At 39.8% G+C, this 56,458-nt stretch carries 62 protein-coding genes, 1 pseudogene and 2 other annotated features (1 of these 65 cut by a window edge); of the genes and pseudogenes, 40 read left to right on the plus strand and 23 right to left on the minus strand.

All coding sequences use genetic code 11. The annotated features are described in order from the left end of the window. Positions 1 to 209: 209 nt before the first annotated feature. Positions 210 to 1,463, minus strand: coding sequence for an ATP-binding protein (locus tag AAEO50_RS03595; protein ID WP_341980541.1), 1,254 nt, complete (start codon positions 1,461 to 1,463; stop codon positions 210 to 212). Positions 1,464 to 1,588: 125 nt separating this feature from the next. Further along, the gene (locus AAEO50_RS03600) at positions 1,589 to 2,599 is read right to left on the minus strand and encodes a multidrug resistance efflux transporter family protein (protein WP_341980543.1); all 1,011 of its coding nucleotides are present in this window, start codon (positions 2,597 to 2,599) and stop codon (positions 1,589 to 1,591) included. A gap of 259 nt (positions 2,600 to 2,858) precedes the next feature. Here AAEO50_RS03600 and AAEO50_RS03605 point away from each other — a divergent pair, with 259 nt between their 5' ends. Continuing rightward, complete coding sequence (locus AAEO50_RS03605) at positions 2,859 to 3,716, plus strand: YitT family protein (protein ID WP_425383149.1); 858 nt, start codon at positions 2,859 to 2,861, stop codon at positions 3,714 to 3,716. A 108-nt stretch (positions 3,717 to 3,824) separates the two neighbouring features. On the opposite strand, the gene AAEO50_RS03610 is transcribed toward AAEO50_RS03605, so the two are convergent. Both AAEO50_RS03610 and AAEO50_RS03615 read right to left on the minus strand, forming a co-directional pair. Then, positions 3,825 to 4,478, minus strand: coding sequence for a YdcF family protein (locus AAEO50_RS03610; protein WP_341980545.1), 654 nt, complete (start codon positions 4,476 to 4,478; stop codon positions 3,825 to 3,827). Next, entirely contained in the window at positions 4,475 to 4,804 is a 330-nt protein-coding gene (locus AAEO50_RS03615; protein WP_341980547.1) for an NIPSNAP family protein, read from the minus strand. The genes AAEO50_RS03610 and AAEO50_RS03615 overlap by 4 nt, the downstream gene beginning before the upstream one ends. Before the next feature lie 205 nt (positions 4,805 to 5,009). Next, positions 5,010 to 5,235: a binding site (T-box leader), on the plus strand. A gap of 33 nt (positions 5,236 to 5,268) precedes the next feature. Then, positions 5,269 to 5,493 (plus strand) — a binding site (T-box leader). Between the two features lie 51 nt (positions 5,494 to 5,544). Between AAEO50_RS03615 and thrS the strand changes: the two genes are divergently transcribed. Further along, positions 5,545 to 6,753 (plus strand): threonine--tRNA ligase, encoded by a 1,209-nt coding sequence (thrS, locus tag AAEO50_RS03620; protein ID WP_341980553.1) that lies wholly within the window; start codon positions 5,545 to 5,547, stop codon positions 6,751 to 6,753. A gap of 90 nt (positions 6,754 to 6,843) precedes the next feature. On the opposite strand, the gene AAEO50_RS03625 is transcribed toward thrS, so the two are convergent. Further along, the gene (locus tag AAEO50_RS03625; protein WP_341980555.1) at positions 6,844 to 7,068 is read right to left on the minus strand and encodes a hypothetical protein; all 225 of its coding nucleotides are present in this window, start codon (positions 7,066 to 7,068) and stop codon (positions 6,844 to 6,846) included. A 302-nt stretch (positions 7,069 to 7,370) separates the two neighbouring features. Between AAEO50_RS03625 and pssA the strand changes: the two genes are divergently transcribed. Then, positions 7,371 to 8,057 carry a CDP-diacylglycerol--serine O-phosphatidyltransferase gene (gene pssA / locus AAEO50_RS03630; RefSeq protein WP_341980557.1) on the plus strand — a complete coding sequence of 229 codons (687 nt, stop codon included), beginning with the start codon at positions 7,371 to 7,373 and terminating at the stop codon, positions 8,055 to 8,057. Positions 8,058 to 8,364: 307 nt separating this feature from the next. On the opposite strand, the gene AAEO50_RS03640 is transcribed toward pssA, so the two are convergent. Beyond that, positions 8,365 to 8,832: a hypothetical protein gene (locus tag AAEO50_RS03640; protein WP_341980559.1), complete on the minus strand. Its 468-nt coding sequence runs from the start codon at positions 8,830 to 8,832 to the stop codon at positions 8,365 to 8,367. 241 nt (positions 8,833 to 9,073) lie between these two features. Here AAEO50_RS03640 and AAEO50_RS03645 point away from each other — a divergent pair, with 241 nt between their 5' ends. After that, positions 9,074 to 10,552, plus strand: a complete 1,479-nt coding sequence (locus AAEO50_RS03645; RefSeq protein ID WP_341980561.1) for a hypothetical protein — start codon at positions 9,074 to 9,076, stop codon at positions 10,550 to 10,552. A 305-nt stretch (positions 10,553 to 10,857) separates the two neighbouring features. Further along, positions 10,858 to 11,907, plus strand: a complete 1,050-nt coding sequence (locus AAEO50_RS03650; protein WP_341980563.1) for a M14 family metallopeptidase — start codon at positions 10,858 to 10,860, stop codon at positions 11,905 to 11,907. 66 nt (positions 11,908 to 11,973) lie between these two features. Here AAEO50_RS03650 and AAEO50_RS03655 read toward each other — a convergent pair whose 3' ends face one another. Beyond that, positions 11,974 to 12,390, minus strand: a complete 417-nt coding sequence (locus AAEO50_RS03655; RefSeq protein ID WP_341980565.1) for a universal stress protein — start codon at positions 12,388 to 12,390, stop codon at positions 11,974 to 11,976. Positions 12,391 to 12,655: 265 nt separating this feature from the next. Here AAEO50_RS03655 and AAEO50_RS03660 point away from each other — a divergent pair, with 265 nt between their 5' ends. Beyond that, positions 12,656 to 14,137, plus strand: coding sequence for a SulP family inorganic anion transporter (locus tag AAEO50_RS03660; RefSeq protein ID WP_341980567.1), 1,482 nt, complete (start codon positions 12,656 to 12,658; stop codon positions 14,135 to 14,137). A 46-nt stretch (positions 14,138 to 14,183) separates the two neighbouring features. On the opposite strand, the gene AAEO50_RS03665 is transcribed toward AAEO50_RS03660, so the two are convergent. Together AAEO50_RS03665 and AAEO50_RS03670 are read right to left on the minus strand one after the other, a co-directional pair. Continuing rightward, entirely contained in the window at positions 14,184 to 15,758 is a 1,575-nt protein-coding gene (locus AAEO50_RS03665) for a M4 family metallopeptidase (RefSeq protein ID WP_341980849.1), read from the minus strand. A gap of 384 nt (positions 15,759 to 16,142) precedes the next feature. Then, on the minus strand, positions 16,143 to 17,357 hold the full coding sequence (locus AAEO50_RS03670; protein ID WP_341980569.1) for a S8 family peptidase: 1,215 nt from the start codon (positions 17,355 to 17,357) through the stop codon (positions 16,143 to 16,145). A 442-nt stretch (positions 17,358 to 17,799) separates the two neighbouring features. Here AAEO50_RS03670 and AAEO50_RS03675 point away from each other — a divergent pair, with 442 nt between their 5' ends. From AAEO50_RS03675 to AAEO50_RS03690, 4 genes are all read left to right on the plus strand, one after another. Next, positions 17,800 to 18,474 carry a Type 1 glutamine amidotransferase-like domain-containing protein gene (locus AAEO50_RS03675; RefSeq protein WP_341980571.1) on the plus strand — a complete coding sequence of 225 codons (675 nt, stop codon included), beginning with the start codon at positions 17,800 to 17,802 and terminating at the stop codon, positions 18,472 to 18,474. 159 nt (positions 18,475 to 18,633) lie between these two features. After that, positions 18,634 to 18,978: a hypothetical protein gene (locus AAEO50_RS03680; RefSeq protein WP_341980573.1), complete on the plus strand. Its 345-nt coding sequence runs from the start codon at positions 18,634 to 18,636 to the stop codon at positions 18,976 to 18,978. A gap of 11 nt (positions 18,979 to 18,989) precedes the next feature. Then, positions 18,990 to 19,265, plus strand: coding sequence for a hypothetical protein (locus AAEO50_RS03685; RefSeq protein ID WP_341980575.1), 276 nt, complete (start codon positions 18,990 to 18,992; stop codon positions 19,263 to 19,265). Between the two features lie 27 nt (positions 19,266 to 19,292). Further along, positions 19,293 to 19,451, plus strand: coding sequence for a hypothetical protein (locus AAEO50_RS03690; protein ID WP_341980577.1), 159 nt, complete (start codon positions 19,293 to 19,295; stop codon positions 19,449 to 19,451). A 78-nt stretch (positions 19,452 to 19,529) separates the two neighbouring features. Here AAEO50_RS03690 and AAEO50_RS03695 read toward each other — a convergent pair whose 3' ends face one another. Further along, the gene (locus AAEO50_RS03695; protein WP_341980579.1) at positions 19,530 to 20,360 is read right to left on the minus strand and encodes an STAS domain-containing protein; all 831 of its coding nucleotides are present in this window, start codon (positions 20,358 to 20,360) and stop codon (positions 19,530 to 19,532) included. Positions 20,361 to 20,547: 187 nt separating this feature from the next. Between AAEO50_RS03695 and AAEO50_RS03700 the strand changes: the two genes are divergently transcribed. Beyond that, complete coding sequence (locus AAEO50_RS03700; protein ID WP_341980581.1) at positions 20,548 to 21,108, plus strand: GNAT family N-acetyltransferase; 561 nt, start codon at positions 20,548 to 20,550, stop codon at positions 21,106 to 21,108. Between the two features lie 186 nt (positions 21,109 to 21,294). Here AAEO50_RS03700 and AAEO50_RS03705 read toward each other — a convergent pair whose 3' ends face one another. Further along, entirely contained in the window at positions 21,295 to 21,855 is a 561-nt protein-coding gene (locus AAEO50_RS03705) for a GNAT family protein (protein ID WP_341980583.1), read from the minus strand. 294 nt (positions 21,856 to 22,149) lie between these two features. Here AAEO50_RS03705 and AAEO50_RS03710 point away from each other — a divergent pair, with 294 nt between their 5' ends. The 9 genes and pseudogenes from AAEO50_RS03710 (at position 22,150) to AAEO50_RS03750 (ending at position 28,575) form a co-directional block, all read left to right on the plus strand. Beyond that, on the plus strand, positions 22,150 to 22,413 hold the full coding sequence (locus tag AAEO50_RS03710) for a CD3324 family protein (protein WP_341980585.1): 264 nt from the start codon (positions 22,150 to 22,152) through the stop codon (positions 22,411 to 22,413). A 174-nt stretch (positions 22,414 to 22,587) separates the two neighbouring features. Next, a complete protein-coding gene (locus AAEO50_RS03715) occupies positions 22,588 to 23,226 on the plus strand; it encodes a FusB/FusC family EF-G-binding protein (RefSeq protein ID WP_341980587.1) in 639 nt (212 codons plus the stop codon). Between the two features lie 114 nt (positions 23,227 to 23,340). Next, a complete protein-coding gene (gene rlmN / locus AAEO50_RS03720) occupies positions 23,341 to 24,417 on the plus strand; it encodes a 23S rRNA (adenine(2503)-C(2))-methyltransferase RlmN (RefSeq protein ID WP_341980589.1) in 1,077 nt (358 codons plus the stop codon). A 159-nt stretch (positions 24,418 to 24,576) separates the two neighbouring features. Further along, on the plus strand, positions 24,577 to 25,050 hold the full coding sequence (locus AAEO50_RS03725; RefSeq protein ID WP_341980591.1) for a DUF2975 domain-containing protein: 474 nt from the start codon (positions 24,577 to 24,579) through the stop codon (positions 25,048 to 25,050). Between the two features lie 10 nt (positions 25,051 to 25,060). Then, a pseudogene (locus AAEO50_RS03730) lies at positions 25,061 to 25,180 on the plus strand (helix-turn-helix domain-containing protein); the annotation flags it as partial. Between the two features lie 44 nt (positions 25,181 to 25,224). Next, a complete protein-coding gene (locus tag AAEO50_RS03735; protein ID WP_341980851.1) occupies positions 25,225 to 25,911 on the plus strand; it encodes an HAD hydrolase-like protein in 687 nt (228 codons plus the stop codon). Between the two features lie 30 nt (positions 25,912 to 25,941). Beyond that, complete coding sequence (locus AAEO50_RS03740) at positions 25,942 to 26,439, plus strand: DUF4309 domain-containing protein (protein ID WP_341980593.1); 498 nt, start codon at positions 25,942 to 25,944, stop codon at positions 26,437 to 26,439. Between the two features lie 207 nt (positions 26,440 to 26,646). Continuing rightward, positions 26,647 to 27,927, plus strand: coding sequence for an NAD(FAD)-utilizing dehydrogenase (locus tag AAEO50_RS03745; protein WP_341980852.1), 1,281 nt, complete (start codon positions 26,647 to 26,649; stop codon positions 27,925 to 27,927). Positions 27,928 to 27,984: 57 nt separating this feature from the next. Beyond that, positions 27,985 to 28,575 (plus strand): kinase, encoded by a 591-nt coding sequence (locus tag AAEO50_RS03750; RefSeq protein ID WP_341980595.1) that lies wholly within the window; start codon positions 27,985 to 27,987, stop codon positions 28,573 to 28,575. Between the two features lie 660 nt (positions 28,576 to 29,235). On the opposite strand, the gene AAEO50_RS03755 is transcribed toward AAEO50_RS03750, so the two are convergent. Further along, entirely contained in the window at positions 29,236 to 29,664 is a 429-nt protein-coding gene (locus AAEO50_RS03755) for a GNAT family N-acetyltransferase (protein ID WP_341980597.1), read from the minus strand. 37 nt (positions 29,665 to 29,701) lie between these two features. Then, positions 29,702 to 30,133: a VOC family protein gene (locus AAEO50_RS03760; RefSeq protein ID WP_341980599.1), complete on the minus strand. Its 432-nt coding sequence runs from the start codon at positions 30,131 to 30,133 to the stop codon at positions 29,702 to 29,704. Positions 30,134 to 30,221: 88 nt separating this feature from the next. On the opposite strand from AAEO50_RS03760, the gene AAEO50_RS03765 reads away from it, so the two are divergent. Continuing rightward, positions 30,222 to 30,872, plus strand: coding sequence for an RNA polymerase sigma factor (locus AAEO50_RS03765; protein ID WP_341980601.1), 651 nt, complete (start codon positions 30,222 to 30,224; stop codon positions 30,870 to 30,872). A gap of 290 nt (positions 30,873 to 31,162) precedes the next feature. Here AAEO50_RS03765 and AAEO50_RS03770 read toward each other — a convergent pair whose 3' ends face one another. After that, positions 31,163 to 31,408, minus strand: coding sequence for a hypothetical protein (locus tag AAEO50_RS03770; RefSeq protein WP_341980604.1), 246 nt, complete (start codon positions 31,406 to 31,408; stop codon positions 31,163 to 31,165). Positions 31,409 to 31,601: 193 nt separating this feature from the next. On the opposite strand from AAEO50_RS03770, the gene AAEO50_RS03775 reads away from it, so the two are divergent. Beyond that, the gene (locus AAEO50_RS03775) at positions 31,602 to 32,492 is read left to right on the plus strand and encodes a diacylglycerol kinase family protein (protein ID WP_341980607.1); all 891 of its coding nucleotides are present in this window, start codon (positions 31,602 to 31,604) and stop codon (positions 32,490 to 32,492) included. A gap of 105 nt (positions 32,493 to 32,597) precedes the next feature. Further along, positions 32,598 to 33,170, plus strand: a complete 573-nt coding sequence (locus AAEO50_RS03780) for a sugar O-acetyltransferase (RefSeq protein WP_341980609.1) — start codon at positions 32,598 to 32,600, stop codon at positions 33,168 to 33,170. A gap of 66 nt (positions 33,171 to 33,236) precedes the next feature. Here the strand turns inward: AAEO50_RS03780 and AAEO50_RS03785 are convergent, their stop codons facing one another. Next, positions 33,237 to 33,869 (minus strand): glycosyltransferase, encoded by a 633-nt coding sequence (locus AAEO50_RS03785; RefSeq protein ID WP_341980611.1) that lies wholly within the window; start codon positions 33,867 to 33,869, stop codon positions 33,237 to 33,239. 110 nt (positions 33,870 to 33,979) lie between these two features. On the opposite strand from AAEO50_RS03785, the gene AAEO50_RS21385 reads away from it, so the two are divergent. Then, positions 33,980 to 34,243, plus strand: coding sequence for a YesK family protein (locus tag AAEO50_RS21385; RefSeq protein ID WP_425383150.1), 264 nt, complete (start codon positions 33,980 to 33,982; stop codon positions 34,241 to 34,243). Positions 34,244 to 34,568: 325 nt separating this feature from the next. Here AAEO50_RS21385 and crcB (AAEO50_RS03790) read toward each other — a convergent pair whose 3' ends face one another. Next, the gene (gene crcB, locus AAEO50_RS03790; protein WP_341980855.1) at positions 34,569 to 34,928 is read right to left on the minus strand and encodes a fluoride efflux transporter CrcB; all 360 of its coding nucleotides are present in this window, start codon (positions 34,926 to 34,928) and stop codon (positions 34,569 to 34,571) included. Next, positions 34,928 to 35,338 carry a fluoride efflux transporter CrcB gene (crcB, locus tag AAEO50_RS03795; RefSeq protein WP_341980613.1) on the minus strand — a complete coding sequence of 137 codons (411 nt, stop codon included), beginning with the start codon at positions 35,336 to 35,338 and terminating at the stop codon, positions 34,928 to 34,930. Before crcB (AAEO50_RS03795) ends, crcB (AAEO50_RS03790) begins: the two co-directional genes overlap by 1 nt. A 106-nt stretch (positions 35,339 to 35,444) precedes the next feature. Between crcB (AAEO50_RS03795) and mgtE the strand changes: the two genes are divergently transcribed. Next, entirely contained in the window at positions 35,445 to 36,803 is a 1,359-nt protein-coding gene (gene mgtE, locus AAEO50_RS03800) for a magnesium transporter (protein ID WP_341980857.1), read from the plus strand. 45 nt (positions 36,804 to 36,848) lie between these two features. On the opposite strand, the gene AAEO50_RS03805 is transcribed toward mgtE, so the two are convergent. Continuing rightward, on the minus strand, positions 36,849 to 37,064 hold the full coding sequence (locus AAEO50_RS03805; RefSeq protein WP_341980615.1) for a hypothetical protein: 216 nt from the start codon (positions 37,062 to 37,064) through the stop codon (positions 36,849 to 36,851). Between the two features lie 446 nt (positions 37,065 to 37,510). Here AAEO50_RS03805 and AAEO50_RS03810 point away from each other — a divergent pair, with 446 nt between their 5' ends. The 5 genes from AAEO50_RS03810 to AAEO50_RS03830 all read left to right on the plus strand — a co-directional run bounded on the left by AAEO50_RS03810 (position 37,511) and on the right by AAEO50_RS03830 (position 42,270). Next, positions 37,511 to 38,008 (plus strand): DUF1648 domain-containing protein, encoded by a 498-nt coding sequence (locus AAEO50_RS03810; RefSeq protein WP_341980617.1) that lies wholly within the window; start codon positions 37,511 to 37,513, stop codon positions 38,006 to 38,008. A gap of 164 nt (positions 38,009 to 38,172) precedes the next feature. Then, positions 38,173 to 39,333, plus strand: coding sequence for a stage II sporulation protein P (spoIIP, locus tag AAEO50_RS03815; RefSeq protein ID WP_341980619.1), 1,161 nt, complete (start codon positions 38,173 to 38,175; stop codon positions 39,331 to 39,333). A 313-nt stretch (positions 39,334 to 39,646) separates the two neighbouring features. Then, positions 39,647 to 39,973, plus strand: a complete 327-nt coding sequence (locus tag AAEO50_RS03820; protein ID WP_341980621.1) for a four-helix bundle copper-binding protein — start codon at positions 39,647 to 39,649, stop codon at positions 39,971 to 39,973. A gap of 227 nt (positions 39,974 to 40,200) precedes the next feature. Further along, on the plus strand, positions 40,201 to 41,592 hold the full coding sequence (locus AAEO50_RS03825) for a protoporphyrinogen oxidase (RefSeq protein ID WP_341980623.1): 1,392 nt from the start codon (positions 40,201 to 40,203) through the stop codon (positions 41,590 to 41,592). Positions 41,593 to 41,799: 207 nt separating this feature from the next. Beyond that, entirely contained in the window at positions 41,800 to 42,270 is a 471-nt protein-coding gene (locus tag AAEO50_RS03830; protein ID WP_341980625.1) for a YndM family protein, read from the plus strand. A gap of 107 nt (positions 42,271 to 42,377) precedes the next feature. Here AAEO50_RS03830 and AAEO50_RS03835 read toward each other — a convergent pair whose 3' ends face one another. The 3 genes from AAEO50_RS03835 to AAEO50_RS03845 all read right to left on the minus strand — a co-directional run bounded on the left by AAEO50_RS03835 (position 42,378) and on the right by AAEO50_RS03845 (position 45,936). Beyond that, positions 42,378 to 43,217, minus strand: coding sequence for a dimethylarginine dimethylaminohydrolase family protein (locus AAEO50_RS03835; protein WP_341980627.1), 840 nt, complete (start codon positions 43,215 to 43,217; stop codon positions 42,378 to 42,380). A gap of 88 nt (positions 43,218 to 43,305) precedes the next feature. Further along, positions 43,306 to 44,670, minus strand: coding sequence for an amino acid permease (locus tag AAEO50_RS03840; protein ID WP_341980630.1), 1,365 nt, complete (start codon positions 44,668 to 44,670; stop codon positions 43,306 to 43,308). 21 nt (positions 44,671 to 44,691) lie between these two features. Beyond that, complete coding sequence (locus AAEO50_RS03845; RefSeq protein ID WP_341980632.1) at positions 44,692 to 45,936, minus strand: MFS transporter; 1,245 nt, start codon at positions 45,934 to 45,936, stop codon at positions 44,692 to 44,694. A 164-nt stretch (positions 45,937 to 46,100) separates the two neighbouring features. Between AAEO50_RS03845 and AAEO50_RS03850 the strand changes: the two genes are divergently transcribed. After that, positions 46,101 to 46,505 carry a hypothetical protein gene (locus AAEO50_RS03850; protein WP_341980634.1) on the plus strand — a complete coding sequence of 135 codons (405 nt, stop codon included), beginning with the start codon at positions 46,101 to 46,103 and terminating at the stop codon, positions 46,503 to 46,505. A 43-nt stretch (positions 46,506 to 46,548) separates the two neighbouring features. Here AAEO50_RS03850 and AAEO50_RS03855 read toward each other — a convergent pair whose 3' ends face one another. Beyond that, on the minus strand, positions 46,549 to 48,213 hold the full coding sequence (locus tag AAEO50_RS03855; protein ID WP_341980636.1) for a ribonuclease J: 1,665 nt from the start codon (positions 48,211 to 48,213) through the stop codon (positions 46,549 to 46,551). A 133-nt stretch (positions 48,214 to 48,346) separates the two neighbouring features. Here AAEO50_RS03855 and AAEO50_RS03860 point away from each other — a divergent pair, with 133 nt between their 5' ends. From AAEO50_RS03860 to AAEO50_RS03870, 3 genes are all read left to right on the plus strand, one after another. Next, positions 48,347 to 48,592, plus strand: a complete 246-nt coding sequence (locus AAEO50_RS03860; protein WP_341980638.1) for a hypothetical protein — start codon at positions 48,347 to 48,349, stop codon at positions 48,590 to 48,592. Positions 48,593 to 48,851: 259 nt separating this feature from the next. Further along, positions 48,852 to 49,478: a LysE family transporter gene (locus tag AAEO50_RS03865; RefSeq protein WP_341980640.1), complete on the plus strand. Its 627-nt coding sequence runs from the start codon at positions 48,852 to 48,854 to the stop codon at positions 49,476 to 49,478. 172 nt (positions 49,479 to 49,650) lie between these two features. After that, a complete protein-coding gene (locus AAEO50_RS03870) occupies positions 49,651 to 50,946 on the plus strand; it encodes a hemolysin family protein (RefSeq protein WP_341980859.1) in 1,296 nt (431 codons plus the stop codon). Positions 50,947 to 51,649: 703 nt separating this feature from the next. Here AAEO50_RS03870 and AAEO50_RS03875 read toward each other — a convergent pair. After that, positions 51,650 to 52,339, minus strand: a complete 690-nt coding sequence (locus tag AAEO50_RS03875) for a DUF421 domain-containing protein (RefSeq protein WP_341980642.1) — start codon at positions 52,337 to 52,339, stop codon at positions 51,650 to 51,652. A gap of 766 nt (positions 52,340 to 53,105) precedes the next feature. Here AAEO50_RS03875 and AAEO50_RS03880 point away from each other — a divergent pair. From AAEO50_RS03880 to AAEO50_RS03905, 6 genes are all read left to right on the plus strand, one after another. Further along, entirely contained in the window at positions 53,106 to 53,540 is a 435-nt protein-coding gene (locus AAEO50_RS03880) for a hypothetical protein (protein WP_341980644.1), read from the plus strand. A 39-nt stretch (positions 53,541 to 53,579) separates the two neighbouring features. Then, on the plus strand, positions 53,580 to 54,068 hold the full coding sequence (locus AAEO50_RS03885; RefSeq protein WP_341980646.1) for a DUF4367 domain-containing protein: 489 nt from the start codon (positions 53,580 to 53,582) through the stop codon (positions 54,066 to 54,068). A gap of 65 nt (positions 54,069 to 54,133) precedes the next feature. Continuing rightward, on the plus strand, positions 54,134 to 55,162 hold the full coding sequence (locus tag AAEO50_RS03890) for a serine hydrolase domain-containing protein (protein ID WP_341980648.1): 1,029 nt from the start codon (positions 54,134 to 54,136) through the stop codon (positions 55,160 to 55,162). A gap of 44 nt (positions 55,163 to 55,206) precedes the next feature. Beyond that, the gene (locus AAEO50_RS03895) at positions 55,207 to 55,761 is read left to right on the plus strand and encodes a GNAT family protein (RefSeq protein ID WP_341980651.1); all 555 of its coding nucleotides are present in this window, start codon (positions 55,207 to 55,209) and stop codon (positions 55,759 to 55,761) included. Between the two features lie 21 nt (positions 55,762 to 55,782). Then, complete coding sequence (locus tag AAEO50_RS03900) at positions 55,783 to 56,322, plus strand: GNAT family protein (RefSeq protein ID WP_341980652.1); 540 nt, start codon at positions 55,783 to 55,785, stop codon at positions 56,320 to 56,322. 100 nt (positions 56,323 to 56,422) lie between these two features. Beyond that, positions 56,423 to 56,458, plus strand: partial view of a hypothetical protein gene (locus AAEO50_RS03905; protein ID WP_341980655.1) — the beginning only. Its footprint extends 114 nt past the window's final position; 36 of the gene's 150 nt are visible here — the first part of the coding sequence; the start codon lies at positions 56,423 to 56,425; its stop codon lies off the right edge, out of view.

The raw sequence follows: 56,458 nt of genomic DNA on the forward strand, positions 1-56,458 counted from the left end.
CCCGTGAGCCTCCTCGGCAAGCCTGCGGGGTCTCACATAAGCTACTCTTCCCGCAGGAGTCTTCGTCTTGCACTCCAATCAACCGCTGGAAAGAGCTAATTCTACATGTTCTTTTGAACAGATTAAAAACCCGAACTAATTTGCGTTTTAGAACGCAAACTAGTTCGGGTTTTACTTACTCTAAAATACTTCTTTCCTAGTCACTTTTATTAATTCTTGTCTGATAAAGGAAAAGAGATGTTAACCCTTGTTCCTTTGTCCTGTTCACTTTCGTATTCAATCATCCCCTGCATTTCACGTACGATTTTATTTGTGACCATGCTGCCGAGTCCGGTTCCTTTTGATTTGGTAGTATAAAACGGCAGTCCGATTTTCTTCAATTCTTCATGGGTCATACCTTTCCCATCATCAGAAATAGTAACCACGATTCTGTCTGAGGAGGGATTTACCTTTGTTTCTATATGAACGGATCCCTGACCCTCAGTTGCTTCGATTCCATTTTTTATTACGTTCATAATTGCCTGTTTCAAATACTGTACATCACCTTTTATCCAATGTTGCCCGGATTCATTATAGGTGATCGATACATTTGAATATGAAGCGAATGGTCTTAATAGTTCCACACAATCGCGCAAGACATTATCTACATTCAATAATGACAGTTGAAACTTACTTGGTCTTGCTACATTTAAATAGTCAGTGATGATTTTATTCGTACGATCCAATTCATCCATAATAAGAGGTGAATATTTTTTGAATTGCTTGTCTTGTGTATCTTCAGCTAGGTGCTGAATGAACCCTCGAACGGTCGCGAGGGGGTTTCGGATTTCGTGGGCGATAGATGCAGCCATCTGCCCAGCCATGTTCAGTTTATCAAGATACATCATTTCTTCTATCTGTTTATTCGTCCTGATCAGGTGTTCAATGATGAAGACCATTGATATGAATGTAAGATAGAACACAGTGAAATAGATAAAATAAAACGATGTATACAGTAAAGGGACGAAAAAATAAATAGTCACAAAATAAATCGCAGAATAGACAGTGAATATAATCGTACTCCACATAAATTTAGAAGAAGATGTAAGAAATACCTTGCGAAATACGCCTGCAGCAACGAATGCAAGGATGGAAACACTTAAACCTGTCATGACAAATGCGCCTCCGATTATCCCCCTGTAAATAAGTACAAGCAGAAGTACGAGAGATCCGGATATCCAGCCTGCATAAAGAGTGACAATCAAAATGGCGATCATCCTTAAATCAAAATGAGTTTCTCCAAGCGTTTCTATGGGATAGAGCATGCATAAAAAGGCTCCGAATGCGCCTATAAGCCCGTATGTAAATTTATGCTTCAAAAACAGCATTTGCTTAACTTTGAAAGGAAAAAGGGTATTGGCGTTATACGTTAACGATAATAGAATCGTGATATTGACCAATAAAGTCTTGATAAGGGTAATCAAATAAAAGCCTCCAAAAACGTTTTTCTTAATATAGTCTTAAACTTTCATAAGATACCAAATTAAGTTCAATATTACAAGTCAAAAAGTTCAAGAATTGACAATAAAGGAAGATTGAGTCCCTCTTCCTATTTTTTGAAAGGCGCCCCTTCCTGATGTTCACTCTTTGTAATAGCGGTGATAGTGGAATGAAGTTTTTTTCCTATGCCGGCTTGGTTTAAGCTGTGAAGAACCATCCCGATAACAATGATACCGAGTCCGAGTAATGCAGTTCCTTTAGGTAAAGGGGAAGAGAATAACATTACTTCACCAGCCATAACGAATAAAACCTGCGTTGATTGTGTTGCTTCCACAGAAGCAAGCTTACCTTGATGATTTCGGACCCGGTCGGTTGCTATGAAAAAGAGAGTGGTAGCGACGATTCCGGAACAGATTGCAACGATTAAGGATTGAAAAACCTGGCTGGATGAAGGCATACCTTCTTGCAGATAACCGGCAAAGGCAATCAGCAGCCAAAAAGGGACCGTCGCTATAGTCATGCCGAACACGCGTTGAAAAGTATCCAATTTTCCATCGCAGACTTCCATCATTTTTCTGTTTCCAAGGGGATAAGAGAAAGCCGCCAATACAACCGGTATGATACCGCTCAAGACCAATGTTGGAGTGAGTCCCTGAGCATTGGGGGTTTGGATGAGAATAACGCCTGACAAAATAAAAATTGAAATACAAAGAGAGAGCAGAGGTATTCTTTGTCGAACCGTTTTCATTCCTGAAGGAGTCATGACTTTTCGGGAAAATAATGGCCCAAGGAGCGTTCCGGCCACAATGGTCAACTGCCAGGTTCCCGCCACAAGCCAGCCTGGTCCATAAACAGCCGCATATGTAATAGGTGCATAAAATAAAACAAATCCGATAAAGCTCCACCCCAGCCAAGGGAGCGGATTTTTGATCATTTCCAAGAGCACCTGCTTCATATTCTTCCGTGCAAGAACAATCACAACGAGAAATGGCACCATGAATAAAAATCTTAACGAGGAGCTCCACAGCCAGCTTCCGCCTGAAAGCTCCATCGATCTGTTTAAAATGAACGTCACCGCGAAGAACATAGAAGCCGCTATACCCAACATCATCTCTTTCATGCTTATCACCTTTTTCATAGATATATTGTTTAATATATTAAACGTTAACAACAAGATAGTATACTCTTTTGTAATTAGGAAATTGTTATTATTCCCAGTCGCCTTTACTTCAACAGGTATTTTCCTTGCTATATAGAATATATACTATATAGGAGAAAAACGAATGAATTCCAATAAGAAGATATACCTTTTTCATGATTTGATTGTAAAGGGGTTGATAATGTTGAGTGAAGCTGAAATCCTTAAGCGCCCTCAAGTCATGCATAGGAAAATCGCGCGCAAAGAAATGGTGAAAAGGGTAATCCTGATTACGATTGGAGCCATCATAATGGGGGTGGGGCTTGAAATCTTTCTTGTTCCAAACAACGTAATAGACGGCGGTATTGTTGGTATTTCAATCATTCTTTCTCATTTGACAGGTATGAAGCTCGGGCTATATATCTTTGTATTGAACATTCCATTCTTTTTCATAGGTTATAAGCAGATAGGGAAGACGTTTGCATTTTCCACTCTGTACGGTATCATCATCCTTTCAGTTACTACCATCTTTCTACATCCGGTCCCTGCTTTTACACAGGATATTCTGCTCGCATCCTTGTTTGGCGGGATTGTCCTGGGGATAGGGATAGGGATGGTCATTCGTTACGGGGGATCACTTGACGGGACAGAAATACTCGCCATTCTTTCGAGTAGAAAACTCCCTTTGTCGGTCGGGGAAATCATCATGATTGCAAACCTGTTCATTTTATCAAGCGCCGGTTTTGTATTTAGCTGGGATCGAGCCATGTACTCATTGCTTGCTTATTATGTTGCTTTTAAAATGATTGATATCACAATCAAGGGTCTGGATGAATCTAAATCTGTTTGGATCATCAGCGAGAATTACGAAAAGATCGGTGATGCCCTTTTGCATCGATTGGGCAGAGGTGTTACATACCTTAAGGGGGAAGGAGCTTTTTCAGGAGATGATAAAAAGGTCATCTTTTGTGTAATCACAAGACTTGAAGAGGCGAAGCTGAAAGATATCGTGACAGAGCATGATCCATCAGCATTCCTTGCAATTGCAGATATTGCTGAAGTAAGAGGTGGCAGGTTTAAAAAAGCTGATATTCATTAAATTTATAAAGCATCGTTGGTAGGATCATAAAAAACGTTTAACTTGAAAAAGAAAGAGAAAAACGCACATGACCGCAGTCGTTTGCCGTTTTTCTCTTTCTTTTTTTTGTTATAGAACCCTTTCTTCAGTTGGTGGGACGAGATGACCTAGTTGGCCATAATTAAAAATTCTCCTGTATTCTCCCCAGACTCTATTTCGTCCGATTTCAGAGTTAAACCAATTTTCGCGAGTGATTTCACTATTCTGGTAAGTAGCATTGAAAGAAAAAGAAATATAGACTATTCCAGAAGGGAAATGTTTCATATGTGTCCTGATCTGCCTGCCAGCAACATGGCTTTTACAGATGACCAACATGGAAGCTATCGCGACAAAATCAATGATGTCTTTAGCATATAGTACATTTTCAAGAGAATTCGTTGATTGGTCTTCATAGATGATACTCTCTTCTGGTATGCCTGCTTGAAGGAGATAAGAAATAATGACAGATGCTTCTGTGATTGAATGAGATTGCCTCCCTTCCCATTTTGGGTGCGGTATGCCTGTCAAACTTCTTCCCCCTGTCACTATGATTTTAGGTGCAAGGTCCAGTTTGTAAGCCTCGATTGCTTTTTCCCAATGACCCGGGTGAGTGCCGCTGAAGACAAAAATCGCGTTGCACTTCTTAAGAGGTATTCTCTCGTAAAACGTTAGATCGGTAACTTTTTCTAATTGTTTTTTATCTAACTGAGGCATTTCAGTTTCTTTAGGTATTATAGGGTTCATTTTGTTCCTCCTAAATAGACGTAATCGCCTGTCATTTGCCAGAACTCTTGGTTTGCTGTGAGAAAAAGGGAGCCAAACTCATCTTTTCGGATTTGTGCTTGTTTGTGCAAGTTAGTGCGTTTAATCTTTTCCTCAATTTTTTTGTACTGATCCTCATCTTCATACTCCCAAATAGCCATAATCGATGTTTTTTCTGAATTAACCCATCTGCCGACGAGCTTAGATCCGAATCGGAGTTGGTTTGGAAGTAAATAATGGTGGAAAAATTCATTGAAATCTTCTAATCGGGTTGGTTCTATACAATACATTTTAAATCTATATACCATAATATTCCTCCTTTACTATTATAATAGTACATGTTTGTTCTGTTTTGTTCAATTTTTATTTTCAATATAGTTCCACTTTATTAGTGTTTATTAAGTTTTAGCTGAAAAATCAAATTTTATTGAAATTTTAAATCAGACTCTTGACACTTTGTAAATATTACCATATACTCTTTTTAACCGTTTGACTGCTTTTTGAATATACTAGTGTAAAGCGATGACGAGGACATGAATCATTTTTTATTTTCTTTTTCAGAGAACAGGGTCACCGGCTGAAAGCCCTGAAGAAAAAGGAATGGTTTACCGCCTCGGAGCAATTATGGTGAAATACTCAGTATCCATAATCGGGTTAAACCGTTATCTTACTTTGAGCGAAGTGAAGCAATTCGACCGCTTCGGAATTAGGGTGGAACCACGACCGACGCGTCCCTTGTACAGGGATGAGTGCGGTCTTTTATTTTTATATAGGAAAAGTGATGATGAGGACATGAATGATTCTTGCATTCTTACCAGAGAACAGGGTCACCGGCTGAGAGCCCTGAAGAAAAGAGAATGATTTACCACCTCGGAGCAATTATGGTGAAATATTCAGTATCCATAATCGGGATAAACCGTTATCTTACTTTGAGCGAGGTGAGTCAATTCGACCGCTTCGGAATTAGGGTGGAACCACGACCGCACGCGTCCCTTGTACAGGGATGAGTGCGGTCTTTTGTTTTATAAAATTATTGGGAGGAATGATTATGTCAGTTCAAAATGAAGCAGAAAAGAGAAATCATCGTAAGCTGGGTGCACAGCTTGAACTATTTATGTCGATGGAGGAAGCACCGGGGATGCCGTTCTTCATGCCAAAGGGAATGATTGTCAGGAATGAGCTTGAAAAGTTCTGGAAAGAGGAACATAGAAAGGCAGGTTATGAGGAAATCAAGACTCCGATCATGATGAAGCAGGAGCTCTGGGAACAATCTGGCCACTGGCAGCATTATCACGAAAATATGTATTTCACGGATGTGGAAGACCAGTCATATGCGATTAAGCCGATGAACTGTCCGGGAGCTGTCTTGATTTATAAAAGCAAGAGGAGAAGCTATCGCGAACTCCCAATCCGGTATGGGGAGCTTGGTTTAGTCCATAGGCACGAACTTTCAGGATCACTGAGCGGATTGCTCAGAGTAAGGTCATTCACTCAGGATGATGCGCATTTATTTGTCCTGGAAGAACAAGTTCAATCCGAGCTGAATAAAGTACTCGATTTGATTGATGTTTTTTATTCTAAATTTGGATTTCAATATAAAATTGAACTATCTACTCGTCCTGAGAAATATATGGGATCAATGGATATGTGGAATAAAGCAGAAGAAGATTTAGAAAAGGTTCTTCAGCAAAGAAACGCAGACTATCAGGTCAATCATGGAGACGGTTCGTTCTATGGTCCCAAAATAGATTTTCATCTCGTGGATGCGATTGGGCGAAGCTGGCAGTGCGGTACTGTACAACTGGACTTCCAGATGCCTGAGAAGTTCAATTGCGAGTATATTGGAGAAGACAACAAAGCACACAGACCGATTATGATTCACCGTGCTATTTATGGATCCATTGAACGGTTCATGGCCATTCTCATTGAACATTATGAAGGGAACTTCCCAATGTGGCTTGCTCCCGTACAAGTGAAAGTGCTGCCGATCTCTCAAAATCATTCGGAATACGCAGACAGAGTGAAGGGGATTCTTTTGGAGAAAGGATTTAGGGTGGAGATAGATGACCGGATTGAAAAGATCGGTTTCAAAATCAGGGAAGCGCAAATAGGAAAAGTACCCTATATGATGGTTGTCGGAAACAAAGAAAGCGAGGAAGGAAAGGTATCCCTTCGAAATCGTGAAGGGAAATCGCAATTTATATCTGTGTCAGAGTCCATTTCCCAAATGATGAATGAAGATGAAATGCTTAGATAAAAAAGTATTTGAGATGGGATAGGATGAAACCCCTGCTGTGTGTAAACAAAAACCCGCTTAAATTAGCGGGTTTTTAAATAGTATCATCTTTTACAATACACGACTGTTGTTCTTCGGTTCTTCGAGATTCATCTTATGTAGTTCCAGCTTCATTTTTTCAGTTTCGATGACAAAGTTTTCATGCTTCAATTGTTCCAGCTTTAATTGATCTTCAAGCATCTTTTGTTTAATCTTTGATTGCTTTTGAATATGATCTGTAAATATAGCAATGATAGGAATGGAAAAAATCATGATAACAGCAATTGTCCCAGTCATTTTTTTACCTCCTTGCTTCATTGAAGTATTTTCGAAGTATTTTCATCATTTAGTCTTAATAGTAAAATTATAACAAAAGGATACAGGCGCGTATATATGTTTAGATTACATATTTTTGAAAAGGCCGTCGATATACAGTCGCTATATCGGTTGACGGCCATACACTATTTACTCTCGAGTCAAGCCTGCTGAAATACTGTCGTCGAAGAGAGGCCCCGGGAAGAAATTTGCACTTTAGCCTTTAAGTTAGATGAAAAAATGGTATTCTATTAGTATGAGTAGAATTAGACTGGAGATTACATATGAGATTTACAAAGAAAATACCTAATACACTGACATTGGGCAATTTATATTGCGGCTTTTTATCAATTGGTTTTGCAGCCAATGGTCAGTTTAAGAACGCTGCTGTATTGATTATTATCGGAATGATGCTTGACAGTATGGATGGCCGGTTAGCAAGGATGCTTGATGCTGACAGTACCATTGGAAAAGAACTGGACTCCTTGGCAGACATTGTCACATTCGGGGTAGCTCCATCGTTCCTTGTTTACTATACTTCCTTCTATCAATTTGGATTATTGGGCTTTTTTGTTGCAGGGCTGCTGCCATTGTTCGGGGCATACCGTTTAGCACGTTTTAATACGAGTCCGCCCAAGTCCTCTTTGCATTATTTTATAGGCGTCCCGATTACAGCAGCAGGAGGGATTCTTGCCATCCTGACCTTATTCGGAGACCGTATTCCCAATATCGTAACGTCTGTCATTTTTACAGCTATGTGTTTTTTAATGGTAAGCAGAATACGTATTCCGAGCTTCAAAGAAATACCGCTTCCTAAATACGGAACGATCGTAACGATCTTTATTGGAGCACTCTTGTACGTCATATACAAAGGAACGTATGAGCAATTTCCTTACTTAATATACATCGCTGCCCCGCTTTACTTTGCCTACGTTGCCTATCGTTTTATAAAAAGAGGGAAACATGAATGATATTAAGAGATTGGGACAAAAGTTTTTTAATCTAAATAAACCCGAACTAATTTGCATTTTAGGAAGCAAATTAGTTCGGGTTTTTAATTTGTTTAAAGTATATTTAGGTCGGTTGATTGGAGTGCAAGACGAAGACTCCTGCGGGGAGAGTAGCTAATGTGAGACCCCGCAGGAGCGACCGCGACGAGGAGGCTCACGGGCTACCCGCGGAAAGCGAAGTCTTGCACGGAAATCATTAGCGGTATTAAGAGCCTATATTGAAATTGTTCATCTTTTTGTGCGGGATTTTAGTTTTGCCGCAGCCTCTTTAATCCTCAGAAGGCAGGAACACTTTTTCCTGCCATTTATGATAAAAGTAAATGATAATTGAGATACTGAGGATCACAAGCAGATACTGCCATGGTGTGATGTTTTTATAATTCGCAATTCCCAATACATCCAACAAAGGCAGAGCCACATAGCACATAAAGGCATCCATGATGATGTTTACCAGCAAATAAAGAGGGAACCGATGATGCGTAAAACGGAAAATCCAAAATGTGCCTATAGCAAATAACCCATATGCAAAGCTCACATCAATCATATACCCCCAAGGTACAATATATTCTTTAATTTCCCACCAGTCATACGTATATGCAATCTGGAAGACGATGGTCATCAATAAACAGGTAAAAATCGTGACCGGCATATAACGTCTGATGGTAGCAGGTTTGGCGAAAAATAGGGAGAACCAGGGAAGGGAAAAGGCGATAAAGAGAAGAACTTTTGCTGTCATATAAAAACTCCCAATAACTTAGTTACTAGTTATTCTTACTTTAGACGTGAAGTGTATACATGAAAATTGATTCAGTTTTACTGGGGATATCAGACTTCTAGAACAAAAGTGTTACCATATAAACTTTTTCACCGTTTAGTTCTTTAGTTCTTTTTTATCAATTAACGGATATCGCGTACTAACAAGTGCTATTTATCGATATACTTTATAGGCTTTATTCTGAGTGAAAAGGGGAGATGCTATGTTTAAGAAAATTTGGATGATGATTCTTGCTCTTGTCTTATTATTTCCATCCTGGGGGTTGGCTGGTGATTTCGGAAAAGACGATCCATCGGGTGTTCCGGGACAATGGTATGTGGGGACCACCCCTTCCTATGTGGCACCTTCAAAACACCCGGTATTATTTGTCCATGGGTTGAATTCCTCTTCCAATACATGGTGGAACGAAAATAACATGTATGATACCGCTTATCAAAATGGCTATGAGACAGCGTTTATCGATCTCTATCCGACAAAAACGATGTGGGATAACGGAGCACTGTTAGCTGGGAAGATTCGTGACATGTACAATTACTTTGGTGAAAAGGTGGTCATTGTCGCTCATAGTAAAGGCGGGATAGATACGCAATCGGCACTTGTTCATTATGGAGCATACCCATATGTTGCACGCGTGATTACATTGTCGTCCCCTCACCATGGTTCTGAACTCGCGGACCTTGCATATAGCAGCTGGGCAGGCTGGCTCGCCGGAATCCTTGGAAGCAAAAGTGATGCGACTTACTCTCTGCAGACGGGCTATATAAGTTATTTTCGTGAACAAACCGATTCCCACGGCAACGTCGGAAGAGTCCCTTTCTATACCTTTGCAGGTACGAAGTGGGGAAGCTTCGGAAGTTCATTTTATTGGGGCGGCTTATATCTTAGCTCATATGGAAGTAATGATGGAGCGGTAACGGTGAACAGTTCACGCCTGCCCTATGCTGCACATCTCGGTACAAGTTCCTGGAACCACTCTACGATCAAAGAAGGGTCCTCTACATTCAACCTGTTTAAAAGTTATTTGAATGAAAGCGCTCCATCGAGTTTTGGTGCCGGTATTCAAAGTATCGATTCTGAAGTCCAAACTGCTTCGACATATATTCGCGGCGGAGCATATAAAGGAAATAAACAGGAAACGTTTTATGTTGAGGAAGGAACTGAAGAAGTTACAATTGACTGGATCAGCAATCATAAAAACACGTCCCTGACCCTTGAAGATCCTGATGGAAAAGATACTTATACTCTTAAAACAACAACAGATGAAAATGGATTTTTCGATGATGCGTTTCATCACAGTGTTTCCATCGCTATCCCCAAATCAGGAAAATGGAAACTGCATGCTAATACTTCTGAAGAAGAACACTACCTGATGAATATCACTTACGATAGTGAAATGAACGACTCAGTGAATGTGCATATAAGCTCAGACACTATAAAAGTGAAGGAGAAAAGCAGCAAAGTTAAATTGAAAACGGATATTACCATTGACTATTACAAGAACGGGAAACTTAAAAAAGGAAAAATAAAATTCAAAGATTCTACATTCAAACTGCCTAAGCTCGGTGAAGGTGTCTACAATTTAACCATAGATGTGGATGGGGAGAAGGGCAGCGATAAATTTAAAAGGACGATGGTAAAGTCCATATATGTGGATGATGAAGGAAAAATGTATTTTCAATAATAGTAGATTCAACAACAGTGGAAGCTCATCTAATTGAGCTTCTTTTTTTTACGGCGGAAATGAGAAGCCGATGTGAAAAGGAAGTTGTTTTGTTCGATAATCGTTTTTCTGCTAACGATCCGTATATTTAGTCTCTGGACACAAGGAATCAATTTGCTTTTCATTCCGACATCATTTTTAGTCATTTTTCACCATCCGTCATTCCGGAATTTGGTTCTTTCGTTTCGTTTTTTCGTAAAGAAAAGGGTTTCTTGTCGAGCGCATCAAATTAGTTTAGAGTACCGAAACATTAAGGAGGAATACGTATGAAAAACAAATGGATCAAGGGCACAGTATCCGGGGTATTAATGGCATCGGGTATCTCACTGACCGTTCCAACATCACCCGTTTCTGCCGATGGACCAGGTTACAATGGGAGTGAAACGATCAAGAATGAACGTTTGCACAGTTATGATGAAATGTCTAAGCTTCTTGAACGTCTTGATGCTAAGTCAGAAGCTCTTTCACTTGAGGTATACGGACAATCTGTAAAAGGACGCGATTTATATCTTGCAAAATTCGGAACAAACGAAAACAATCCGACGATTCTTTATTTGACCCAGCAGCATGGGAACGAGGTACTCACGACAGAAGGGGCTCTTAAATTCATTCAACATCTCACTTCAAATTCAAAAGAAGTAAAAGAAATGTTAGATAAAGTGAATATTTTGGTGGCACCACGTTTAAATGTGGACGGAGCGGAAGGTGACGTGAACTTTTCTTTGGAAGATTATGTGTCAGGCACGCATACCCGCTATAATGCAAATGAAGTGGACCTAAACCGGGATCACGTGGATCGTCTACAGCCGGAAACGCATGCTCTCCATGAAAATGTCCTGCAGAAATACACTCCAGATTACATGATTGATCTTCATCACCAGGGAGCGGAGACAACCCTTGGGGATACAAATGAGTTAGTATCAGGTTCTATTTTATATCCTACGAACGAAGAAGTAGATCCTCAAGTCGTGGAAAAGTCCAAGCAGCTTGGCGCTGTATTATATAATACTGTGGAAAGCAGAGGTTTTGGGACTCTATCTAAATATATCGGCGGTTCTGCTCAAACCATTTCAAGAAATGGATTGGCAGCCGAGTATGGGATTGCAACGCTTCTTTTTGAAATGAGAGGTATGGCGGATCATTACCGTGAAGACTATGTACTTGGTCAAAAGAGCAACGGATACCTGATCAAGCAGGCGGTTATCGGAATGGAGGCGACAGCTAAAGCCATAGCTGATGGCTCGATTAATGAAGCAGATACTTCTTTCTGGGATACTTTGCCTGAGAGTTCTTATAATAGAAGCGAAAGTGAGTAATAACCTTTCGTGAAAAAAGTGCGTGTCTTTCTGGACGCGCACTTTTTTTATATATGCCTTTACAAATTATTTAACAATCATAACCGGACATTTCGCCCGCTTCGCCACTTTATGGCTCACGCTCCCCAGCACCATTTCCTGAAACGTATTCAAGCCGCGGCTTCCGATTACAAGTGCATCATATGTATGCTTGTTTGCATACTCCACAATTGCAGGACCGGGTTCTCCGTGTAAAATGATTGTTTCGTATTTTACATCAGCATGTTTCGCTTTTTGTTCAATCAATTGAAGTTTATATTTTCTTTTATCTGAGGCATCGGTTCCCCAGTGCTGAAGGACATCATCTTTTGATTGTTTCGCGTCAATCACATAAACAATGTTGATTTCTGCATCGGTTTGCAAAGAAGCAAGTGCAATTGCCTTGTCAGCAGCTCTGATTGAATGCTCAGAACCGTCAGTGGCAAGCAATATTTTTTTAAACATAGAAATCCCCCTCGAATGATTGAACTTTCTAAATATATTCTATTTTACACCTTTTTTCACATGAAAAAAGGTATCTTTTTTTACATTTTTACAATTCGTCAGAAAACATAAGAAAAACTGAATAAACAAGAGATAATTCCTTGTGGATGCGCTTTCATAGGTGGTTCACAAAAACAAATATCCATTATATAATGTGCCTTGTGTAAAACGGCCCCGACTTTCATGAGAGTTGAAAGTCACGACAAAAAAATAAACGAGGTGCATTATGAATTTATCTTCAAAAATTAAATATGAATGGTTTGGAAATATCCGCGGAGACATTCTTGCAGGGATGGTTGTAGCGATGGCATTGATTCCAGAAGCAATTGCATTTTCGATCATTGCCGGAGTAGATCCGATGGTCGGGTTGTACGCATCATTCTGTATCGCAGTTGTCATAGCGTTTGTCGGTGGACGTCCGGGTATGATATCTGCAGCGACGGGTGCAACAGCTTTATTAATGACTACTTTAGTGGCCCAGCATGGATTAAAGTATTTGCTTGCTGCTACTATCCTGACAGGTGTGATTCAAATTATCATGGGTGTCCTTAAATTAGGCCGCTTAATGAAATTTGTCCCACGTTCTGTCATGATTGGGTTCGTTAACGCTTTGGCAATCTTGATTTTCACAGCACAATTGCCGCATTTTGTCGGAGAAGAATGGATGATGTACGTGATGGTGGCTGCGGCATTGGCCATTATTTACATTCTCCCACGTTTTACGAAAGCAGTTCCTTCACCGCTTGTTGCAATCATTGCGGTGACGATTTTTTCTGTTATGGCAAGCACGGGAGTAAGGACAGTGGGGGATATGGGTGAATTGACACAAACACTGCCTATATTCTTGATTCCGGATATTCCATTTACCTTCGAGACGCTTCAAATCATCTTCCCTTATTCATTATCGATCGCAATTGTAGGGTTGGTTGAGTCTTTACTGACTGCTTCAATTGTAGATGATATGACGGACACGACAAGTGATAAGAATAAAGAAGCGAAGGGGCAGGGAATGGCTAACATCGTATCAGGTTTCTTCGGCGGTATGGCAGGATGTGCAATGATCGGACAATCAGTCATAAATGTTAAATCCGGCGGCCGGGGCAGACTATCTGCTTTTGTGGCAGGGACATTCTTGATGATCCTGATTCTCCTGCTGAATGATTTCCTCGTACAGATTCCGATGGCAGCCCTGGTAGGGGTCATGATCATGGTATCGATTGGAACATTTGATTGGGGATCTATCATGAATCTTCACAAAACGCCAATCACAGATACAATTGTCATGCTTGCTACTGTCATTACAGTGTTATTCACGCATGATTTATCAAAAGGAGTACTGGTAGGAATTATATTAAGTGCCGTATTTTTTGCTTCCAAGATTTCAAAAGTGAAGGTTACCACTTTGACATCGGAGCAAACCCATAAGAAAGTATACCGTGTGTCCGGACAACTATTCTTTGCATCCGTTACAGATTTCGTTGAGAGCTTTGATTTCACGGAAGATGTGAAGGAAGTGACGTTGGATCTTACTAATGCGCATTTATGGGATGATTCAGCCATAGGGGCGATTGATAAAATCGTGATGAAATATCACCAAAACGGTGTAAAGGTCAACTTATCAGGCCTTAATGAAGAAAGTAATAAATTGATGGATAAACTGGCTGTTCACAATAAGCCGGGTGAAATTGACAAGGTTGTAAACCATTAAACGGTATAAAACCAGCAGAGAAGAATCTCTGCTGGTTTTTTTATATTTAATAGATTCCGACTGCATCAAAGGAAAGGTTCACTGCATTCACCTCTGCCGAACCGCTTCCATAGAGGTCCGTTGCCGCCTGTACTGCTGCCGCTCTTGCCTGACTGAAAGTAGAGGAAGAAGTGAGGTATACAGTATTCATGCGATAATAGATGTCACCAAGCTTCTCACGTCCGATGCCCGGTACGGTTACACCGTAGAATGTACCGCCTTCACTTAATAGATAAGCTTGCTTGTTGATGATTCCAGAGTTGATGTGAACGCCGCCGTTGTCCTGAGTTCCCGTGTAACGGACGGAGTAATGGTCAGGGTCACCGTATTTGCTCGGGTCGCTCATGGATCTAAGGGCATCCCCGCTTGTACCAGGAGTGTAAATGTCTTCACCAATTTCAAAATCAGGATTTGAACCTTTTTCAAATTCTACAAGTGTTCCAAAGATATCAGAGATCGCTTCGTTCAAAGCACCTGATTCGTTCTGATAGACCAGGTCAGAGGAGAAGTTGGTAACCGCATGTGTCAGCTCATGTGCGACAACATCAATTCCGCCCGAAAGCGGTGCGAATGTGGTTCCGTCACCATCACCGTAAACCATTTGTGAACCATTCCAGAATGCATTGTTGTAACCGCTGCTGTAATGGACGGAGGATACAAGTTCAGCCCCGTTGTTGTCATAGGAATTTCGGTTATAGTTTTCTTTGTAGAAATCATAGGTTTGTCCAGCAAAGTAGTGGGCATCAACTGCTGCTGCATCATAAGAGTCGTTGAATACATTATCACTGTCTGCCCATAGCGAGCCCGGCAGGAAGAATTGAGGGAAGAAGGTCATGTTGTCCATGTCGTATGTATAAACTCCACCTCCGCGAGTATTGTCCTGAAGGTAATAAGTACTGCCTGAAAGTGTAGTATTGAGCAGCTTCGTACCGCCAAGGACCCCAGTGCCCGTACCTACTTGATCCGTTCCGCTGACTTCGTGCATATCATTGTATTTATTGAGGATTTCCCCAGTTTCAGTATCGATGAAATAGTTCCAGTTCCCCGGCTCAGGCTGCAGGAAATTCAAGTTGATGAAGTATGCTTGTCTGGCAGAATCACCATCTGTATAAACAACACGCTCGGGCTTTGCATCTTTTTCAAGCTTAGGATCAATCCCTAAATCTCTTTTTGCGATTTTGAGTGCTTTATTTGCGTTCACCTTTTTACTCGCATTCAAGCTTTTCTTATCCAAGTCGGCTACTACTGTACCTGAAAAAGCTTTGATGACACCATTTTGATTTACAACAGCTGATTGAGTGGAGCCCCAGACAGGTACACCATTAAACATTTGCTGAAAGCGGACGACTGTAAGCCCTAGCTCATCCTTTTCCACCGATAACACATTGAATTGTTCTTTAGCATCTTTATCTGTTAATTTGAAAGTATGTTTGTTCTTTTCTAAATAAGATAGAACGATAGACTCTGCCTTTTCTTTAGATGGGGCGGACAGGGCCCCTGATAAAAACTCAGGCGTGCCTGCTTTTTCATTCCATTGAACATTTGCATGAGGCTCGGCAGCGGCACTTACTGTTGCAAGCATCCCCGTCAATAAACCTACCGACAAACCAACACCTGCTAATTTTTTCTTATTCACATGATCTCCTCCTGTTTTTATTTCTAAAAATTCTGTCAATAAAAGGTTAACACTCTATTATATGTTTTGGTATTGAGAAAAACAGGGACTATTTTAGCAGGGAAAGTAGAGTGGTTTTATATTAATTCAGGAAAATTTTCATGAAATTGAAGATTTACTGACTATAAAAGTTTTTAAGGCTTGAATGGATAATTAGGTTAAAGTGATGAGGGACAAAGTATTTAAAAAAGAGTGCGTGGAATGACTGATGATTTTTACTGAATAACAAACAAGATCCCTCCATGCCTATCCGGCAAAGAGGGATCTTGTTTGTATTGTTTTTTTGAGAGATTAGTATCTTACAGCATCATATGAATTGATTCTGCCATGTTGAGTGTAAGTACCGGTTCCGCTTACGTAATCTGCAGTCTGCTCGATCGCTTGGCGGATTTGGCTATTGCTGCGGCCCTGGCTTGCAAGTAGACCAGCAAGACCTGCAACGTGAGGAGAAGCCATTGATGTTCCAGACATATATGAATACCCGTTATTCGGTACCGTTGCAGCAATGTCAACACCAGGTGCAGATACATCTACCCATGAACCATAGTTAGAGAAAGAAGCTTTACGATCATTACTGTCCACAGCACCAACTGCAATAACATTTGCATAAGAAGCTGGTTCAAATGTAGTGGATACTCCATCATTTCCTGCAGCAGCAATCACTACACTTCCTTTATTCCATGCATAGTTAACAGCACTTTCCAATGTAGTGGTCGAGCAATCACAGCCTAAAGAGAGATTGATGACTTCTGCATCTTGATCAGCTGCATAACGGATTCCATCAGCTATATCTGCCAATGACCCGCTGCCGTTAGCATCGAGCACCCGTACGGCAAGGATTCTAGTATTCGGAGCCATCCCGGCAATTCCTGTGCTGTTATTCGTTTCGGCAGCAGCTGTACCAGCTACGTGCGTACCATGGCCATTAAGATCCATCGGATAATAATCATTGTCTACAAAGTCATAACCACGAATCGTCTTGCCGTCAAGATCAGGGTGGTTGTAATCAACACCCGTATCCAAAACTGCGATTTCCTGACCGCTGCTGCCGCGGGTATAATCCCAAGCATAATTAGTGTAAGTATTTTGAGGGCCGTATTGATAACCTTGATAATAATAGTCATTTGGCGTCCATGTTGAAGCAAGATTGTAGTTTGGTTCAGCATATTCAACATTAGGGTTGTTGTTTAATGCTTTAACAACTGCTTCGACATTGCCGACTTTTAACACATCAAATGGTGATTTGACTGCATCGGTATCAGGAACTACAGTAGCATTTGCACTTCTGACGGCTTGTGCTTTTTCTGATTTCGTTGCGTTGTCCTTGAATTTAACAATAACCTCACCTTTTACATAGCTATCTTTTTCAAGACTTTTTTTAACGGCTGTGTTTTTGGGAGTGGTCTCCAGAGGGTTTGAATCTTTCGCGAAAACGCTTCCACCAAAACTGGGGAAGATCGCAAGCGAGGCGGCTAATGATAATGCGGCAATTTTTTTGAATTTCATAAACGTATTCCTCCATTTTCTTTTTTTAAAGTGAGTCCAGCATCATAACGACAAATTTCTTCTAATGACCATCTTTCGAATTCCCTTACCGTTTTCCTCCTTTCAAAATAAGACTGGAGATGCTGTTGAAGAAGGTTCCTTGTATGTAGTGCATCTCGCTAAATAGGATTCTAGCAAACTATGTAAAAATACAGAATACCCCCTATGTAAAGATAAATGGTTATAAAAGGAAATAGAAAAGTCAAAAACTAGATTTTTCTCTTAATTTATGAAATGTTTCCTGAAAACCCCTATTATAGCTTCGTTACGTGTAGGAAATCTGTCATGCCTTTTCTCAACCTGGCAAACAAAATTTTTATAATGACTGAATTCTTCAAAAGATTTTATGGAGAATTCTTACCATTAAGTGGTAAAATGACAATTGTGGAAAGGGGGAAATGAATTGCGGACAATTGTGATATCAGGTGGAGGAAATGAAAAACAGACTGAGGCGATTGATCGTCATTTTGTTTCCTTGCTAAATCCCGCCAAGCCGCTTTTATATATACCGGTGGCAATGGAAGCGCCACAAGTTTCATACAAGGCATGCTATGAGTGGATAACAGGGGTGTTCTGCCCTCTTGGAGTAGAACATATTGTAATGTGGACGGATTTAGAAGGTAAGAGTGCAGCAGATTTAACGTGCTTTTCCGCTGTCTATATTGGAGGGGGGAACACATTTCATCTTTTAAAAATACTGAATGACACTCATTTTTCAAAGGTGATAAGGGATTATTTGGAGGTTGGCGGGACTGTTTATGGAGGCAGTGCAGGTGGAATTATCTTAGGAAGTCATATTATGACCTGTGCAATCAATGATGAAAATAAAGTTCAATCAGAAGGTTATGAAGGTCTTGGATTCTTAGGTCGCTTTGCCATTCTATGTCACTATGAGAAAGGACAGGATTTATTCATTCAATCATTTATACAAGAATTTCAACTGCCTGTCATCGCTCTATCAGAGGAGACGGGATTATTTATAAGAGGGTGTGATATAAAAGTGATCGGAAATAAAAGTGCAATAGTTTTTGACGATAAGGGAAGTTGTGAAGTGAACATCGGGACTCTGATTGAATGAAATGAAGACAAAGGTGAGATAGCCTGGAGTGAGTTAATCCCCAGTGGCCCATCAATTCAGCACTATATACAAAAATAAAAGAACGAATTATCATTAAAGCATAAGAAATAGCAAAAATGTTATAAGGAAGACAGCAAAGAGAAGATAGGTGAGGCATAGATGAATTTAAAACTTCTGATCATTCCAGCGATCGGTATCGTGATCATGCTGGGTATTTTTGTGAGAAATGATGCCCGTACATTACATATTGAACCATCCGATTTACCTGTCAACAGAACCATGGCAGTTGAAATTTCCCAGCGATACCTTGCCGGCTGGTGGAAAACGCCAGCGAAGCTGGATTTTACTCCATACGCAACGAAAGATGTACATCAAATGAGTGATGAAATGATCGTTGAGATTATAGACGAAAGAGATATATCATCTTGTAAAGGCTATGAAATCATCATTAATAAAAACAACGGAACCGTCAAAAGCAAAGAAGAAGTCAATTATTGCAGGTAGAAGGGCTTCTTATGAAAGGTGATCAATACATAATGAATAAAATATTATTTTTCATTAGCTGTCTTTGCGCTTTTTTTGGTGTTACAATTTTGTTTTTTACCGGCATCCTCAACACTGTGATGCCTATGATGGGAAAAGCATCTTTTCAGGCAGCTATGGCAGGCAGTTATACACATGATGACTATGTAATGGATTTTACATTCATTAATTCATCTGCCGTCTTTTTGATTGTCGGAGGCGGATACAGTGCATATTTACTATACAAAAAGGGAATGTTGGAGAAATAAACAAAGATTTGAAAAGGGGTAAGAGAATTGAATGCCATTCAAGATTTCTGCAGGGATTTATTTTTGGATGTAATTGCAGCAATAAAGGGATTTCTATATGGCTTTATCGTATTTGGATTAACGATAGGAATAATCGGTGTCATGATTTATCTATTTTTGTATACAAAAAACGTGATTTTGTCATGACGTAATAAAGTACCAGTTTACAAACATAAGGCCCGTCCCGCAGTGCATTAAAGCAGTGAGGGACGGGCCTTTGCAAATTCATTTCGATAAGCTGAGCTGGTGATGTTCCACTGCTTTACTTAAGGATTGAAAGATATTGATGGTTGAAAGGTTGATACCGACTTCAATGAACTTCAAGCTCATTTCTGGCCGCATACCGGTAAGTGTCGGTTCGATCCCAAGAAGCTTGAGGCTGTCGATCAGCTTCATGATTCCTTCCTGAAACAGAGGATTGACCTCATACACTCCAGAAAGGTCAATGATTAATTGATGAATGGACAAGTTTTTGCATTCCAGCAGAACATGTTCGATCATCATATCCGCACGCACCTCATCAACATTGCCTATAAGAGGAAGAATGGCAAGGTGGTCAAAGATCGGTACCACAGGAGTGGAAAGTGAAAGATACTTCTCCTCTGATGCTTTTAACTGCCGTTGTGAATAGTCACTATAGGCTTCACTAAAAGCTGATATCATCGTATTGAAGACATGATCGATTTCAATATATACTTCCAATAGCCTTTCGGGTGTCAGAGTGTCATTCCAATGAATGATCCCGTTTAAAATAGCTTTTTTATAAAGTGTAACTTTACTGATTGTCGTGGCAAGAGGTGTTCCATGTGATGTCGCAAGATTGCCCACTTCTTTGCCCCAGGAATATACCTCTGTCTCATTTTCGAAATTCTTTAACAGGCTTTGGCCTGTCAATTCTACTAATTGCTCCAGGTAAGAAAGAAGATCCTCTCGATGTTCCACCGGATAGGTATCAGGATAATGAAGATGAAGTTCATTGAAGATGTCTACGGATAACTCTCTTTTACTTTCTTTTAGTTGATCACCGATTGAATGGTTGATATTGATGTAAGACATGCAAACCTCCATCTGTATGTTTTTTCCTTTATTATAATGTATTGAAATTTTGAAGTATAGAAAAAAGTACCTGCAATGGTATTTTTATATTAGAAAAAATTTACAATGATACTTCTATAATATTATAATAGAAATAATTTACTCATAGATAGATATAAATTATGGAAAAAGGCTGGGAGAGTGCAAAATGACTCATGTTTTAATTGATGTACCTGAAAAGGTCGAAACAGAAAGACTGATTTTGAGAATGCCGATGCCAGGAGACGGTCTCGTAGTGAATGAAGCGATAAAAGCATCATACTCAGAATTGAAGCCCTGGCTTGGGTTCGCTCAAGTTCTGCCTTCAGTAGATGACACCGAAACCAACACACGAGAAGCGTATGCGAATTTCATAACCCGCAAAGCACTTAGATATCTCGTTTTTTGCAAACAAACCGATCAATTTATCGGATCTACAGGTTTTCATAATATCGACTGGGATGTACCCAAATTCGAAATCGGATATTGGATCGATTCGAGAATGGGAGGCAAAGGATATATGACAGAAGCTGTCGGAAGGCTGACAGAGCTTGCACTGACAGATTTGAAAGGCAAGAGAGTGGAAATTCGCTGTGAAAGCGAAAATATAAAAAGCAGAAGGATCCCTGAACAAATTGGGTATGAATTGGAAGGTGTTTTGAAGAATGAAGATTTGTCTGTGGATGGGAAACGTGTAACGGATACTTGTATCTATGGGATGGTGAGGTAGCATTACTGACTATTTATAAGTATTTTAAAGATGGTCCAATAACGTAGTTTTGAAAGTAGAGGAATTTAGCATTTATAAACTTGATAGTAACTGCTAGCAAGTTGTTAGCGGGATGATGTGCACTGCTAACATATGAAATGAAAGAACCCGCTGCACCCAATGTCAGCGGGGTTTGAGATGTGTGATTTATGAATGTACATGATGCATGTTATTCCATTCTCTTGCAAGCATGCTGAAAGTAACTATGTCCTCATAGTGGTCATATAACCACTGACCATCGCGAGTAATTCCTTCGTTTATAAAGCCAAGACGTTCAGGAACTCCGATGCTTTTTATATTGTTCACTGAACATTGTATATCCACGCGATTGAGTTTCATTTCAGTAAAAAGGTAGTTTAGTAGAGCTGAAATGGAAGTAGTTATTATTCCTGTTCCTTGTGCATTCTCTGATAAAAAGTAACCAATACTCGTTGATTTGTTTTTCCAATCGATGTAATGAAGCCCAATCATGCCAACTAAATTGCCCTTATAACGAATTCCTGCATCAAATCCATTGTTATCAGCATAATTACGGATCCATATTGGGATGATGGGTTCGAAATCTTCAGGGGACTGACGTTTGTCCACCCATTGAAGCCATTCTCGTAAATATTCCCGATTGGAATCAATTAATTCATATAACTCTTCTTTATGGTGCTGCTGAAATAATTCTATCGAGATCTCCTCATTGACTGCAAAAGAAAACATTGACCTCTCTCCTTCGATGAATTTAGAAAATTATACCATGAATAATAATGTAAAGGGTAACAGTTTTTTTGGGATTACTTTATAATAAATAAATAGAAATCATGCAGGAGGTGGTAACATGGTAAGGTTATTACCAAAGTTTGGAGCGTCTCATGCAAAGCCTGTTACTGGGAAGGCGATACTTTGCATGGGTTGGAGAAGGAATTGATCGCCCGTACATGTTTCGTATATTTCCTATAATGGGTTTTGCACCTTATTTATCATTTAATAATAGAAAATAAGGGGCTGACCTCAATGAAATATGTGAAAGCAGAAGCAATACTACCAGAGAATTTATTGAAAGAAATTCAAAGATACGTGCAAGGAGAGACGATCTATATTCCTAAGCCAAAAAAAGCTTATCGGAAATGGGGGACTCATTCCGGAGCAAGAGCACTTATTGATGAGCGAAATGCGTGTATTCAAGATGCATTCAAAAATGGTAAGACAATTGATCAACTGGCTTTTGATCATCACTTGTCATGCGAAACAATAAAGAAAATCGTTTACAGGAAATAGTGAATAACCATCGGGAGAACAATCTCCCGGTGGTTTTTTATATCTTATTTAACAAGGCTTATTATGTAAAGTTTATTTCTAAATCATTTAATCCATTTATATTTATAGGCACAAGTATTAAAATTGAATGGAATTATATACAGAATTGAAGTATGGGATATAGGAGCGATTGAAATGGATGCATTTATTCGAAATGACCAATATAACTTCATTAATTATCAAACGCAGGTATTGATAAATGGATATGCCACTGTGAATGATCTCGGGGTGCTGGACGCATTAAAATCATTGGTAAGAGATAAGGTGCTGAATCTATTCGAGGAATTATCACCTCAGCAAGTGAGAATTATAGAAAAAATTATTGATATTAAGGATTCTGACCATGCAGAGGACTTCCTCACTGAACTAAGGGAGTATGTAATTCCTTATAGAAAGGTAAATGAGACAACGCTTAAGAAAATGTTCCCGAAAGTGAAGAAACTTAAGATGCCAGCCCTGAAAGAACTGGAGTATAAGGAATTATCATATCTAGGATGGAATGATTACGGCCAGGAAAGCAAGTATATTGTAGCTGAATTTGAAGGGAAACTGAAAGGATTTAAAGGAACTTTTAAAAACAGCAGCAAAAAGGGAATCTGTGCTATATGCCATACATTTTCTAGTGTAGGCCTATATGTTTCACAATCAAGAAAAACTTCTCGTGGAACATTTGTGAAAAAAGGGAACTATATCTGCCAGGATAGTATGGAGTGTAACGGTAAACTGAAGGACCTGAAGAAGCTCGAGAATTTTATTCAGAGAGTGAATCATTAGAAATTACGGAATTCCAATATTGTGTAAAGTTGATAAATCCCTTGAAACATGGCTACACTTTAAGTAGTATAGATAAGTAGAAAATTTGTAGAGTTTCGAAATGAGGGTTTTTAAATGGAGAAAACATCCATATATGGATTAACTTTAGATCAACTGACCTCTTGGCTGGTTGAGCACGGTCAAAAGAAGTTCCGTGCCGCCCAGGTGTGGGATTGGCTATATAAAAAAAGAGTGACTGACTTCTCGCAAATGAAGAACTTAAATGGTGAATGCATTGAATTGTTAGACGAGCATTTTTATATCCAAACGCTAAAGCAGGAAGTCAAACAGGAATCGAAGGACGGAACGATCAAATTCTTGTTTAAACTAGAGGACGGCAACCTGATTGAAACTGTATTGATGAGATTCAATTATGGGTTAAGTGTCTGTGTAACAACACAGGTAGGCTGTAATATCGGTTGTACGTTCTGTGCAAGCGGATTGCTTAAGAAAAACCGGGACTTATCAAGCGGAGAAATCGTCGAACAAATCATGAATGTCCAGCATCATTTAGATGCACAGGGCAAGGATGAGCGTGTAAGCCATATCGTTGTGATGGGAATCGGTGAACCGTTCGATAACTATGATAACATGATGGACTTCTTCCGGGTGGTGAACGATCAGAAGGGTCTTTCCATCGGAGCCCGTCATATTACGGTATCGACAAGTGGTTTAGCGGATAAAATTTATAAATTCGCCGATGAAAACATTCAAATCAACCTGGCAGTATCATTGCATGCACCGAATAATGATCTTCGTACAAAAATCATGAAGATTAACCGTGCGTACCCACTCGAAAAGCTCATGCCAGCCATTGATTACTATCTGGAAAAAACGAATCGACGAATCACCTTTGAGTATATCTTGCTGCGTGATGTGAATGATCACAAAGAAGAAGCGCTGCAGTTGGCTAAACTATTGAAAAACAAGCGTCATTTATCATACGTGAACTTGATTCCATATAATCCGGTTGACGAACACAATCAGTACCAGCGCAGTACAAAAGATGCGATTGTAGAATTTTACGGCACACTGCTTGAGCATGGAATCAATTGTGGTGTCCGTGTGGAACAGGGTACAGATATCGACGCGGCTTGCGGCCAATTGAGAAGTAAGCAGATTAAGAAGGATAAAGAAAAGATTCAATCTTAATAAATGACATTAAAACACACGAATTCTAATGAATTCGTGTGTTTTTTTATGTTACTAGAAAAAATCGTTTTGAGATTCACACTGATTTTTAATAAATATTTATTGAAAAACAATAAATATTGGGGTATGATGAAAAAAATGGAAAAAATGGGGTGCATGATGAAAGTAACTACACTATTTTTGAAGTCAGCAGTTTTATTGATCGGGCTGGTAGTTTTAGGGCTGAGTGTATTTGGATTACCTAAGCTTGCAGCATTCTCGACGACGGCCAATCCTGAGTTTGCCTATCTTAAGTGGCCGGTAATGCTAGGCTTATTCATGACCGAGATTCCTTTTTTTCTTGCACTTTACCAGTCATTCAAACTATTGAGACTCATTGAAAATAAAGATGCATTCTCTGAAGAAGCAGTAAAGAGCCTAAGCCAAATCAAAATAAATGCCTTGGTCATTACCCTGCTGTATGTTTCAGGTGCACTATTTCTGTCTTCGCAGAAGGCGCTGCATCCTGGTGTGGCCCTTATTGGAATTGTCATCATCTTTACCTCAGTGACCATTTTTGTTTTTGCAGCAGTATTGCAGGGCCTTTTAGGTCACGCACTCGAATTCAAATCCGAAAATGATTTGATTGTATGAAGTGAAGACAATGGCCATTATGATCAATATCGATGTCATGCTTGCAAAGAGGAAAATAACTGTGACTGTATTGACTGAGAAAGTCGGGATCACAATGGAAATTCTGTCTATCCTGAAAAAGGGGAAGGCATAAACTCGAAATTAATAGTGACACAGAAGGGTGATGGAGATTTTATGGAGCTTGATGCTATGATTTTTGATATGGATGGGACGTTATTTCAGACAAATCAAATACTGGAAATGTCTCTGGAAGATGCATTTGAAAGCTTGCGGTCAATCGGAATGTGGGAAGGGAAAACCCCGATTGGGAAGTACCGTGAAATTATGGGTGTTCCGCTACCCAAAGTGTGGGAAGTGTTGTTACCGGACCACTCGGAGGATGTGAGGAGAAATATAAATGACTATTTTCAAAAAAGGCTGATTGAAAACATTCAACAAGGAAACGGTGCGCTTTATCCACATGTAATCGAAGTTTTAACCTTTCTAAAACAAAAACAATTGAAGCTATTCATCGCAAGTAATGGGTTGTCAGCCTATCTGCATGCAATTGTGCATCATTTCCGATTGGATCGTTGGGTGGATGAAACATTCAGCATAGATCAAATTCAATCTTTACATAAATCAGATTTGGTTGAAATGATTTTGGTGAAACATTCGATAAATAAAGCTGCAGTGATCGGTGACCGGCTTTCTGATATCAAGGCGGCAAAAGATAATGGTTTGATATCTGTTGGATGCCGCTTTGATTTTTCTCAAGAGGAAGAGCTTGTAAAGGCTGATGCAGTCGTAAATGATTTAGGGGAATTAAAAAAACTTTTTCCTTTTCGTGATGGAGTAAACACTGCGGATGCTACTATATAAGCTTTTTTCATATTAAGGGGGGAGAGATATTTGAAGAAGTTTCATATGGTGGTATGCTTTGTTATTATAAGTGCATTTATCCTAATGACGGGTTATGAACTTAGTGCAAATGAGAAAAGCGACTTCTACGAGAAAGTAGAAAGTACTGACCTTTCAGGAGAAACGGTGGATTCAATTTCATTGTCTTCAAAGAAGGAAGATGTTTTAAAACGTTTCGGCCTCCCTGAAAAAACACATGAAATTTCAAAACCGAAGACTACATATCTTGTATACAAAGATATAGAATTTGGATTCAAGGATAAAGAAGTTTTTCGTTATTTCTTTACAGAGAACCATAGTTCACACAGAGGAATCACAGCAGGAGAGTCCAGTGAAAAGGTTATTGAAACATACGGTCCGAATTATTATGAAAGAACCGACACAGGAGCAAACATCATCGGATATTTCGACAAGCAACACCGCATCAACATAGAATTCAGCTTTTATGAAAATAAAGTTACTGGAACAATCATCGAAAAAATCAACTGAATTCAAATGCCCGTCCCGCTTTGCTTTAATGCATTGAAGGACGGGTCACTTGTGCATTAGGGACGTTATGTTAGTATTAAATAGATTGAATTTTTTGTGTTTTAAATTCTTTGAACTCAGTGGTGAGGTGTGACAGTGGAAGCAATTCAGCATGATATTACAATAATTGGTGCAGGGGTCAGCAGTATTTTCTTCGCGTACACGTTAATGAATAAGAATCAGGATGCACGAATACATATGATTGATATTGGAAAAGAGTTAGAAAATAGAGTGTGCGGTCTCGACGAAGGCAATGAATGTACATGCGAAGGAACGTGCAGTAAGTACGCAGGTTTTGCTGGACTTGGAAAGTCAGAAGGAAAATTCAATTATACGAACGCATTCGGCGGTGAACTACATAGGAAAATCGGAGAAAATCATGCACTTCATTTGATGGAGGAAGTGGATGAGATCCTTTGTCAGTTTGGCGGCAGCGCCAGGGGAAAATACAGCACAAAGAATGTATTTCTATCTGAGAAAGCAGAGCGTCTAGGCTTGCATGTCCTATCGACGGAGGTGCGGCATTTAGGAACAGGTTTAGCGCATGAAATCTTTCAGAAAATGTATGAAATCATGCGAGAACGGGTTTCTTTTACATTTGAAACAAAGGTGGAATCTGTTAAAAAGACCGGTAATGGATTTGACCTTGACACGAATCGGGGGAGATTCAAGACCGGCCGCTTAGTGGTAGGCACCGGAATGAGCGGCAGTATCTGGCTTAAAAGCTTGATGGAGTCATTTGGCGTCTATCCGGGGGAGACCCGACTGGATATGGGATACAGGGTGGAGATGAAAGGTGATCAGCTCAAGTCTATTCTGCAGGACACCTTCGAAACAAAGTTGAAAATCGAAACTGATCATTATCAAGCGACTACCTACTGCATGAATCCCCGTGGCAGAATCATACGGAAATATCAAAACGGACTGGTCATGCCTGATGGTCAAAATGCACTTGAGAAAGATACTCCGAGTGCAAATCTAAATTTCACGTTGTTTGTTCCTCAATACTATTCTTCATACGAAGAGGCCTTGGATGTAGCAAAAAGTGTCATCGGAGGAATCAACTACGGAAAAGACAGGATCGTTGTTCAACGGCTAGGAGATTTCATAAAGAAAAGGAAAACAGAAACACTTGCCCATAATGAAGTGGAGCCATCCATGGAGGCTGAATGGGGGGATGCACGAAAAGAAGCCCCTATTCTTTATGGAGAGGCATTGATCGATTTTTTAGGTGCATTAGAAGGTTTAATAGATGAAGAGATTCATAGAGATACACTTATCTACGGACTAGATGCGAAGTTTTATGAACCGAAGCTCTCTACGAACGAATATTTGGAAAGTGAGGTTCCTGGTATTTATTTAATCGGTGATTGTTCGGGAGTTACACACTCGCTCTCCCAGGCTGCAGCCTCCGGTATATATTTAGGACACCACTTGGCATTTAACTAAATGATCTATAAGTGATTAATATTATCCAATTGCTTAGGGTTTGGGGGATAAGAAGAGATGTTTGAAGAGAATATCGGTTTAAAAAACTTTTTACAGAGCAATAGTGAGAGGCTTAGCGTGATTGGCATTGATGGGTTAAGCAGGTCAGGTAAAACGACTTATGTTAATGAGTTGGGAAAGATGCTTGAAGAAAATCATATCGAGTATGTATGTTTACATATGGACGATTTCATAGAAAGGTGCAATAAACGATATAATACTGGATTTGATGAATGGAAAGAGTATTATTATTTACAGTGGAATGTAGAAAGTCTAACAGTAAATCTATTTGAAAAACTAAAAGTTTCTTCCGAATTGACACTTCAATATTATGATGGTGAATCGGATATTCAGTTTCGGAAAGATCTAAAATTACCTTCAAACGGGGTGATTTTTATTGAAGGAGTATTCCTTCAAAGAAAAGAGTGGAAAGGATATTTTGATTATATCATCTATTTAGATTGTGAAAGAGAGACGCGATTTAACCGAGAGAGCAAATCCACACAAACACAAATGGACAAATTCAAAAATCGTTACTGGAAAGCAGAAGATTATTACTTGCTTAACTTACAGCCCATGGAACATGCCGATATTGTGATTAAAACATAGGGAAAGTAGGGTGGGAGTGATGATGGGCGTATTATTGTTTATCACTCATGCGATAAGCATGACGCTGGCGTTAGGGATATTTCTGTCAATGCATAGAAGAAATCCCGTGAGAGGAAAGTGGTTTTTGATTACCATTCTATTATGGGGCGGATATAGTCTATATAACCTATTCAAATACTCTTTCACTCGTGGGATGTTGACGGTTTTCATGTATATGATACTTTCGTTTCTCACAGTCCGTTCACTTAAATATGGTAAGCAAACAGGATAAGCCTAATGCGCCTTGTGTATATACACATTTAGGGATGATCTGAGTGAAAGATTATTAAAATGTATAAAATGAGGCTGGGACAAAAGTGTCTAAGTCTAAGTAAAACCCGAACAAATTAGTCTTTCTAAGAGTCTAATTCGTTCGGGTTTTTAACTTGTTCAAATATAAATATACATCTGGATGTTAACTCTTTCCAGCGGTTGATTGGAGTGCAAGACGAAGACTCCTGCGGGAAGAGTAGCTAATGTTAGACCCCGCAGGAGCGAATGCGACGAGGAGGCTCACGGGCTACCCGCGGAAAGCGAAGTCTTGCACGGAAATCATTAGCGGTAATGAGAAACACTGAAATTGTTCGTCGTTAGCTTGTGGAGTATAAGTTCTGCCCAGGCTCACAGTTCTTTCAAATACACATAACTTTTTTTCATATAATCCATTTTATCTTCATAAAAGCGATGTGCATCAAGTCGTTGCAGTCCGGAGGAAAGTGAGATGATATCAAAGCCATTATTTTTAGCCCATGTCTCTACGTAATTTAACAATTTTTCCCCATACCCCTTTGAACGCGCGTTCGAATCTGTCACAAGATCACATACCCAGATGAATTTTCCGTTATATAATGTGATCATAGGCATGAATCCTGTGACAGCCACGATTTCTCCTTCCTCATAAAGAGCAGCAAGCTTATACCCTTCAGAGTTTGTGGCTTCCCTTGTTAATTCGAGAAATCGTTCCTGAGATAAATGAGTTCTGAGCTGTTTCATCACAGGGTAGGCTTCAAGCCAATCCATTTCCGTACTCAATTCTCTAATAATCGACATAATCCCCCTCCTTCGTTTCGTGTTATGATTACCCAAGTCATCCCTGAGTAGATAAATGCTTTTCCTGCAATTTTTTAACTTCATCCCTGTGAAAAGGCGAATCTTCCACTTCATTCACTACACTGAAGGGATTCCCGTCCGGATCGAAGAAATCAAAGAATTTCATTCCACCAAACTCATCGATTTCAGATGTTTTAACATTATTTCTGTTAAAATGAGAGTGAGCTTCGTCAATATCTTTTACAAGAAAGTTATAATATGAATTTTTCTTGTTTCCCTTTATTGTAAACTCTGATGGCTGGGGTTTATCCACTTGAACCAACCCAAGCTGAGTGGGGCTGTCAGGAAAGTAAAAACCTGCGCCGCCATCCCATTCATCAATCAATTTAACACCTAAAAGCTCTTCATACCATTTCTTTGATTTTTTTAAGTCTGTTACCGGAACAAATACGCTTCCTACTTTGAACATACAAACACTCCTTACATAATTGAATTCAACTTAATAACGAAAATAGTGAAAGAAAAGTTACATCTTTCAAAAAAATTGGAGGAATAATGTGATTTTCGATAACATGGATAAAACAATGGCACAGCTATACCGTTATAGTTTAATGTTGACTGGATCCCAATGGACGGCAGAGGATTTAGTTCAAGAAACTCTGATCAAGGTGTATACGATTAAAAAGACTGATCCTCAAAGAGAGTTCACTAATAGTTTTCTGTACACTGTTGCAAAAAACCTTTTTATAGACGAACAAAGAAAGAAAAAAGCCGTGGCTACTTTCAGGGAAGAACTCCATCAATATGAAGTAGATTATACCGGGTGCGAGAGCATAGTCGAAGAACTTCTCTTGAAATTGCCGGTCCGCCAGGCGATTCTTATCACACTGAAAGATGTCTTCGGATATCATTCACAGGAAATCGCAGCCATGCTTAGGGTCACTGATGAATCGGTTAAAACGGCTCTATCACGATCAAGATCCCGATTAAAGAAATTAAGCAAGGATACTCCGCCTATTCACCATCAACCGACTGATAAAGAACTTATTCTCGAGTTAACCAGAGCGATAAAACAGAGTAATCCAGCATCCCTATTTGCTCTCTGCAGACTACTCGAATCACGTAATTATTCGTTATCCAGAGTTTCTGGAAGCAGGTACATGCATGTAGTTGATCTAGATGGAAATATATTGGAAATCATTTGCTGAAAATTACCTATTTAAGGCAGGTGAAACCGAATGTTTAGACGTGAGTATAAAAAGAATTTTACCGTTGTATAAGGGTACACTAAAAATCGACCTGGCTTTTTGCCTGATCGATTTTTTTACTCGTAAAGTCAAGGTAAAGGAGGGAGTGTATAGTATCGGTTGGCACATTAACTTAATGGATTATATCAGATCAGCTGGTTCTTACAAAGATGGAATAAGATTTCATATGAAGAGAGTGTGATACCAGATGAGGTGCACACTCTTTTCACACTTATGGAAGAATCTCAGGATCAAAGAGTTCCATTGTCGTCATTCAGTTTTTTTAATTTCTCTGTAGATGAGTTTTTCTTATAGTAATTCTCCATGATTTCAAGTATCTTTTCTTCTGATAATCCTGAAAAATCAACCAACATAGAGATGGTTGGCTTAATCGATAGAGACTCGCATGTCTGGATTGTTGATAGAATCAAATCATGATAGTCCTGATCCCTGGATTGTGTGCCTTTACGCTGGTTTTGATTATCTGATGGTTTCATAAGGATGAACCTCCTAGTTTAAAAAAGGAATTGGTTAAGGTTTAACCTTAAAAATAAGGCGGTAAACATTTTTCGGTTCGGTAGATGTCGGAAGAGAAATGAATATTTAAAGTCATGCTTTTCTCAAATGTTTCCCCTAATCCAGTTTGAGGTATAAATACATATATTAGGAACGTACATAGGAGGAAGAAAGATGAAAAAAGCAATGTTAATTGTAAATCCTTCTTCGGGTAAAGAAGAAGCGCTCAATTATGTTGAAGAATTAGAGGGGATTTTGAATCAGCAAGGATATGAGGTAAGTGTCAGTCAGACAGAGAAGGAGCTGGATGCGACAAAGTTTTGTCAATCGGCTTGCAAGGATGAATTTGAACTTGTTATTTCGCTTGGAGGAGACGGTACGCTTCATGAGACGATTAATGGACTGATTGATGAACAACACCGGCCGAAGCTTGGAATCATTCCAATGGGGACTGTGAATGATTTTGCGAGAGCCTTGAATATTCCATTAGATCCGGAAAAAGCAATCGACGTGCTGAGAAATCATCAGACCCGCAAAGTGGATATCGGCACCTTCAACGCTGATTATTTTGTCAATATCGTTGCTGTGGGTGCTATAGCAGAAGCTACGTATGATGTTTCACCTGAGGAGAAAACGAAGCTTGGCCCCCTTGCTTATGTGGTGGAAGGAATGAAAACCCTTGCTTCGAACCCTTCCTACCCACTGTCAATTGAGCATGATGGAGAGGAATGGGAAGGGGAATCGTTATTATTTCTGGCTGCATTAACCAATTCGATAGGGGGCTTTGAAAACCTTGCTCCCGATGCAGATGTAGATGACGGGGTCCTGCATTGTTACATCATTAAAGATATTAATGTCCTGAAACTCCCTGCGATATTGACTTCCATCTTGACGGGTAAACTGAAGAAGAATAAAGATGTTTTGTACTTCACGGCTAGAAACATAAGAGTTTCTTCCAGGGAAAATTTAGTCACCAATGTGGACGGAGAGGAAGGCGAGAAGCTCCCGATCACCCTTGGTATTAAACCGAGTCATATTGAGGTGATGGTACCGTTAACGGAATAAGGGGAGTCTGTTGATAGATCGAAATCTATTTTATGATTTCGATCTTTTTTGTTGGGATTTTATGTTAATATAATAGTGTAAAACCTTAAGAAAAGGATGAAAAGCATGAGATCGGAGAAACAAAAGATGTTAGAGGGAGAATTATACAAGCCGTGGGATGAAGAATTAATGAAAGACCGTGAACGTGCAAGATACTTGGTGAGACAATTTAATTCAACAACTGAAACAGAATATGATAAACGGGTAGAGCTTATAGATCAAATGTTCGGTTCTGCTGGGGAAAAAGCCTATATGGAACCGAATTTCAGATGTGATTACGGATATAACATACATGTCGGGGACAACTTCTTTGCAAATTTTGATTGTGTGATTCTAGATGTTTGTGAGGTAAGTATTGGAGACAACTGCATGCTCGCTCCTGGTGTCCATATTTATACGGCAGCTCATCCAGTCAATCCTTATGAACGGATCAAGGGACCAGAATACGGAAAGGCGGTTACCATCGGTGATAACGCCTGGATTGGCGGAGGGGCTATCATTAATCCAGGTGTGACGATTGGAGACAATGTGGTGGTTGCTTCTGGAGCTGTCGTGACCAAAGATGTACCTTCAAATGTAATTGTGGGAGGAAACCCAGCGAGAGTAATAAAAGAAATCGATTTTAACGATCCGAATTAATGGGTGCTCAAGCGAATATACATAAAAAAACGCTGAAAGTCTAAATCATTTCAGCGTTTTTCTAGTCTAAAATTTTTCAGGAAATTGTTTAATTAATCCTTTAGAAAGTGCGTCGGCCAAATGAAAGATGTGAGCTCGTCCGTTATCAAATGATTGGATGTTTTTTACCCAATCTTTACTGATACGGGCTACTGCTTCTTTAGTGACAAAATCGAGGTGCATATATAAGAGATCTTTCAATTCTTTTTCAGACCAATTCGGGTTTGCTTCGGTCAAGAATGCAGTGATGTCATCAGCATTTCTGTACCATTCTTTATTGAATTTCTCCGCTTCTGCCTGATTTCCTGCTTTTGCGGCCTCGACGATCTTACCGGCAATGACAATGTGCTCGGTCAATAAATCAGCCAGTTGATTACCTGCTTTTTCCCCATAGTAAGGTTTGATGGCATTTCCAATATCCTTTTGATTCTGAAGCAGTCTATTAAGTACAATTTCTTGATCTTCGGAACCGTCAACAGCACTGACAATATAGTTGTGAGTCCAAATGACATGATCATTCCAAAGACTTCGCATGTCTTCTTTAAGCTTCAGAGCATTTGAACTCAAACATTGCTCTTTGGCAGCCTGAGTTTTTGGAACCTGGGCAGTCATACTCAAAGTCATTAGAATGACTGTGAATACAATCAAAAATTTTTTCATTTCATCTTCTCCTTTTTTAGTATTCACGTTGTAGTATTTACTAAAAAAATGAGTTGATTCCCAGAAAAATAACATGAGAGAGGAAGTATCCTATGCAAAGCACCCTTGTGATGATCGTAATAGGAAGTGCCATTCTGTTATCATTTGTTTTGTATATCCTCCAGATGAAGGGAATACTGAACAGTTATTTTCCTTTCAGGATAATCTTCGGACTAATGATTGCTGCTATCTTGTCCATTCCGGTATCTATCTTTTTAATTGGGGGCTGGACGGGGCTCGGTATATCAGTGATGGCTGTGTATGTGCTGCTATTTTGTATCACATGTTTAATCTTTATATTTTTCTTAAATATACTATTTCAAAACAGAAGATAAATAGGCGTTTGACCATTTTCAGAAAAAGAAGTGCTTGTCTGCACACGGGGGCAGGGTTGTACATATAGTGAAGTAGAGAAACAGAAAAATCGGCAAAAAAGAATGCGGTTGTTCCATAACGGCTTAAAAAAATCCTTTAGTCACCGTGAAAGAAAACTTCATTCGGTTTTGCCCATGAACAAGCTTTCTCGTCTATATACTTCCGCCGTATAGACAAGAGTACCTCCTTATTTGTTCGTAACGCAAAAGTGTTCCTCAAGACTAAGGAACACTTTTGCTATTTTTATATATAAAATTTCTGGAAATAAATATTTAAACTAGAAAATTAAACGCTGCCTGCACACATACCAGCAAATGCGAAGAGAATGCCAAATGTATAACTTGTGAAAAGGTAAACAGCAAGAAGCTTCCACTTCTTGCTTGCATGCATTTGTACGGTCTCAAGCTTAAAGGTAGAGAAAGTTGTAAAAGCACCGAGGTATCCAATCCCAATGAATGAATATAGTGGACCATCCAACCCTGCACCGACTATATATCCTAATAAGAATGAACCGATTAGATTGACTGTTAAGGTTGCAAATGGGAATTGAGAGGACGTATGTGTAATAAACCAATTACCGAGCCAATATCGGCTAATTGCACCGAAAAACCCTCCAAGCCCGATCATGATCCCTTGAAGTAACATCAAACATCATCCTCCAAAACGGAATGCTGCCGATTCCATTGATAGCTGCCTGTTTTGAAGCCTGCCCACGACATAAAAAGTCCGCCGGTCATGCTTAATATCATGTATAGAAAAGCGGTTAACCACTCAGAATGCCTAATCAGTTCAATTGTCTCCACACTGAAAGTCGAAAACGTGGTAAATGAACCTATTAAGCCTGTGCCCAGTGCTGCCTTTGTGGAAGGATGCAGTTTATTAAATTGAAATAGGAACGTGGTCATCCATCCTAATAGAAAACAGCCGATAAGATTAACGAGCAATGTACCAAGTGGGAAAAGGTAAGGGAACTGGAAATGAACGGTGGTCCCTAGAAAGAACCTCGAAAGAGAACCGATGGCACCTGCCAGTCCTAACAGTATATAATTTTGCAAAACGATGCATCTCTTTTCTTTAGAATTGTTTTACTTATTCATGTTCATTATGGGTGAGATTGGGTATTATATCAATGACGAATATATGCAGAGAGAGTTGAAATCAATGGCAGCATCACCTTCAGAGTACGAATTGACACTTCAAATTATCCAAAGCTTAAAAGAAGGAAAGAAACGGGGATTTCAGGAAATCATGGACGAGTTGCAGCCATATGACATGGCTCAGCAATATCAGCATCTGCCTGCAAAACATCGGAATAAATTTCTTCTATATTTGAATATAGCTCAGCTTAAAGAAATGATGAAAGAATTAAACAAAGAGGATCAATTGGAGGTCCTTCAGAAACTAGGAATTGAAAAGTCGACCAAGGTGCTTGATCTGATGGAAAATGATGACTTGACCACACTTTTATCCGACCTAGAACCGGAACAAATTGAAGAACTGTTATCCGAAATGAAGCAGGAAGAATCTGATATGGTTCAGCACATGATGAACTATCCCCCTGAAACAGCAGGCCGCCTCATGAATAACCGCTTTGTGTGGATATCGAAGCACTATACGGTGAGGGAAGCGGTTGATAAACTGAAGGATTTTGCCGAGCTTGCAGAGTATTTGAATTATCTTTACGTGATTGATGAGGAAAAAAAGCTGGTCGGGGTAGTGTCGTATAAAGACCTCCTGCTTGGCGAAATGCAGGATAAAATTGAAGATATCATGTTTACAAGAGTCGTTAAGGTTGATGTTCATACCGATCAAGAGGAAGTTGCGAAAATGATCAGCCGCTATGATTTCATTTCCATTCCTGTCATTGAAGGCGATGACAAACTGATGGGGGTCATCACAGTAGATGACATTATTGATGTAGTGATTCAAGAGGCGAATGAAGATATTGAAAAGCTGTCTGCTTCCGGTAAAGCAATCGATTTTAACACAAAGCCGTTCGTAGCTGCGTACAGACGTTTGCCATGGCTCATCCTCTTGCTGCTGATCGGCCTTGTATCCGGCAGCATCATTGATGGTTTTTCAGATACACTGCAATCTGCGGTGGCGCTCGCATTCTTTATGCCTATGATTGCCGGTATGACAGGAAATACAGGTACCCAGTCCCTAGCAGTTGTCGTCAGGGGATTAGTATCACAGGATTTGGATATCAAACAAGTAATGAAGCTCATATTCCGTGAATTATGGGTCGGTATCATCATCGGGCTCAGCTGTGCATTTTTAATATCGATCATTGCGTTTATTTGGCAAGGAAGCTTTACACTCGGAGTTGTGGTTGGAAGTTCCCTGTTGATCACACTCATAATCGGGACACTTGCAGGGACCATCATTCCACTCGTACTCTATAAGTTCAACATCGACCCTGCTGTAGCTTCAGGGCCGCTCATAACAACCATCAATGATATTTTTTCACTGCTCGTTTATTTTGGCATTGCCAGCATATTCATTTCAAAGTTATCCTAACCCAAAACCGCCCCGTTACGAAAGCAACGGGGCGGTTTTTTTATATTATACTTCCTGTGGCTGTTGATTCAAGTACTGTTCGATAATGTCTGCCAACTTAATGATATTTGTGAATTTCTCTATTCGCTGAGTTTCTATATAAGTTAACAAGAACGTTTCAGTGTCAAAGTGGTAGATAACAGACAACACAGGCTTCTGATCCTCCGAAGTGAAAGTGTGAACAATTTCACTTTCTTTGAAATCCACCTGAGTTTTCAGCATTCGTACTATTGTATCGAATGACATAAAACGTCTCCCTTCTATATTATAGAGGGATTGACTAAATACAGTCTCGAAGACCCAAAATAATTTAATCTTGATTAAGTATTCATTATAGCATAGAATAGACTATTTATATACCTATTGAGGAAAACGAATGGAATTCATTCAATTGCGCATTGAAATTATTTATATTAAATAAATATAGAAAGATGTTGAATCTTTTTTCCCTTCTCCGTCGTAAAGTAAGATAAGGGTTGCTATTATGGGGTTTCTTAAAGTAAATGAGCTGCCGTATCAATTGAAAGTTTAAGTGAATTTTCTTCTAACCCTCCCAAGAAAAATGATGAACGTTGTCGGAATGTTTTTGTTAGCAGTTTTTCATTAATCTTTCTATCTGTACAGTCTTCTTATCTTTTTTTATTTCTATAAAGGCAGGGGAGTAGGTTATGGCAAAACAACCTGAATTGAAAACACAAAAAACTCTATGGCAAAACGGACTTACATTCGCCGGTTCTATTGGTTGGTTAGGCGTTTTCGTATATATATTGTTTATTTTTCCTGATTTGCCGGACCGTGTACCGATTCATTTCAATATTAATGGTATGGTGGATTCTTGGGGGTACAAAGGGTTCATTTGGGTACTACCGGTAATCGGTATTGCGGTATGGGGTGCACTTACTATCATGGAAAAAGCACCACAACATTTTGATTATCTAGTAACGATTACTGAAGAAAACGCTGCACGGCAATATAAAAACGCGGTTATGTTGATTTCAGTTTTGAAAACGGAAATCATGGCATATTTCGTTTTCACCACTTGGCAGATAAACAATATTGCAATAGGGAAGATGTCTGCTAAGTCAGTATGGGACGTGCCGTTGTTCCTCACAGTCATCTTCGGAACACTGGGAATATTTATGTACCGGATGTTAAAGTTAAAGTGACCAGTCCCTTTTCGTTAAGAGGGGCTTTTTTTTGGACAGAATTTCCCCTTTTAAAAAAACTTCCGCTCTCTGGTAAAGAAGTATGAAACAATGTCTGGGCATTCTATATTCCACAATTCGCGCATATAGTGAATTAGTAAATCTTATAGTATAGGAGTTCATTCATGGCGTATAAATCCAGAAAAGATAGCACCCTTCCCCTTCTAGTATTCGTGACCGTGAAATCCTTAGCAAGAATGATTGTTCTTGGAATTATTCTACTTTATTTTTCTGTCTGGCTCATATCAGCGACCACGATTAAACTGAAAGTGGACACGCTGTTTTACTCTACAGTATCCGAAATGGTGCCGAAAGAAACCCTTTTGAAGCTTTTGTCTGAGGAGATCACCTATCTAAGGGTGATGAATGAAGATGAAGTGCAGTCTGATTTCGACTGGCTAGAAAGTGTGACGAACGTCTCGCTGTTCGATGCCAGGAGTTTATTTGGAAGAGAGATACCGGGGATTGAAAATTATCATACACAAATTGCCGTGGCCGGGAAGGGGACTGATATTACAAACCTGCCTGTTGAATCACCGGCACCGACTGAGGAACAATTGAAGAATCAGGAAATCGATCAGAATCAGATTGACCGTGCAAATGGCGACAGTGGAGACGACATTGAAGAAGTTGATAAAAAATCTGTCTTTATTTATCATTCCCACAGCTGGGAAGCATTCAGCCCATTGATCAAAAACAATCAAACCGAAAATCCTGCCAGTACGAATGAAAAGGTAAACGTCATTGCGATCGGGTCAAAGCTTCAACAAGAACTTGCGAAAAGAGGGATAGGTGCCGTACAGGATAAGACAGATACTACGCAGGCATTGAAAGAAAAGAACTGGACCTATTATGAATCCTATAAATTATCAAGGGAGCAGGTTCAGGAAGCGATTGCCGGAAATAATGACCTCAATTACCTGATCGATATCCATCGTGACTCACAGCCTCGGGAAATCACCACTAAAACAATTAATGGGAAACAGTATGCACGCCTATTCTTTATCGTTGGAAAAGAAAATAAAAACTTCGAAAAGAATCTGGCTATCGCAAAAGAATTGAATAGCGCCCTTGAAAATAAATACCCTGGCATTAGCCGAGGGGTATTTGTTAAAACGAAAGCAGAAGGAAACGGGGTTTATAATCAGGACTTGACCGAACGAGCCATGCTGTTGGAATTCGGTGGTGTAGAAAATAATTTAGTCGAGCTCTACAATTCTACGGAAGCATTTGCAGAGATTTTTGCAGAGTTTTACAAGCAGGATGTTGTAGAGGTGAATGGATAGGCATATCCTTGAAAAGCTGCTTAATCAGGCAGGTTTTTTTTTGCCCTTTTCGTATTCTTGATTGTTTTCCACACAATAAAATAGGATTTCTCGATTTTAGAACCAGTTATCAGTTTAAGGATGAATAAGAATAGCTGCAAAAAAATTATTTTTTATGTTATTTGCATAAATTCTGCAAATAAGGCGGGAAACTATAGACTATCCGGGTTATTATTTCATATGCAACTGTTTTTAAAAAATCAGGAAAAATTGTTTAGTAAGAGTAAAACCCGGATAAAGAATGAATATAAAGAATACAAGGAGGAACTAATTAATGTCTCACGAAAAGTATCAATCATTAGTACAAACGTTACATGAGTGCATGGAGGCTTGTAACCATTGTTACGATGCATGCCTTGGCGAAGATGATGTAAAAATGATGGTGGACTGCATCCGCTTGGACCGCGAATGCTCAGACATGTGCGGATTTTTTGAACAAGCTCTGGTAAGAGGTACGCCGTTCGCATCTGAACTTGCTTCAGTATGTGCAGCAATATGTGAAGCTTGCGGAAATGAATGCAAAAAACACGACCACGATCATTGTCAAAAATGCGCAGATGCCTGCTTCAAGTGCGCGGAAGCATGCAAGAACATAGCATAATTACCCCAATTGGAGGCCCGTCCCTCAGTGCTTTAAAGCACTGAGGGACGGGCCTTTAAATTTTTTTGCTGTATTTGTGGACTGAATCAGGGATGCAATTGTGTTGTCATAAGTTTCCGTACACACAACCTTCAATAAAAAGTCACAATAAGTTACCTATTTGTTTATGATTTCACAATAAAAAATGATAGGCTATTGATATAAACCTGAATATGGAGTGTGGGACGATGAAAAAGGTTGTTGTTATCGGCGGGGGAGTTACAGGTCTTACGACAATGTACCATCTTGATAAAGTAAAAAGAGAACAGAACATTGATATGGAATTGACACTGGTTGAGCGTGAGGGTGAGCTTGGCGGAAAGATAAAATCCGTGGAAGCTCAACCTTTTATCATGGAGACGGGTGCGGATTCTATAGTTGCCAGAAGTGAAGGTTTACTGCCTTTTATAGAGGAATTGAAGCTGGAAGATGAACTGGTTTATAACGAAACAGGCACTTCATACATATACACAAACGGGAAGCTGCATAAAATTCCGGAAGATACCATTTTCGGCATTCCCATGAGTGTCGATTCGTTAATGGAAAGTACGTTGGTTTCAGAAGAAGGAAAGCGGGAAGCACTTAAGGATTTGGAAAGTCCTAATACGTCTTTTACAAAAGAGAGTTCAGTGGGAGAATTTCTTGAAGCATTCTTTGGGAGTGAACTCGTAGAGAACCAAATTGCACCTGTATTATCGGGTGTGTACTCAGGAAAACTACAAGACCTGACGATGTCGACTACACTACCATATCTATTGGAATATAAGAACCGTTATGGAAGTATTATCAAAGGTCTCGGTGCAAATAAAGAAAAATTCAAAGGTTCCTCCCAAGGGAAATTCATCTCTTTCCGAAACGGATTATCTTCTCTGATTAATCGAATGGAAGAGGTCTTAAAAGACGCAGACATTTTAAAAAATGCCGAACTTGTTGAAATGAAGAAACACGAAGATAAATACGAGCTTACTTTTGCAGACGGTAAGAGGCTGGATGCTGATTATGTAGTGTTCTCTACAACACATGATGTTACTCAAAAAATAATCAATGATCACGTTATGGATCATCATTTTGAGAAGTTAACAAATTCTTCACTCACCAGCATTTATCTTGGATTTGATGTGAAGGATGATCTTCTTCCTGCAGATGGAACTGGTTTTATCACATCGCATGACAGTGATGTTTTGTGCGACGCTTGTACGTGGACAAGTCGAAAATGGAAACACACATCTCAGAATCAGGAACTGTTGGTAAGATTATTCTACAAAAGTACCAACCCACATTATGATGAGATAAAAGAACTTAATAAAGAAGACCTTACAAAGGCCGCACTTATTGATATTTCAAAAAGCCTGGGCATCAGAGAAATGCCAACATCCGTAATGGTCACGGAATGGAAAAACCTGATGCCGAACTACCATTTGGAGCACAGCCAGGCAGTTGATTCGCTTCAATTGATTCTTCAAGAGAAATATCAGAATGTGCTGCTTGCAGGGGCCTCTTATTACGGAGTGGGGATTGGCGCTTGTATACAGAATGGAAAAAACACGGCGAATGCAATTATTGAAAAAGTGAATGGTTAAGTGAAATTGGGCTTGAATTCCATTATTGGGATTCAAGCTTTTCTTGATGAATTTTATCCAAATAATACATTTAGAAAATTTTAGGGATTTATGTACGCTTCATTGATTTAAGAAATAATCCCATAAGGTTTATGTTAGAAAACATCCTCCTCTGTAAAGGCATAATCTCATTCAAAAAGAGAAACCTAAGGATAGGAGGGATTGTCCATGAAACATGTAAAAGCATTTGCCTTGAAATTTTTGGCGACATTTGTCCTTTTATATTTGATCCTTGCAGGAGTTCAAGGGATTACAGTTGGAGATGTTTTCCTTTTATCATTGGTGTTAGGAGCAATTGCATATATACTGGGGGACTTGATACTTCTTCCGAGAACCAGTAATACTCTTGCAGCCCTGGCTGATTTCGGCCTTGCCTTCATTCTCATATACTTTATGAGTGATGGTTTGACGGAAGGAGGCCCTTACTTAACAAGATCGATTCTGGCTGCTCTCGCGCTCATGGTGTTTGAGTTGTTTTTCCACCGGTATGTCGTGCGTAATATTTTACCAAAGCGATCCAGAGTAAAAAAAGCTCCGGTCAATCTTCAATATCAAACAGAAACTTCGGAGCAAATTCATCCTGAATTCCCTGTGAAGCTTACCGATGAATTTCATCTGAAAAACAGAGACAAGGAATAGTAGATAAAACTAACCCGATGAGAAATTCATCGGGTTGGTTTTTTTATGAGGGATTCACATCAGAGGTGAGAAGTGTCACCAAAAGAGCAGCGCTGATTGATATGCAATCACTCCCTTAACAGTGGCAGCGTACAGCATCTGAATGACCCGCCGGATTTTATGATTTCATCGAAATCTACTTCGATTACCTCGTACCCGTGTTCACGAAGTTTCCTGTTCACTTCCTCATTTATTGGCAGGCTGATGACTTTCTTGTTTCCAATTGAAAGGACGTTTACTCCCATGGTGAATTGTTCCTCCCGGGACACATCGATTAAATTAAATTTGGAAGCGAGCCGTTCAACGTCTTCTTTCAGTAATCCTTCGCGATGGATAAGTGCATCTCTGTCGGAGAGGATGTTAAAGATACAATCAAGATGAAGAATATCTTCATGAATGGGAAGCGAGATGACGTCGTGGTTTGGGAGGTGTGATTGAATTCTTTCAACTGCACCTGGAGTCGTCCTGCTGCTCAAGCCTACATAGACCGTCTTCCCATGTACAAGGACGTCACCCCCCTCTGTTTCATCTTCTACAAGATCAATGTATGTCAGTCCATGATCCGACATCCATTTTTTCAATACACCTTCTTCACCTTGTCTGACAGGCATTTTCATATCTGAGATGAATACTGTTTCCCCGACTGTGAATCCGATGTCCCTTGTGAAGACTTGCTCAGGGTATGCATCATTCGGTGGCAGTATATAAGTTTCGATTCCGTTGGATTTTAAAACTTCCAGTAATTTAGAATGCTGTGAGACAGCTTTTTCCACATCGATGTTTTCCTTATGATATCGTCGTTGTGTTTCATTAATCACGTCAACAATTTTCATGAAGGTCGGTGGACACAAGATAACTTTTTTTAATCCAGTGAATTCATTGTGGCAGCATACTTGATTTTGCTTCATTGGTAATCCTCCCGCGGTACAATGTATTAAAAAGTTTGCTTTTGAATTATAATGCTCATATCGAAAAGAACCATTCATAAAGGGGTTACTAGACTATGTGATCCTTCTTCCACTTCTTATTCATGAAAAAGGCTATGACAGCAATCACAGCCACCAGCAATAAGGAAATATAAAAACCAAACCTGATACTTTTCTCCAAGATTGTACCCGTTACAGCAGAGAGCAGAAGAGCCAGCCCCGATATACCAATCATTATGCCTGATCGTTTTTGTTTTAAGATCTTAAAAGCCGACAGAATGATGAATGCCCAGTTGTAAAGAAGCAGGATTCCGGCAGCTGTGGTGAGATATTCATACACTTTTCCCGGTAAGAGGAGAGCGGTGACGACTGAAGCAATCAGCCCTAAAGTCGCAAGTGTCAGTGATGGCAGGGGAAGGTCCTTGTGCTTCTTCAATTTCTTCTCGAAAATCTTAGGGGCATCGCCGTCCTTGGCAAGAGTAACTAACAGATTAGTCACGGCGAAGAGGGCAGCTGTGAGTGCTGAAAATCCTGCAATGATGATTGCCCCATTGAATACATGAGGGAAGAAGGGGAGGTTGTATTTACCCAGTGCCGTTACGAATGGACTTTCTTTATCATTGAAAGCATCTGAAGAAATGAGTAATACAGCCAATGCCAAAGATGCAACATAGATAAAAGTCAGAATCATAAGCATGACATTCCCGGCTTTTGGAGCATCTTTTTTATCCTTTAACTGCATGGCCATCAGCCCGATGACCTCGATTCCCCCATATGCATAAAAAGCATAAATCAATGATGACCATAAACCTTTCAAGCCTTCAGGAAACAGGTCCTCATGGCTGAATGATAATTCCGGAAGCTTTCCATTGCCTTCGATCACCCCAAAAAGAGCAAGTGACGCGATCACAATAAACATAATGATTGCAGCTGTTTTTATAATGGCGAATAGGTCTTCTGCTTTGTCAAAGCTATTTGTTCCGAGGAAAACAATCAACAGTGAAAGAATAGCATATCCGCTTGCGAATACCCATAGAGCAACACTTGGAAACCAAAATTGTGAAAGAATTGCTAAAGCTGTCAGCTGACTACCCATTATCAATATGTTGGAACACCAATAATTCCATCCGCAGCTGAAGCCTGCCCATTTTCCGAAAGCTTTCGCTGCGTAATAACAGAAAGATCCTTCCTGAGGATCTTCAGTTGTCATTTTCGCTAGCAGATTATAGACAATATACGTTCCAATCGCGGCAAGGATAAATGAGAATAAAATGGATGGACCCGTTTGCCGGATTCCGATAGCAGAACCAAGGAAATAACCAGTGCCAATCGTACAGCCCACTCCAAGCAGAGAGAGCTGCCACCAACTCATGCTTCCTTTACCACCGGAATCAGAACCATTTGAATTCGCGCAGCCAGCAGGTTGATTTGCCATATCATCCATCCTTTCGAAAGACTATATTGTCGCTTCCTCTAATTGAGGTCCTTCTTCTGCTTTGATAAAAATAACTACCATCCCCAAAACGATGAGAGCGATTATTCCTGCAGCAATAAAGCTGCCGTTAAGAAAATTTTTCATGAATATTGACATCAAGGGAGGACCCGCCGCTACACCGATAAATCGGGAAGAACTGTAAAATGAAGAAATCGTACCCCGTTCCTCTTTCTCGATATTCTCAGTGATAATCGCATCCAAGGTAGGAAGCAGTGCCCCGATTGAAAGTCCAAGAAAACTTGTAACTACCAGGAGCATGATCAAACGATCACTGGCAAACCCCACGAAGGAAACACTTGCAGCAATGGCCAGCAGACTGAACATGATGATTTTTTTCATTAATTTCAAGTCCCCTTTTATCTTTCTGCCGGTGATGAAAGAAGAAATACATAGGGCAAGGAGAGGAATCGCTAACACAAACCCTTTCTTTACCCCGTACAGGTTGTGTGTCTTCTCCAGAATGTCAGACAAGAAAAAAAGGACGGAAAAAAGAACATACATAACAAAAATGCCGATTGTAAACACAGTGAAGATCCATTTACCTTCATTAGTGAAAATTTCCTTTGTCTTTTTAAGGAAAATTTTCAATTCTACGGGCTCTTCTTTTTGCTTGGGGGCCTTTATAAAAAATAGAACTAATAAGATTGAAATCAGGCTGAAAAAGGAAATCGAAAAGAATGGCAGATACCATAAAAACGCGGCAAATAGTGCCCCGAGAATGGGACTCAGTACTTTTCCGAACGTGTTGGATGTTTCAATGATACCTAGACAGGAACTCGTTTTCTCGTCGTCATCTTTGTAAAGGTCACCGACAAGGGGTAGTATTATCGGAGCTGCACCAGCTGCACCGATTCCTTGAAGAACCCGTCCAATAATGATCCAGGTAAACGGCTCATTGAATTTCCATGACGTATATCCAGCAATCAGCCCTCCGATCAGGGCAAGAATCAAACTTGGGATAATGACAATCTTTCTCCCGAAGCGATCAGACAAATATCCAGCAACCGGTATTAGAAAGATGGATGCTATTGAATAAGAAGTAATGATCATACTTGTTTGAAAAGAAGAAATGCCAACCTTTTTTTCAAATATAGGCAGGACCGGTATCAGCATAGAGTTTCCCAAAGTCATTACCAATGGAATGGAAGCCATGCTGACAACACACCAATTACTGACTTTATTTTCGTTACTGCATTGATCGTTCATGTCGACACCTCATAGTGGATTCTATAGATTACTACTAAAGTATTTGAAAATATGGCCAATATCATTCGCTGCCGGATTGGCTAATTAATTCCATCCATGAAAAATCAGAATATTTATTAATGATATGAAAAAAGATAAGTATACTATATGCTGGAGGAAGTACTATGAAAAAAATATTATTATTGGCAGCAATATTTTTTATGCTTACGAGTCAATATAGAGCGTATGCGTATGCAACATACAGGTGGGAAGTGGATTTTACGAATATTCCAGAAGGCAGACAGACAATCACGATGAAAAATACCGGATCAAAAGTTCATGCGGTGAAGGCAGATGTAATCGGGTATGAAGCAAATGGGACAGAAATTCAATTAAATTCCTATATGGTAAGAAAGAACGTTAAAGACAATGAAAGCTTATCTTTTGAAGATGTGCCCAATACACCGGTATTGGTAGTGAAAATCACCTGGAGAGATGAATTAATGAAGATGAAATCCAGTCGTTTAGCATCTGGTGAAAAGAAAACCTTCGTTGTAGAGAAGAGAGGAAGTAAGATAAAAATAAAATGAAAGAAGCAGCTTTCCTTCGAAATAAGGTAAGCTGCTTTTTTAATCATATTTCAATGATCACCGGGAGGATCATGGGTTTTCTTTTAGTATGCTTAAAGAGATACTGGCCGACAGCCTTCTTAATGCTTTGTTTGATAACACTCCACTGCCGGCGCTCTTCTTGGGGCAGTTCGCTGAAAACTTTCCCGGCCAGCGCATTCAGGTCATGAATGAGTCTTTCAGAGTTTTTTACAAATACAAATCCTCGGGTAATTGTGTCAGGCCCTGAAAGAATTCTTTGATCTGACTTGTTAAGGGTTATGATGATGACGACCATTCCATCTTCTGATAGCTGTTTTCGGTCTCTCAACACAATCGAACCTACATCACCTACACTTACCCCATCAACATATGTATCGCCTGAAGGGACAGACCGTGTCTGTCTTGCGAGACCGTTCTCGATGTCGACGACTTCACCGTTTTTGATGATAAATGTGTTTCCTTCTTCAACGCCAACGCTTTCAGCAAGCATGCGATGGTGATGGAGCATGCGGTTTTCACCATGAATCGGGATGAAATAAGCAGGCTTGATTAAAGTCAGCATTAATTTTAAGTCTTCTTGATATCCGTGTCCTGAAACATGCATGCCGGTAGTGCTGCCAGAACCGTATATTACATTTGCACCCAAATGAAAGAGATTGTCGATAATTCTTGACACAGCCTTTTCATTACCAGGAATTGGAGATGCAGCGAGTATGACAGTATCGCCAGGATGGATCGACACATCGCGGAATTGACCAGAAGAAAGCCTGCCGAGTGCTGCCATCTGTTCCCCTTGACTTCCTGTGCAGAGAATCGCCACCCTGCCGGGATCGTGAGTGTCAATTTCCCTCGGTTCAATAAGCATACCTTCAGGAATATCCAAATAACCGCGCTCCATGGCAACCCCCACGACATTCACCATACTTAGGCCAAGAAGTGCCAGTTTTCTATTTGTCAGGATGGCGGAATTTACAACCTGCTGTACGCGATTGACATTGGAGGCAAAGGTAGAAACGAAGATCTTCCCTTCAGATTTAATGAATGCTTCATTCATATGCTCTCCCACCATCTGCTCTGATGGAGTAAGTCCTGATCGTTCAGCATTCGTACTTTCGGATAACAGGGCAAGTACCCCATTCCTGCCGATATCTGCAATCTTGTGCAAGTCAGATCGCTGATGATTCATTGGCGTTAAATCAAATTTAAAGTCTCCTGTGTGGACGACATCGCCTTGAGGGGTATGAAATACGATTCCGAGACAATCAGGGATACTATGACTCACACTGAAAAAAGAAACACCGATTGATCCTAATTGCAGATTAGAACTTTCATCAATCGTCAATAAGGTTGTATCTCTCATCAGGCGGTGTTCGTCCAGTTTTATTTCAATCATTCCAAGGGTAAACCTAGTGGCATAAACCGGGATGTTAATTTTTTTCAGAAGGTAGGGGATGCCGCCTATATGATCTTCGTGACCATGTGTCACAATAAGCCCCCTGATTTTATCCCGGTTTTCTTCAAGGTATGAAATATCAGGGATAATAAGATCGATTCCGGGCAGGCTCTCATCAGGGAATTTCCCTCCGCAATCCACTATTACTAAATCCTCGTCGTACTGTAAGACATACATATTTTTACCGATCTCATTTATGCCGCCAAGGGCAAAGATAGAAAGTAAGTTGTTCATCGTAGTTTCCTCCCGTTGATATGGTGCCTATATTATTCCCGGGAGCAGCAGATTCATGAGTGTTGAAAAAACAAGTCACAGGAATATTCTTCATTGAACGTTGCATCCTAATAGTAAAAGTGGAGGGACTAGAATGGAATATGAATCGCAGGTAAAAGCACTTTGTGAAGCGGTCGAGCATGCACAAGCTGCCGTATATCACTCACAGGAACTGAACGATACAGGACAGTATCAGCACGCACAGCAGTTGATTGCTTATGTAAATCAGTTATTGCATGAATTAAAAGATGCAGATGTTAGCGAAACAGACTCGCTTAAAGTGAAACACGCAAGAGAAATGATTAGACACCTGCAGGAAACGCAGGCATCACTGCAATAGGAAAGGATGCATCTCTGGTTTGAAAAGAGTAGAAAAACACCAATACTGTAAGAATTGCAAGCAGGAAACCCTTCAAAAACTAACTGAAGACGCATTGGAAATAGAAGCAACCTGTACAAAGTGCAAGCAGACCCAAAATATAGCCAAGACATTTTTCTAACTCAAGGATTCGTTCTTTGAGTTTGTTTTTTTGAAAGTAGTGGTACAAGCACTTTCTTCCGAATAAGGATGAAGTATATCTTTATTTTGGAGGGGAACCATGAGTTCACTGATTACATACTTTTTGTTGGGCATTTCATTAGCTGCCCCCATCGGACCGGTCAATGCAGCTCAACTGGATAACGGGCTCAAGCACGGTTTTTTCTCTGCATGTGTGTTTGGTATAGGGGCACTTCTAGCGGATGTTATTTACATGCTGTTGGTTTATCTCGGTGTCATCAAATTTATTGATATGGAATTCATGAGGTCATTTTTGTGGTTTTTTGGATGTTTTGTTCTTACATACACAGGAATTGAAAGCATGATAAAGAAAGAAGAATTCAACCTGAATAGTGAACAGAGAGGAAGGCCGGTCCTTTCAAGGTCGTTGTTTTCAGGATTCCTGATTTCCATATCCAATCCTTTAACCATCCTCTTTTGGATTGGAATCTATGGAAGCGTGCTTGCCCAGACTGCCAGCAAATTCACTCATGATCAATTGCTTCTATACAGCAGTGCAATGATTGCAGGCATACTATCATGGGATTTTACCATGGCAAGTTTAGCAAGTCTTGCCAAAAATATATTTCATACGGGCTTTTTAAAGGTGATTTCAGCAGCATCTTCTTTATCAATGATCGGGTTTGGAATTTATTTTGGCATACAGGCAATCAAAGCACTGTTATAAAAGGAAAGCGCTTAGTAAGCATTTCATTTTCTAAGCGTTTTTCTTTTATCTTAGAGGGTATGGTATTAAAGCAATCCTTTAGTGGAATGAATAAGATTCAATGGACTTATTACATTTTTCTTCAGTTTATTTTTAAATCAGGAGGTGGACGTCTTACTGAGTAGGACGATACATAATGGCACTAAATCTCTTTCTGCTTGTATTATTAATAGCGATGACGGCGTTTTTCGTAGCAACTGAATTTGCGATTGTAAAGGTGAGGACGTCAAAGATCGATCAGCTGATTACAGAAGGGAAGAAAGGGGCGGTATCAGCCAAAAAGGTGGTCTCACACCTGGATGAGTATTTATCTGCTTGTCAGCTGGGTATTACCGTCACTGCACTTGGGCTTGGGTGGCTTGGAGAACCCACCATTGAAAAGCTGCTGCATCCTATTTTTGAATATTTTCAATTAAGTGAATCACTGACTCAAATATTATCATTTGGTATAGCCTTTTCGTTAGTCACATTTTTGCATGTCGTAATTGGAGAACTGGCCCCTAAAACCATCGCAATTCAAAAAGCAGAAGCGGTCACACTGCTTTTTTCCGGTCCAATCATCCTCTTTTATAAAGTGATGTTTCCATTTATTTGGTTGTTGAATGGATCGGCCAGAATATTTGTAGGGCTATTTGGCGTCAACCAAGCTTCAGAAAGTGAATTGGCCCATTCTGAAGAGGAAATCAGGATCCTATTATCGGAAAGCTATGAAAGTGGGGAAATCAATAAATCCGAGCTTAAGTATGTCAACAATATTTTTGAATTTGATGAACGGATTGCTCGGGAGATCATGGTTCCCCGGACGGAAATGGTGACCATCTCCAGAGAGGCTACTTTCGAAGATGTGAAAGAAATTATTTCATCCGAACATTATACCCGTTATCCCGTTGTAGAAGATGGAGATAAAGACAATGTACACGGGTTTATCAACGTGAAAGAATTCTTGACGGCCAAAATGGTCAGAGAGATTGGAGGGGATAGTCTTGAACCATTCATCATTCCCATCATCCGTGTCATTGAGACCATCCCTATCCATGATCTTCTCGTAAAGATGCAAAAAGAACGTGTACATATCGCGTTGCTCCTGGATGAATATGGGGGCACCTCAGGGTTAGTAACGGTCGAGGATATAATCGAAGAAATCGTCGGTGAAATAAGGGATGAGTTTGATGAAGATGAAATACCAGAGATCCAGAAGATAGGGGAGGACCATTACATTATCGATGCTAAACTGCTGCTTCACGAAGTAAATGATCTGCTTGAAACCAACTTCTTTCATGACAGTATCGACACCATCGGCGGGTGGTATCTTGAGGAATGCATGAATCAGCAAAACAAGGAAATCAAAACAGATAACGGTTTTCTATTTACCGTTCATGAGGGTGACGGACATCATATTCATTATCTGGATGTGAAGAAATTAGTTTGACCAACAAAAAAGGAAAAAGGCTAGAATCATTCAAGCCTTTTTCCTTTTTATATGTGGGTTAAATTATTAGATTGTTTTTATCTATTAGCTTTTCATAATGAGGTGAGTTTATATCTTTCATAAATATATGCAATTCCTCTTTTGTCTTCTCATCTAGACCTTTATAGATTAGAAAGGCCTTCGTCTTTTCAGAAGTAATCATCTTTCTGTATAACTTAGAAATTCTTTTACTCCTGTGGGTGTCCATTCAATCCATCCACTCCTTGATAAATGATTAAGATTATTATAATCATTATAAGCTTGTTTTTTCAAGATATTACACTTAGATGTTATTAAATTATTATATTTTAGTCTCTGTTATACCGCTGTTGATTTCCGTGCAAAACTTCGCTTTCCTCGGGCGGTTGGTGAGCCCCCTCGTCGCGATGCTTCTGCGGGAAGAAAAGTGGAGGGGCTTTGCTCAGAGGCGGGTGGCATAAAACGAACTGGCCACGAAGGCGGTTCTTTGCCTTCTTGGACGAGTTGGCTTATAACATGTGCCTCTAAGCCCCAGAGCTGGAGAGGTCTCACCTAACACGCTTCTCCCGCAGGAGTCTTCGTTTTGCACTCCAATCAACCGCTAGAGCCTAACCAAAATCAATAATATTTTTTAACCATCCTCTTTAATCATAAATAGATAATTTCTAAAAAATTCATTATGAATCTAATCGTCTTTTTTATCAACGATCAGTATCCCGTTTTTGTTAATTTCTCCATAAAAAACATCTTCTACATTATGTATCCCTTTATCCATCAGTTGACGGTGCACCCATTCTTCAGTCAGGTTCAGCTTATTAAGGTTTGAATGTACCAGCTTTCCATCACTGATGACTTCCGTTCCTATAGGGGGAGCTGCAGGATTTTCAAAAGAAAGATTGAGGTCTGATTTCGTGATTTCTTTTTGAGATTCCTTTTTTAACACAGATAATTCACCATTCGTTTCGAAGATGGCGTAATTTACTTCTTGTAGTGAAAATACATCCTTTTGCCTCAATAATGCCATCAATGAATCAACATCAAGTCGAACAGCTTTGAGCTGATTTTCCATTATTTTTCCTTTTTTTATGAGAATTCTTGGTTCCCCATCAAGGAGAGCCCTTGCTTTCTTTGAATGGATATCAATGTAGCCGAGAGTCACGGTTATGATACTCCATCCAAGTAACGCAAGGAGCCCGTTCCGAATGGTGAGCGAAGGATTGAACACTAAATTAGCTCCGATGCTTCCAATTGTAATACCAGAAATAAAGTCAAAAAAAGTCATGTGACTGAGTAATTTTCTGCTCATCCATCTAGTCAGTAATAATAGAGTCGTGAAGGACAATAAAAGCCTTATGGACAACTCCCATATACTCATCCTAAATGCGCTCCTTTTCCGATTGTTTTTGTATACCATTTCCTAAAAAGATTATTTTTATTACAAGTGAACTGATCACCACAAAAGATGATGGGACAAACTTATTAACCCTGGCTAAAAGACGAACAATTTCAGTGCAGGCTTTTATTACTGATTATGATTTCCGTGCAAGACTTCGCTTTCCGCGGGTAGCCCGTGAGCCTCCTCGTCGCGTTCGCTCCTGCGGGGTCTTACATGTCTAGCTGCAGGGCTTAGAGGCACAGGTCATAAGCCAAACCAGCCAAGAAGGCAAAGAGCGCCTTCCAGGCTGATTCGTCTTATGCCCCAAGCCTCTGAGCAAAGCCCTTCCGCTTTTCTTATAAGCTACTATTCCCGCAGGAGTCTTCGTCTTGCACTCCAATCAACCGCTGGAACAAGCTAAAGACCATACGCACACTTGAAAAAATCCAATAAAAACTCCTACCTAATATGAATCCTAGAATTCAATTAGTTCAGGTTTCATTTAGACTAAAACATTTTTGTCCCAGCCATCTTATTTCAATCCATACCACAATTTTACAATTAATCACAGACTGTTATTTGTTTCCAAAAAGAATTACATTAAAGTTAAACTGAAGGAAGTACGCAGTTTTGAAGTCGTCTATTGTCCAATCCTGATTCAATTACCGAATTGGATGAAGTTTTTTCTGATCAAGTAGTAGTCGGGAGTCGTTGAGTTCACCTACAGGCGCGCTAATCTAAAAACAATTAAAAAGGAGTTCATATCATGATATCTCAGGGAAAGTGGTTCCCCATGATTCTTATTGCTATTTTGCATATAATGTTTTTTGCGACGACTTCTTCAGCCACTTCCTGGGCATATCCCTTTGTTGTGTGGGATGGGTATAGATTTGAAGTATTAGATGAATATGTGGAAGAAATCGATTCTGAAATCGGGGAAGTAACTAGTTACTCGGATATGGAGACACTTTCTGGAAATTTCTCGAATGAATATATAGAAGGTACAAAATATTATTCTATTAAAGGAATTTCGACGGATGAAGCAATAGCTGTAAAAACAGGTTCACAATACAAAAAAGCAGTCAGGATTGGGGAATATAAGACAGGGATCCGAGTGAAAGAAAAAAATAATTTGTTTACCTTTGTAGTTATTTCCGCAGCGGCTGCATCAATATTGATATTTTATTTGAGGAGAAGATGAAAAATAAAGACCGTACCTGAAGAATGGAGGGAATAGCAGATGTGGAAGAGAATGTTATTCATTATGGCTGTAATAGCAGCTGGATATCTAATTTTCATCAATTGGTCAAATCTGACGGGTAAAATGTACAGTTTTGACAATGAGCAATTGGCTGCCAAACTTGAGATTCTATCGTTTGAATCAAAGGTGCCGGTACTTGTCCCTTTTGAAGAAATGAAAATATTTGATACCAAGTTAAAGAGGGACGGTACCAAACAACATTACGAAATCACATTGATGAATAAGCACAAGGAAACCTTGGTTTACAGTGTGGCGAATCATGAAGAAGAGATCGACAGTGGAACGAAAACTGAAAAAGTGGAAATTGGAAGTGGTATAACGGGAAAGTATATACCTAATGAAAATGGCATCCGCAGACTCTTTTGGAGACACGGAGACGTGTATTACGGTATTACTTATCATCCTAAAGTGACTCCCCATGATTTGAGTAAGGGAAGGTTGATTGAGATGGCGGAGTCGATAGAGTAGTATAAATTCCCGGTAGATTAGTAAATGCATTATGTTTATTATACGAATGGAAGTGAGCTAAAAACATGAACAAAATCCATCAACTCCTGACAAGGCAAGAGCAAAAAGAGATGAAAGCCCTATATGACTATGTAAATAAGGTCAGAAATCAAATTTCAGCTTCGGCAAGTTCGGTTTACATCATTCAGGGCGGCGATGTGATCGGGGAATGGTACAATGGAATAGACCCTTCCTCTAATAGAAAAATAGATGAACATACACGCTATAATGTCTATTCCGTACGTAAAAGTTACATAGGGCTTGCTGCCGTACTTCTGCTTCAAGAAGGGAAAATCGCCAGTTTGGATGATCCGGTTTCTACATATTTAGGTGAAAAAGAACTCTACAATGGGATAACGATCCGCCACCTTGTCACACATACTCACGGACTGAATGACGAACAGACGGGAATCACTAAGTCAGCCACCCCGGGGACAGTTTGGGATTACAACAACGCAGGTTTATCTTTGTTGTATAAAATCATCTTGAAGGCATCGGGGTCAACGGTAAATGAAATTCTTACTGAGAGTGTATTCAACCCGCTGCAATTTAATGAAACAGGATGGGAAACAGGACCTGGAGAACACCTCACAGCAGATGTGAATGAACACAATGAACCGAATATCAGGTTCGATGATCACACCGGATTTGAACGGAATCTATACGTCAGTACAAGAGAGCTTGCTCATTGGGGATATGTTCATTTGAATAAGGGACGTATCGGCAATGAACAAATTCTCCCTGAAACACTATTTGACATGACAACTGCGATTCAGACACCCGAACAACTAAAGTATACTCCTCAAAACGGATTCTTTTGGTTCCTGAATGAAAATGGATATGAGAAAAGTGAGTTGGGAGAAGAATTACCGGCTGGATCGTATCAAATTCTCGGCGCATCAGGCTGTACCTGCCTGGTCATTCCCAAATATGATGCTGTCGCTGTACGTATGTATAACAAGAGGGGGAACCCTCCAGGATATGACTATCTCAGGGATATCAAAAACTTCGGAAATATAGTGAATTCAATTTTAGCAAATAGACTCCAGGATTAGAGTCACTTTTTAAAACATATTGTTGAATTAGGGAGGTATTACCCATGAAAATTCCTGAGCATCTGCTCTCTATAGAGAGACTGAAATTACGAGAAATGAAGGAGAGCGATTGGAAAGAGGTTCATGATTACGCATCTCTGGAAATTGTCTGTCAGTACCAGCCCTGGGGACCAAATACGATTCAAGATACGCGAACATTCATAGAGGAGGTATTGGCAGATAAAAAAATGCAACCAAGAACCCGCTTCATGTTTGCAATTGTGCTGCTTGATGATAACCGTCTGATCGGAGCCGCAGAATTGAATATTCGCGATTCTCAGCATAAGAATGGTGAAATCGGATATATCGTGCATCCAGATTTATGGGGTAAAGGCATTGCATCAGAAGCGGCAAAATTGATGATCCAATTAGGATTTACACACTTTCATTTACACCGTATTCAAGCCACCTGCGACCCCAATAACATAGCTTCTTCCAGAGTGCTGGAGAAAGTCGGCATGAAAAGAGAAGGGGTATTGCGTGAATCCATCATGATTAAAAGCGGCTGGCGCGATACTGCCATTTATAGTGTCCTGGAGAGTGAGTACCATGAAAGATAAGAGAATAGGAGTAATCAAATAATGCTTGATACTGTGCTGCCAAAAATACGATTGAGAGATTTAAGAATGGAAGATGTGGAAGACCGTTATCAATGGTGTCTTGATCGTGATGTTACTAAGTATTTAAATATGCCGGATACCTATCCTCCGTTTACACGAGAAGAAACATCCATGTGGATTGAAATGTGCATTAATCGTACGAATGGGTATGAACAGAAAGCCATTCTTACTGATGAAGGTGTCCATATAGGCTGGATTGATTTGAAGAATTTTGACCTGGTCAATAAGCATGCGGAACTGGGTATAGCTATTGGAAATAAGGCTTATTGGGGAAAAGGCTATGGACAAGCTGCAATGAAAGAGATGTTAAAATTTGGGTTTACTGTTCTAGGGTTGAATAAAATATGGCTGCGGGTTGAAACGGATAATGAAAAGGCGATTCAGTCCTACAAACAAATTGGCTATGTTGATGAAGGAATTTTACGACAGGATAGACTTAGGAATGGTGAATATGTTGACCGTTTTAGAATGAGCATACTTAAGAGCGAATTTTACAGTTGAGCAATTTGTTGTTCCATCCATACTTAAAGTAACGAATAAAGCTTGAACTTATAATCAACCAACCCCCTGGATTCATATTATTTTTAAAGGGGGGAGCACGATGAAGAAAAAGAATTTTAAAATTCAGCATGAATAT

It is taken from the genome of Rossellomorea oryzaecorticis (assembly GCF_038405515.1).
GTDB lineage: Bacteria > Bacillota > Bacilli > Bacillales > Bacillaceae_B > Rossellomorea > Rossellomorea oryzaecorticis_A.

Coding starts and splice junctions, on each gene's coding strand:
- AAEO50_RS03665 (WP_341980849.1), bottom strand. CDS start 15,758: ATGCTTGCAACAGTAAGTGCCGCTGCCGAGCCTCATGCAAATGTTCAA.
- AAEO50_RS03640 (WP_341980559.1), bottom strand. CDS start 8,832: ATGACAGCAAAAGTTCTTCTCTTTATCGCCTTTTCCCTTCCCTGGTTC.
- AAEO50_RS03855 (WP_341980636.1), bottom strand. CDS start 48,213: ATGAACAACTTACTTTCTATCTTTGCCCTTGGCGGCATAAATGAGATC.
- AAEO50_RS03610 (WP_341980545.1), bottom strand. CDS start 4,478: ATGAACCCTATAATACCTAAAGAAACTGAAATGCCTCAGTTAGATAAA.
- AAEO50_RS03820 (WP_341980621.1), top strand. CDS start 39,647: ATGTCTCACGAAAAGTATCAATCATTAGTACAAACGTTACATGAGTGC.
- AAEO50_RS03850 (WP_341980634.1), top strand. CDS start 46,101: ATGAAAAAAATATTATTATTGGCAGCAATATTTTTTATGCTTACGAGT.
- AAEO50_RS03695 (WP_341980579.1), bottom strand. CDS start 20,360: ATGTCTTACATCAATATCAACCATTCAATCGGTGATCAACTAAAAGAA.
- AAEO50_RS03625 (WP_341980555.1), bottom strand. CDS start 7,068: ATGACTGGGACAATTGCTGTTATCATGATTTTTTCCATTCCTATCATT.
- pssA (WP_341980557.1), top strand. CDS start 7,371: ATGAGATTTACAAAGAAAATACCTAATACACTGACATTGGGCAATTTA.
- AAEO50_RS03600 (WP_341980543.1), bottom strand. CDS start 2,599: ATGAAAGAGATGATGTTGGGTATAGCGGCTTCTATGTTCTTCGCGGTG.
- AAEO50_RS03895 (WP_341980651.1), top strand. CDS start 55,207: ATGAAAATTCCTGAGCATCTGCTCTCTATAGAGAGACTGAAATTACGA.
- AAEO50_RS03810 (WP_341980617.1), top strand. CDS start 37,511: ATGGCAAAACAACCTGAATTGAAAACACAAAAAACTCTATGGCAAAAC.
- AAEO50_RS03735 (WP_341980851.1), top strand. CDS start 25,225: ATGGAGCTTGATGCTATGATTTTTGATATGGATGGGACGTTATTTCAG.
- AAEO50_RS03745 (WP_341980852.1), top strand. CDS start 26,647: ATGAATAAGAATCAGGATGCACGAATACATATGATTGATATTGGAAAA.
- AAEO50_RS03845 (WP_341980632.1), bottom strand. CDS start 45,936: ATGAACGATCAATGCAGTAACGAAAATAAAGTCAGTAATTGGTGTGTT.
- AAEO50_RS03700 (WP_341980581.1), top strand. CDS start 20,548: ATGACTCATGTTTTAATTGATGTACCTGAAAAGGTCGAAACAGAAAGA.
- AAEO50_RS03880 (WP_341980644.1), top strand. CDS start 53,106: ATGATATCTCAGGGAAAGTGGTTCCCCATGATTCTTATTGCTATTTTG.
- AAEO50_RS03660 (WP_341980567.1), top strand. CDS start 12,656: ATGAATTTATCTTCAAAAATTAAATATGAATGGTTTGGAAATATCCGC.
- AAEO50_RS03755 (WP_341980597.1), bottom strand. CDS start 29,664: ATGTCGATTATTAGAGAATTGAGTACGGAAATGGATTGGCTTGAAGCC.
- AAEO50_RS03750 (WP_341980595.1), top strand. CDS start 27,985: ATGTTTGAAGAGAATATCGGTTTAAAAAACTTTTTACAGAGCAATAGT.
- AAEO50_RS03840 (WP_341980630.1), bottom strand. CDS start 44,670: ATGGCAAATCAACCTGCTGGCTGCGCGAATTCAAATGGTTCTGATTCC.
- AAEO50_RS03785 (WP_341980611.1), bottom strand. CDS start 33,869: ATGAAAAAATTTTTGATTGTATTCACAGTCATTCTAATGACTTTGAGT.
- mgtE (WP_341980857.1), top strand. CDS start 35,445: ATGGCAGCATCACCTTCAGAGTACGAATTGACACTTCAAATTATCCAA.
- AAEO50_RS03835 (WP_341980627.1), bottom strand. CDS start 43,217: ATGAAGCAAAATCAAGTATGCTGCCACAATGAATTCACTGGATTAAAA.
- crcB (WP_341980855.1), bottom strand. CDS start 34,928: ATGTTACTTCAAGGGATCATGATCGGGCTTGGAGGGTTTTTCGGTGCA.
- AAEO50_RS03615 (WP_341980547.1), bottom strand. CDS start 4,804: ATGGTATATAGATTTAAAATGTATTGTATAGAACCAACCCGATTAGAA.
- AAEO50_RS03775 (WP_341980607.1), top strand. CDS start 31,602: ATGAAAAAAGCAATGTTAATTGTAAATCCTTCTTCGGGTAAAGAAGAA.
- AAEO50_RS03705 (WP_341980583.1), bottom strand. CDS start 21,855: ATGTTTTCTTTTGCAGTCAATGAGGAGATCTCGATAGAATTATTTCAG.
- AAEO50_RS03645 (WP_341980561.1), top strand. CDS start 9,074: ATGTTTAAGAAAATTTGGATGATGATTCTTGCTCTTGTCTTATTATTT.
- AAEO50_RS03760 (WP_341980599.1), bottom strand. CDS start 30,133: ATGTTCAAAGTAGGAAGCGTATTTGTTCCGGTAACAGACTTAAAAAAA.
- AAEO50_RS03685 (WP_341980575.1), top strand. CDS start 18,990: ATGAAAGGTGATCAATACATAATGAATAAAATATTATTTTTCATTAGC.
- AAEO50_RS03900 (WP_341980652.1), top strand. CDS start 55,783: ATGCTTGATACTGTGCTGCCAAAAATACGATTGAGAGATTTAAGAATG.
- AAEO50_RS03710 (WP_341980585.1), top strand. CDS start 22,150: ATGAAATATGTGAAAGCAGAAGCAATACTACCAGAGAATTTATTGAAA.
- AAEO50_RS03865 (WP_341980640.1), top strand. CDS start 48,852: ATGAGTTCACTGATTACATACTTTTTGTTGGGCATTTCATTAGCTGCC.
- AAEO50_RS03655 (WP_341980565.1), bottom strand. CDS start 12,390: ATGTTTAAAAAAATATTGCTTGCCACTGACGGTTCTGAGCATTCAATC.
- AAEO50_RS03875 (WP_341980642.1), bottom strand. CDS start 52,339: ATGAGTATATGGGAGTTGTCCATAAGGCTTTTATTGTCCTTCACGACT.
- AAEO50_RS03780 (WP_341980609.1), top strand. CDS start 32,598: ATGAGATCGGAGAAACAAAAGATGTTAGAGGGAGAATTATACAAGCCG.
- AAEO50_RS03680 (WP_341980573.1), top strand. CDS start 18,634: ATGAATTTAAAACTTCTGATCATTCCAGCGATCGGTATCGTGATCATG.
- AAEO50_RS03825 (WP_341980623.1), top strand. CDS start 40,201: ATGAAAAAGGTTGTTGTTATCGGCGGGGGAGTTACAGGTCTTACGACA.
- AAEO50_RS03715 (WP_341980587.1), top strand. CDS start 22,588: ATGGATGCATTTATTCGAAATGACCAATATAACTTCATTAATTATCAA.
- AAEO50_RS03670 (WP_341980569.1), bottom strand. CDS start 17,357: ATGAAATTCAAAAAAATTGCCGCATTATCATTAGCCGCCTCGCTTGCG.
- AAEO50_RS03605 (WP_425383149.1), top strand. CDS start 2,859: ATGCATAGGAAAATCGCGCGCAAAGAAATGGTGAAAAGGGTAATCCTG.
- AAEO50_RS03885 (WP_341980646.1), top strand. CDS start 53,580: ATGTGGAAGAGAATGTTATTCATTATGGCTGTAATAGCAGCTGGATAT.
- spoIIP (WP_341980619.1), top strand. CDS start 38,173: ATGGCGTATAAATCCAGAAAAGATAGCACCCTTCCCCTTCTAGTATTC.
- AAEO50_RS03860 (WP_341980638.1), top strand. CDS start 48,347: ATGGAATATGAATCGCAGGTAAAAGCACTTTGTGAAGCGGTCGAGCAT.
- AAEO50_RS03725 (WP_341980591.1), top strand. CDS start 24,577: ATGAAAGTAACTACACTATTTTTGAAGTCAGCAGTTTTATTGATCGGG.
- AAEO50_RS03890 (WP_341980648.1), top strand. CDS start 54,134: ATGAACAAAATCCATCAACTCCTGACAAGGCAAGAGCAAAAAGAGATG.
- thrS (WP_341980553.1), top strand. CDS start 5,545: ATGTCAGTTCAAAATGAAGCAGAAAAGAGAAATCATCGTAAGCTGGGT.
- AAEO50_RS03650 (WP_341980563.1), top strand. CDS start 10,858: ATGAAAAACAAATGGATCAAGGGCACAGTATCCGGGGTATTAATGGCA.
- AAEO50_RS21385 (WP_425383150.1), top strand. CDS start 33,980: ATGATCGTAATAGGAAGTGCCATTCTGTTATCATTTGTTTTGTATATC.
- AAEO50_RS03830 (WP_341980625.1), top strand. CDS start 41,800: ATGAAACATGTAAAAGCATTTGCCTTGAAATTTTTGGCGACATTTGTC.
- AAEO50_RS03805 (WP_341980615.1), bottom strand. CDS start 37,064: ATGCTGAAAACTCAGGTGGATTTCAAAGAAAGTGAAATTGTTCACACT.
- rlmN (WP_341980589.1), top strand. CDS start 23,341: ATGGAGAAAACATCCATATATGGATTAACTTTAGATCAACTGACCTCT.
- AAEO50_RS03770 (WP_341980604.1), bottom strand. CDS start 31,408: ATGAAACCATCAGATAATCAAAACCAGCGTAAAGGCACACAATCCAGG.